General features: G+C 62.3%; 53 protein-coding genes, 3 tRNA genes and 1 riboswitch (1 of these 57 only partly in view). Of the genes, 24 read left to right on the top strand and 32 right to left on the bottom strand.

The annotated features are described in order from the left end of the window. From grdB to ilvD, 4 genes are all read right to left on the bottom strand, one after another. Positions 1-1,015, bottom strand: the 5' portion of a protein-coding gene (grdB, locus tag G7Y51_RS04310; RefSeq protein WP_165175149.1) for a glycine reductase complex selenoprotein B. 296 nt of this gene lie to the left of the window's left edge; only the first 1,015 of its 1,311 coding nucleotides appear in the window; it begins with the start codon at positions 1,013-1,015; its stop codon lies off the left edge, out of view. 79 nt (positions 1,016-1,094) lie between these two features. Further along, positions 1,095-2,381, bottom strand: a complete 1,287-nt coding sequence (locus G7Y51_RS04305; protein WP_165175148.1) for a glycine/sarcosine/betaine reductase component B subunit — start codon at positions 2,379-2,381, stop codon at positions 1,095-1,097. Between the two features lie 189 nt (positions 2,382-2,570). Continuing rightward, entirely contained in the window at positions 2,571-3,131 is a 561-nt protein-coding gene (locus G7Y51_RS04300) for a GrdX family protein (protein ID WP_165175147.1), read from the bottom strand. A 55-nt stretch (positions 3,132-3,186) separates the two neighbouring features. Continuing rightward, positions 3,187-3,305: riboswitch (glycine riboswitch) on the bottom strand. Between the two features lie 157 nt (positions 3,306-3,462). Next, complete coding sequence (gene ilvD / locus G7Y51_RS04295; protein WP_165175146.1) at positions 3,463-5,145, bottom strand: dihydroxy-acid dehydratase; 1,683 nt, start codon at positions 5,143-5,145, stop codon at positions 3,463-3,465. 253 nt (positions 5,146-5,398) lie between these two features. On the opposite strand from ilvD, the gene G7Y51_RS04290 reads away from it, so the two are divergent. The 5 genes from G7Y51_RS04290 (at position 5,399) to thiF (ending at position 10,503) form a co-directional block, all read left to right on the top strand. Beyond that, positions 5,399-6,949 carry a lipopolysaccharide biosynthesis protein gene (locus G7Y51_RS04290; protein WP_165175145.1) on the top strand — a complete coding sequence of 517 codons (1,551 nt, stop codon included), beginning with the start codon at positions 5,399-5,401 and terminating at the stop codon, positions 6,947-6,949. 301 nt (positions 6,950-7,250) lie between these two features. Next, positions 7,251-7,451: a sulfur carrier protein ThiS gene (gene thiS / locus G7Y51_RS04285; protein WP_165175144.1), complete on the top strand. Its 201-nt coding sequence runs from the start codon at positions 7,251-7,253 to the stop codon at positions 7,449-7,451. Between the two features lie 118 nt (positions 7,452-7,569). Then, positions 7,570-8,340 carry a thiazole synthase gene (locus G7Y51_RS04280; protein WP_206214241.1) on the top strand — a complete coding sequence of 257 codons (771 nt, stop codon included), beginning with the start codon at positions 7,570-7,572 and terminating at the stop codon, positions 8,338-8,340. Positions 8,341-8,725: 385 nt separating this feature from the next. Beyond that, the gene (gene thiH / locus G7Y51_RS04275) at positions 8,726-9,841 is read left to right on the top strand and encodes a 2-iminoacetate synthase ThiH (protein WP_165175143.1); all 1,116 of its coding nucleotides are present in this window, start codon (positions 8,726-8,728) and stop codon (positions 9,839-9,841) included. A 53-nt stretch (positions 9,842-9,894) separates the two neighbouring features. Further along, positions 9,895-10,503, top strand: coding sequence for a sulfur carrier protein ThiS adenylyltransferase ThiF (gene thiF, locus G7Y51_RS04270; RefSeq protein ID WP_165175142.1), 609 nt, complete (start codon positions 9,895-9,897; stop codon positions 10,501-10,503). Between the two features lie 29 nt (positions 10,504-10,532). Here the strand turns inward: thiF and G7Y51_RS04265 are convergent, their stop codons facing one another. The 7 genes from G7Y51_RS04265 to G7Y51_RS04235 form a co-directional block, all read right to left on the bottom strand. Continuing rightward, entirely contained in the window at positions 10,533-11,369 is an 837-nt protein-coding gene (locus G7Y51_RS04265; protein ID WP_165175141.1) for a DNA adenine methylase, read from the bottom strand. A gap of 14 nt (positions 11,370-11,383) precedes the next feature. Next, on the bottom strand, positions 11,384-11,794 hold the full coding sequence (locus tag G7Y51_RS04260; protein WP_165175140.1) for a (deoxy)nucleoside triphosphate pyrophosphohydrolase: 411 nt from the start codon (positions 11,792-11,794) through the stop codon (positions 11,384-11,386). Between the two features lie 95 nt (positions 11,795-11,889). Further along, positions 11,890-13,902 carry an ATP-binding cassette domain-containing protein gene (locus tag G7Y51_RS04255; protein ID WP_165175139.1) on the bottom strand — a complete coding sequence of 671 codons (2,013 nt, stop codon included), beginning with the start codon at positions 13,900-13,902 and terminating at the stop codon, positions 11,890-11,892. After that, positions 13,899-14,993 (bottom strand): NAD(P)-dependent oxidoreductase, encoded by a 1,095-nt coding sequence (locus G7Y51_RS04250; RefSeq protein WP_165175138.1) that lies wholly within the window; start codon positions 14,991-14,993, stop codon positions 13,899-13,901. The genes G7Y51_RS04255 and G7Y51_RS04250 overlap by 4 nt, the downstream gene beginning before the upstream one ends. Next, positions 14,990-16,120 (bottom strand): hypothetical protein, encoded by a 1,131-nt coding sequence (locus G7Y51_RS04245; RefSeq protein ID WP_165175137.1) that lies wholly within the window; start codon positions 16,118-16,120, stop codon positions 14,990-14,992. Before G7Y51_RS04245 ends, G7Y51_RS04250 begins: the two co-directional genes overlap by 4 nt. Positions 16,121-16,216: 96 nt before the next feature. Beyond that, on the bottom strand, positions 16,217-17,140 hold the full coding sequence (locus G7Y51_RS04240; protein WP_165175136.1) for a dihydroorotate dehydrogenase: 924 nt from the start codon (positions 17,138-17,140) through the stop codon (positions 16,217-16,219). A gap of 138 nt (positions 17,141-17,278) precedes the next feature. Continuing rightward, a complete protein-coding gene (locus G7Y51_RS04235) occupies positions 17,279-18,088 on the bottom strand; it encodes a dihydroorotate dehydrogenase electron transfer subunit (RefSeq protein ID WP_165175135.1) in 810 nt (269 codons plus the stop codon). A 322-nt stretch (positions 18,089-18,410) separates the two neighbouring features. Here G7Y51_RS04235 and G7Y51_RS04230 point away from each other — a divergent pair, with 322 nt between their 5' ends. The 10 genes from G7Y51_RS04230 (at position 18,411) to G7Y51_RS04185 (ending at position 26,520) form a co-directional block, all read left to right on the top strand. Then, positions 18,411-19,484 (top strand): aminopeptidase P family protein, encoded by a 1,074-nt coding sequence (locus G7Y51_RS04230; protein ID WP_165175134.1) that lies wholly within the window; start codon positions 18,411-18,413, stop codon positions 19,482-19,484. Between the two features lie 17 nt (positions 19,485-19,501). Beyond that, on the top strand, positions 19,502-20,089 hold the full coding sequence (gene aroL / locus G7Y51_RS04225; protein WP_165175133.1) for a shikimate kinase AroL: 588 nt from the start codon (positions 19,502-19,504) through the stop codon (positions 20,087-20,089). Positions 20,090-20,101: 12 nt separating this feature from the next. Continuing rightward, complete coding sequence (locus tag G7Y51_RS13535) at positions 20,102-20,272, top strand: glycosyltransferase (RefSeq protein ID WP_206214240.1); 171 nt, start codon at positions 20,102-20,104, stop codon at positions 20,270-20,272. Positions 20,273-20,447: 175 nt separating this feature from the next. Then, positions 20,448-20,867, top strand: coding sequence for an ATP synthase F0 subunit B (locus G7Y51_RS04215; RefSeq protein ID WP_165175132.1), 420 nt, complete (start codon positions 20,448-20,450; stop codon positions 20,865-20,867). 111 nt (positions 20,868-20,978) lie between these two features. After that, a complete protein-coding gene (locus G7Y51_RS04210; protein ID WP_165175131.1) occupies positions 20,979-21,554 on the top strand; it encodes an ATP synthase F0 subunit B in 576 nt (191 codons plus the stop codon). Further along, entirely contained in the window at positions 21,551-22,102 is a 552-nt protein-coding gene (atpH, locus tag G7Y51_RS04205; RefSeq protein WP_165175130.1) for an ATP synthase F1 subunit delta, read from the top strand. Before G7Y51_RS04210 ends, atpH begins: the two co-directional genes overlap by 4 nt. A 3-nt stretch (positions 22,103-22,105) precedes the next feature. Further along, positions 22,106-23,614: a F0F1 ATP synthase subunit alpha gene (atpA, locus tag G7Y51_RS04200; protein ID WP_165175129.1), complete on the top strand. Its 1,509-nt coding sequence runs from the start codon at positions 22,106-22,108 to the stop codon at positions 23,612-23,614. Between the two features lie 24 nt (positions 23,615-23,638). Beyond that, positions 23,639-24,523 carry a F0F1 ATP synthase subunit gamma gene (locus G7Y51_RS04195; RefSeq protein ID WP_165175128.1) on the top strand — a complete coding sequence of 295 codons (885 nt, stop codon included), beginning with the start codon at positions 23,639-23,641 and terminating at the stop codon, positions 24,521-24,523. 10 nt (positions 24,524-24,533) lie between these two features. After that, entirely contained in the window at positions 24,534-25,955 is a 1,422-nt protein-coding gene (gene atpD, locus G7Y51_RS04190) for a F0F1 ATP synthase subunit beta (protein WP_165175127.1), read from the top strand. Positions 25,956-26,118: 163 nt separating this feature from the next. After that, positions 26,119-26,520 (top strand): F0F1 ATP synthase subunit epsilon, encoded by a 402-nt coding sequence (locus G7Y51_RS04185; protein WP_165175126.1) that lies wholly within the window; start codon positions 26,119-26,121, stop codon positions 26,518-26,520. 383 nt (positions 26,521-26,903) lie between these two features. Here G7Y51_RS04185 and G7Y51_RS04180 read toward each other — a convergent pair whose 3' ends face one another. Further along, on the bottom strand, positions 26,904-27,281 hold the full coding sequence (locus G7Y51_RS04180; protein WP_165175125.1) for a helix-turn-helix domain-containing protein: 378 nt from the start codon (positions 27,279-27,281) through the stop codon (positions 26,904-26,906). Between the two features lie 389 nt (positions 27,282-27,670). On the opposite strand from G7Y51_RS04180, the gene lepA reads away from it, so the two are divergent. Then, positions 27,671-29,476 carry a translation elongation factor 4 gene (gene lepA / locus G7Y51_RS04175; RefSeq protein WP_165175124.1) on the top strand — a complete coding sequence of 602 codons (1,806 nt, stop codon included), beginning with the start codon at positions 27,671-27,673 and terminating at the stop codon, positions 29,474-29,476. An 11-nt stretch (positions 29,477-29,487) separates the two neighbouring features. Here the strand turns inward: lepA and G7Y51_RS04170 are convergent, their stop codons facing one another. The 7 genes from G7Y51_RS04170 to G7Y51_RS04135 all read right to left on the bottom strand — a co-directional run bounded on the left by G7Y51_RS04170 (position 29,488) and on the right by G7Y51_RS04135 (position 37,123). Then, entirely contained in the window at positions 29,488-30,462 is a 975-nt protein-coding gene (locus tag G7Y51_RS04170; protein WP_165175123.1) for a glycosyltransferase, read from the bottom strand. Continuing rightward, the gene (locus tag G7Y51_RS04165; RefSeq protein WP_165175122.1) at positions 30,459-30,992 is read right to left on the bottom strand and encodes a GtrA family protein; all 534 of its coding nucleotides are present in this window, start codon (positions 30,990-30,992) and stop codon (positions 30,459-30,461) included. The genes G7Y51_RS04170 and G7Y51_RS04165 overlap by 4 nt, the downstream gene beginning before the upstream one ends. Continuing rightward, on the bottom strand, positions 30,989-31,945 hold the full coding sequence (locus G7Y51_RS04160; protein ID WP_165175121.1) for a glycosyltransferase family 2 protein: 957 nt from the start codon (positions 31,943-31,945) through the stop codon (positions 30,989-30,991). The genes G7Y51_RS04165 and G7Y51_RS04160 overlap by 4 nt, the downstream gene beginning before the upstream one ends. 242 nt (positions 31,946-32,187) lie before the next feature. Continuing rightward, positions 32,188-33,366: a DegT/DnrJ/EryC1/StrS family aminotransferase gene (locus G7Y51_RS04155; protein ID WP_165175120.1), complete on the bottom strand. Its 1,179-nt coding sequence runs from the start codon at positions 33,364-33,366 to the stop codon at positions 32,188-32,190. A gap of 245 nt (positions 33,367-33,611) precedes the next feature. Next, positions 33,612-34,097 (bottom strand): chemotaxis protein CheW, encoded by a 486-nt coding sequence (locus G7Y51_RS04150; protein WP_241159562.1) that lies wholly within the window; start codon positions 34,095-34,097, stop codon positions 33,612-33,614. A gap of 281 nt (positions 34,098-34,378) precedes the next feature. After that, entirely contained in the window at positions 34,379-35,203 is an 825-nt protein-coding gene (locus G7Y51_RS04140; protein ID WP_165175118.1) for a glycosyltransferase, read from the bottom strand. Positions 35,204-35,521: 318 nt separating this feature from the next. Beyond that, positions 35,522-37,123 (bottom strand): cobyric acid synthase, encoded by a 1,602-nt coding sequence (locus G7Y51_RS04135; RefSeq protein ID WP_241160127.1) that lies wholly within the window; start codon positions 37,121-37,123, stop codon positions 35,522-35,524. Positions 37,124-37,306: 183 nt separating this feature from the next. Between G7Y51_RS04135 and G7Y51_RS04130 the strand changes: the two genes are divergently transcribed. Further along, positions 37,307-39,343: an AsmA family protein gene (locus tag G7Y51_RS04130; RefSeq protein WP_165175117.1), complete on the top strand. Its 2,037-nt coding sequence runs from the start codon at positions 37,307-37,309 to the stop codon at positions 39,341-39,343. Positions 39,344-39,398: 55 nt separating this feature from the next. Here the strand turns inward: G7Y51_RS04130 and G7Y51_RS04125 are convergent, their stop codons facing one another. Continuing rightward, positions 39,399-39,752, bottom strand: coding sequence for a hypothetical protein (locus G7Y51_RS04125; protein ID WP_165175116.1), 354 nt, complete (start codon positions 39,750-39,752; stop codon positions 39,399-39,401). A 389-nt stretch (positions 39,753-40,141) separates the two neighbouring features. Here G7Y51_RS04125 and motA point away from each other — a divergent pair, with 389 nt between their 5' ends. Both motA and G7Y51_RS04115 read left to right on the top strand, forming a co-directional pair. Then, on the top strand, positions 40,142-40,990 hold the full coding sequence (gene motA / locus G7Y51_RS04120; RefSeq protein WP_165175115.1) for a flagellar motor stator protein MotA: 849 nt from the start codon (positions 40,142-40,144) through the stop codon (positions 40,988-40,990). A gap of 307 nt (positions 40,991-41,297) precedes the next feature. Continuing rightward, positions 41,298-42,005 (top strand): flagellar motor protein MotB, encoded by a 708-nt coding sequence (locus G7Y51_RS04115; protein WP_165175114.1) that lies wholly within the window; start codon positions 41,298-41,300, stop codon positions 42,003-42,005. Between the two features lie 174 nt (positions 42,006-42,179). On the opposite strand, the gene G7Y51_RS04110 is transcribed toward G7Y51_RS04115, so the two are convergent. Together G7Y51_RS04110 and G7Y51_RS04105 are read right to left on the bottom strand one after the other, a co-directional pair. After that, complete coding sequence (locus G7Y51_RS04110) at positions 42,180-42,866, bottom strand: metal-dependent hydrolase (RefSeq protein ID WP_165175113.1); 687 nt, start codon at positions 42,864-42,866, stop codon at positions 42,180-42,182. Positions 42,867-42,876: 10 nt separating this feature from the next. Next, positions 42,877-43,455 (bottom strand): UbiX family flavin prenyltransferase, encoded by a 579-nt coding sequence (locus G7Y51_RS04105; protein WP_165175112.1) that lies wholly within the window; start codon positions 43,453-43,455, stop codon positions 42,877-42,879. Positions 43,456-43,683: 228 nt separating this feature from the next. Between G7Y51_RS04105 and G7Y51_RS04100 the strand changes: the two genes are divergently transcribed. Beyond that, positions 43,684-43,760 (top strand) — tRNA-Arg (locus G7Y51_RS04100). Positions 43,761-43,938: 178 nt separating this feature from the next. On the opposite strand, the gene G7Y51_RS04095 is transcribed toward G7Y51_RS04100, so the two are convergent. The 3 genes from G7Y51_RS04095 to G7Y51_RS04085 form a co-directional block, all read right to left on the bottom strand. Continuing rightward, the gene (locus G7Y51_RS04095) at positions 43,939-44,535 is read right to left on the bottom strand and encodes an adenylyl-sulfate kinase (protein ID WP_165175111.1); all 597 of its coding nucleotides are present in this window, start codon (positions 44,533-44,535) and stop codon (positions 43,939-43,941) included. 318 nt (positions 44,536-44,853) lie between these two features. Then, positions 44,854-44,930 (bottom strand) — tRNA-Asp (locus tag G7Y51_RS04090). Between the two features lie 2 nt (positions 44,931-44,932). Next, a tRNA-Val gene (locus G7Y51_RS04085) sits at positions 44,933-45,008 on the bottom strand. A gap of 205 nt (positions 45,009-45,213) precedes the next feature. Here G7Y51_RS04085 and G7Y51_RS04080 point away from each other — a divergent pair. Then, entirely contained in the window at positions 45,214-46,191 is a 978-nt protein-coding gene (locus tag G7Y51_RS04080) for a polysaccharide deacetylase family protein (RefSeq protein WP_165175110.1), read from the top strand. A 206-nt stretch (positions 46,192-46,397) separates the two neighbouring features. Here the strand turns inward: G7Y51_RS04080 and nspC are convergent, their stop codons facing one another. From nspC to G7Y51_RS04050, 6 genes are all read right to left on the bottom strand, one after another. Next, positions 46,398-47,630 (bottom strand): carboxynorspermidine decarboxylase, encoded by a 1,233-nt coding sequence (gene nspC, locus G7Y51_RS04075; protein WP_165175109.1) that lies wholly within the window; start codon positions 47,628-47,630, stop codon positions 46,398-46,400. Between the two features lie 12 nt (positions 47,631-47,642). Continuing rightward, positions 47,643-48,845: a saccharopine dehydrogenase family protein gene (locus tag G7Y51_RS04070; protein ID WP_165175108.1), complete on the bottom strand. Its 1,203-nt coding sequence runs from the start codon at positions 48,843-48,845 to the stop codon at positions 47,643-47,645. Positions 48,846-48,919: 74 nt separating this feature from the next. After that, the gene (locus tag G7Y51_RS04065) at positions 48,920-50,254 is read right to left on the bottom strand and encodes a histone deacetylase (RefSeq protein ID WP_165175107.1); all 1,335 of its coding nucleotides are present in this window, start codon (positions 50,252-50,254) and stop codon (positions 48,920-48,922) included. Next, entirely contained in the window at positions 50,247-50,588 is a 342-nt protein-coding gene (locus G7Y51_RS04060) for a hypothetical protein (protein WP_165175106.1), read from the bottom strand. Before G7Y51_RS04060 ends, G7Y51_RS04065 begins: the two co-directional genes overlap by 8 nt. 20 nt (positions 50,589-50,608) lie before the next feature. Further along, on the bottom strand, positions 50,609-51,262 hold the full coding sequence (gene tmk / locus G7Y51_RS04055; RefSeq protein ID WP_165175105.1) for a dTMP kinase: 654 nt from the start codon (positions 51,260-51,262) through the stop codon (positions 50,609-50,611). Continuing rightward, a complete protein-coding gene (locus G7Y51_RS04050; RefSeq protein WP_165175104.1) occupies positions 51,238-52,269 on the bottom strand; it encodes an HD domain-containing protein in 1,032 nt (343 codons plus the stop codon). Before G7Y51_RS04050 ends, tmk begins: the two co-directional genes overlap by 25 nt. A 139-nt stretch (positions 52,270-52,408) precedes the next feature. Here G7Y51_RS04050 and surE point away from each other — a divergent pair, with 139 nt between their 5' ends. The 3 genes from surE to gap all read left to right on the top strand — a co-directional run bounded on the left by surE (position 52,409) and on the right by gap (position 55,456). After that, positions 52,409-53,167 (top strand): 5'/3'-nucleotidase SurE, encoded by a 759-nt coding sequence (surE, locus tag G7Y51_RS04045; RefSeq protein WP_165175103.1) that lies wholly within the window; start codon positions 52,409-52,411, stop codon positions 53,165-53,167. 168 nt (positions 53,168-53,335) lie between these two features. After that, entirely contained in the window at positions 53,336-54,262 is a 927-nt protein-coding gene (fba, locus tag G7Y51_RS04040; protein ID WP_165175102.1) for a class II fructose-1,6-bisphosphate aldolase, read from the top strand. 192 nt (positions 54,263-54,454) lie between these two features. Continuing rightward, the gene (gene gap, locus G7Y51_RS04035) at positions 54,455-55,456 is read left to right on the top strand and encodes a type I glyceraldehyde-3-phosphate dehydrogenase (RefSeq protein ID WP_165175101.1); all 1,002 of its coding nucleotides are present in this window, start codon (positions 54,455-54,457) and stop codon (positions 55,454-55,456) included. A gap of 303 nt (positions 55,457-55,759) precedes the next feature. Here the strand turns inward: gap and G7Y51_RS04030 are convergent, their stop codons facing one another. Further along, positions 55,760-56,236: a hypothetical protein gene (locus G7Y51_RS04030; protein ID WP_165175100.1), complete on the bottom strand. Its 477-nt coding sequence runs from the start codon at positions 56,234-56,236 to the stop codon at positions 55,760-55,762. Between the last annotated feature and the right edge of the window lie 131 nt (positions 56,237-56,367).

Below are 56,367 nucleotides of genomic sequence, written 5' to 3'. Positions count from 1 at the left end.
GGGCGTCCTTGAGGCGCTTGCCGATCTCGATGCCGAAATCCCTGGCCCTGGCCACGGCCGTGCCGTTGCCCACGGTGCTGTAAAAGAGATGATGCAGGGAGCCGATGCGGCCTTCCTTTTCCAGATCGCGCAGCACGTCCACGGGCAGCACGCGATCCGGGTCCTGGTTGGCATAGGTCTGATCATAGCCGCCGTGCGCGGTCTGGTATTCGCCCTGATGCAGATCCGTCACCGTGCTGATGTCGTATTCGCCGTAGTTCTGGGCGCTGGAAGCCGCAATGTGATCCGGATTGCCGATGGGCACGATGCCCCCGGAAGTGACCACGGCAATTTTGGCGCTACCCATCTCAGCCACGGGCGGGCGCGGGGTCACGCGGTCAAAGACCGGCATCTTGTACTCCGTGACAAAAGGCTCCCCCTTGAGCTTTTTGCTCAGCATGCGCACCGCGCGTTCCGCGCCGGGCTGATCATAAAAGATATTCTGGCGGATGCCTTTTTCAAGCAGGCCTTCCTCGGCCGGGGAGCCCAGTTCCTCGCCTTTGAGCAGCTTGAGCAGCACCCGGACCATGACCGGCACGGCCTTGGCCATGCCGCGCGCGGAGTCCGCGGCCTCCACAATGGGAATCTCCTTGCGGAACAGATCCACGCCCGGATTTTCACGATACAGGGCCGTGACCACCGGGATGCCCAAAGTTTTCCGGACCGTCGCGCAGACCGCCGCGCAGGCCGCGCCGTAGCGCCCGGCATTGAAGGCAGGCCCGGCGATCAGGGCGTCGGCCTTGCAGGCGCGCGCCGCTTCCACCACCTGGGCGGTCACGGCATCCATGTTGTTGGCAAAATAGTTGTCGCCGCAGATGAAGGTGGCCACGATTTCGGCTTCATTGCCCAGCGCGGCCTTGAAGGCCATGCCCGGACCCACGACGCCCTGGCGCGTTTCCGGGGCCGCGTCCGCCTTGTCCTCGCCGCCGATGCCGCCGAAAAACTGATTGATATAGTGAATGACGCGATATGCCATACTCCACTCCTTCCTGTGTCATTTCCGCGCTGTTCCTGAAAAACCTGGAGGGTGCAGCCGGAAGTCAAAAAGGCGCTGTCTACAACGTGCGGCCGCCGATGCGGCTGTATCCCAGCTCGTTGGTGGCCCCCATGATGGCCTGCAACTCCACTTCCATGCTGCCGTCTTCGCGCAGGGCCCCGAAGAAGCCGCCGGCAATGACTTCGGCTGTGGCCGGATCGCCGATGACCCGTTGCATGGGCGGCAGCACAATGAGCGCATTGGCGTTGCCCGCCGTGACGCAGGCGTCGCCTTCGGGGCAGGAATCCGCCAGAGACTGGCTTGAGCCGTCGCGTCCGGCATACTCGTCGGTGATCAGGACGGTCCTGATGCCCGCGCGCTCGGCTTTCCAGCAGTTCATGATCAGGTCCGCGTCCGGGTTGCCGAAGCCTTCCTCGGAAATGACCAGACCGTCCACGCCGAGCATGCGCGCCAGCTTCACCGCATAGGAAGAGCTGCGCTTTTTGTCGGCCAGGGTCACGTTTTCATTGGTGATGATCACGCCCGCAAAATTGATGTCCTTGCCGTGATGGGCATAGAGGCTGGCGATCACCGGGTTGTTCAGATGCATGTAGGTGCTGTTTTTGTCGCAGGCCGAAACGCAGTTGCCGGAAATGATCGCGCCGTCCATGACCTCCGTGGGGCTGATCAGGGTGGGCAGGATTTTTTTTGCGTCCACGCCGTACACCCAGGTGTCGTGCAGCAGTCCCTGGGACTGAAGCATGTAGAGATAGCCCACCCTGGGCAGACCGGGATACGCGCTCATGGCCTCGGCCAGCGGCGGGAACGCGTAGGATTCCACCGTATCGGCCCTGACTTCTTTGCAGCAGGAGGCCAGATAATGCGCGGCCTTGAGCCCGGCCCGGCGGTAGACGGCCTCCAGCGCGTGCAACTCCACGCCCTCAGCGGGCTCAAAGACCAGGACCACGTTGCAGGTTTGGGAAAAGGGCGTGTACGCGGCGCCGGGCCCGCTCATGTCCACAATGCCTTCCTGCGGGGCCACCAGGCGGCCCGTGGTCAGCACGGCCGCGCCCGCGAGAACCAGCGTTTTCCCCTGGCCCACGGTTTCCACGTCTCCGATCCAGCCGGGAAAAACCTCGCCCGGGCCTTCCAGTTTGCAGCGCGGTTCCACGGCGTCCTTGCAGGGCAGGATGCGCGCGCTCTCGCCCGGATGAACCAGCTCCACGCGCACGTTTTTGAGGGCCTGATCCTCCAGCAGCATTTGGACCAGCTCTTCCTTGTTGACGGTCAGCACATGGTCGCGCGCGCCGGTGTGCGAGCCCCATTCCAGTTTGCGGATTTCAATCTTGTGCAGTTCCAGATTCACGACAAACTCCTTGGGTCAGACGGTCGTCAGCCTTGGGCTGATTGAGTTCGCAGAGAGAAAACGGCGGCCCCGCGCTCCGGATTCGCGGGCAACAGGCCCGCGCAGCGCCGCCGCGCGTCGCGAGAAGAGGGGCATGCCGCTCTTTGCCCTTGCGCCTGCCACGGACCGGACCGGCCCGACCGGCGCAGGTCAGAGCAGGCTGTCCAGCGTGGCTTTGAGCAATTCGTAATCCAAAAGCGCGCAGTCGCGGCGCATGATTTCAGGCAGGTCTTCCGGGCGGCTTTGCCGGATGTTTGCAGAGGGGCTCTGGTACAGCAACAGGGCTTGTTCCAGAAAATGCAGGGATTCGGGATCGACGGGAGCAAGACAGCCGGAGGGGCTTTGCCCGGCGCGGGAGGCCGGAGTCGCTTGCGTGGCGGGACCGGGCACAAAAGGCATCTGGCCCTGGGGGGGAGCATGGGCAGCGGGCGCGGCCGCGACTTCGCGCCCTCCGGCCGCCGCCTGCCTCCTGCCCGCGGCGCTCCTGCCTGCCGCGGGCACAAGCAGAACAATGGAGCGATAGGGTTGCTGGTGTGGCCGGAAATTGCCGTACAGCGGATGATTGGCCAGACGCCAGCCCCGATGCACCAGATCGCGCGCGCGGATCAGCACGGCGCGGGCGTCGTCGTCCACAAGGCACACGTCAAGGCCCGCGGGACTGCGGGTGGAAAAAAGCGGATTGTTGGTAATCAGGCTCGCGCGACCGGCCACGGCAAAGCTCCCGCGTTTGCATTGGCTCTGTCGCGCTGGAGGCGGTTCAGAGGTGCGTCCGGCTGCAATCCTGATGCCTGAGAGTTTCAGCCTGGCGGCCTTGCCCCTTCGGCGACCCCGTGGCGGCGCGCTTGTGTTCACGGCGCAGCGCGGGTGCTCTCTTGCAGCTTTCGCTCGCAATTACCAAGTCTCATATTGAGAAAAAAATGTCAAGCGTATGCGCAAGCGGGAGGGATTCACTTTCTACAGGTGAATCCCTCCGCACGCAGGAAAAAAATTGCGAAACCTCTGGCCCATGACGGCAGCCGGAGAGCCGCAGAACCGCAGAACTTTATATTTCTCTGTAGCGCGCGCCCGTGGACGCGGAGCTGACCAGATGGGCATAGCGCCTGAGCACCGGATAGGGGCAATCCTTGCGCGGCGCTTCAAGCTCGCTTTTGCGCCGCTCAAGCTCGGCCTCGTCCACCAGCAGATCCAGCTTGCGGCCCGGTATGTCAATGTGGATCATGTCGCCTTCGCGCACCAGGGCAATGATGCCGCCGTCCGCGGCTTCGGGCGAAATGTGGCCGATGGCCGCGCCATTGGTGCCGCCGGAAAAACGACCGTCCGTGAGCAGGGCCACGTCTTTGCCCAGGCCCATGCCGGTGATGGCCGCGGTGGGCGAGAGCATTTCGCGCATGCCCGGACCGCCGCGCGGGCCCTCGTAGCGGATCACCACGCCGTCGCCGGGCTGGATTTTGCCGTCCAGGATCGCGCGCATGGCGTCTTCCTCGGAGTCAAAAACCCGCGCGCGCACGTCGCGGCGCATCATTTCCGGGGCAACCGCCGATTGCTTGACAACGGCCCCGCCCGGCGCGAGGCTGCCGCGCAGAACGGCAATGCCGCCCTGCTTGGAATAGGCCTGGCCCAGGGGGCGGATCACATCCGGATCCAGGATGCGCGCCTTGCGATCCTTGAGATTGTCGCCCACGGTCCTGCCGGTGACGGTCAGGCAGTCCTTGTGGATCAGGCCGAGCTTGTCCAGCTCGCTCATGACCGCGGGGATGCCCCCGGCATTGTCCAGATCCACCATGAAATGCCTGCCCGCGGGCGAGAGCTTGCAGAGGTTGGGGCTCTTGCGGCTTACCTCGTCAAAGACCTCCAGCCCCATATCCAGGCCCGCCTCGCCGAAGATGGCGGGCAGATGCAGCACCGTGTTGGTGGAGCAGCCCAGGGCCATGTCCACGGCCACGGCATTGGCCACAGCATCGGGCGTGACGATGTCGCGCGGGCGGATCTGGTTTGCGAGCAGATCCATGACCCGCATGCCCGCGGTCTTGGCCAGGCGCACGCGGGCCGCGCTCACCGCCGGGATCGTGCCGTTGCCGGGCAGGGCCACGCCAATGGTTTCCGCCAGGCAATTCATGGAATTGGCCGTGAACATGCCCGCGCAGGCGCCGCAGCCCGGGCAGGCCCGCTCGACCATGGATTCCAGCTCTTCCTCGCTCATGCTCCCGCTGCGCACCCGGCCCACGGCTTCAAAAATCGTGATCAGATCGCCGCGGTCGTGCGGCCCGATGTTGCCGGGCAGCATGGGGCCGCCGGAAACCAGAACGGACGGCAGGTTCAGGCGCAGCATGGCCATGAGCATACCGGGCACGCACTTGTCGCAGTTGGGAATGAAGACCAGGGCGTCAAAGGCATGGCCGCGCGCCATGATCTCAATGGAATCCGCAATAAACTCACGCGAAGGCAGGGAAAAGCGCATACCCTCATGGTTCATGGCCAGGCCGTCGCACACGGCAATGGCCGGGAACTCCAGGGGCGTGCCGCCGGCCATGCGCACCCCGGCCTTGACGGCCGAGGCCAAAGCGTCCAGATGCATATGGCCCGGCACCACCTCGCTGGCGGCGTTGACCACGCCCACCAGAGGGCGTTCCATTTCTTCCCTGGTCAGGCCCAGAGCATAGAGCAGAGAACGGTGCGGGGCTTTTTCCAGCCCACTCTTCATTTTTTTGCTGCGTGCGTCATTCATGGCGGTGATCCTTTGGGGTAAAGAACAACTACGCCCCGGCGCGTTTGCGCGCGCCCGGCAACCGCTTTGTCATACGGCAAAAGTCTGCGTCCGTAAACATGCCACGGGACGGGAAGGATTCGCTTTCAGAGCGAAATTCCTTTTGCAACCATGGAAAAGTACAATGAATTTTTTACGGAAATCATCTCAAAGGCGAATCCCTCCCAAGCGCCGCCTGCTTGAGCGCAAGGCAGAACTACGCTAGGCTGCCCGCATGCAAGGTCCAACTCCCACCCTGGCCCGCCGCTATATGTTCAAGCTGCTGGCCAATATGGCTTCCGTTCCGGTGTATCTGGTCATGGAAGCCATTCTGCCGCGCGCTCTGGGCCCGCGCATGTATGGCAACTACAGCTTTGCCACCAATCTTTTCCAGCAGCTTTCCGGCTTTCTGGACATGGGCACCTCCACCTGCTTTTACAATGCCCTGTCGCGCCGCCAGAACGAAAGCGGGCTGATCGGCTTTTACTTCCGGGTCAGCCTGCTGGTGGCCCTGATCAGCCTGCTGGCCGCCTTGTGTATGCTGATCCCCGCAATGGGCGGCCTGCTCATGCCCGACGTGCCGCTCTGGCTCGCGCCTCTGGCCGCGCTCTGGGCCTTTCTGACCTGGTGGGGGAGGGTGCTGCGCTCCATGAACGACGCCGTGGGAGCCACTGTGCCCTCGGAAATGGCGCGCACCCTGATCTCTCTTTTGGCCGTGGTCCTGCTGGCCGGGCTGTTCTGGTCGGATCAACTGAACATCCACACCCTCTTCGCGCAGCAATATTTCATGCTCGGAGCCACGGCCCTGGGCTACTGGCTGGTCACGCGCCGTCACTGGCGCGAGCGCGACCAGGCGCTGCGCCTGCATGTAAGCGGTACGCAAAGCCGCGCCTATTGCCGGGAGTTTTTCGACTACAGCCACCCGCTCTTTGTGCAGGCCCTGCTCTCCTTTCTTCTGCTCACGGCCGAGCGCTGGCTGCTGCAATGGTTTGACGGCAGCGCGGAACAGGGTTTTTTCGCCCTGTCCCAAAAAGTCAGCATGGCCTGCTTTCTCTTCGTCTCGGCCATGACCCCGCTGATCATGCGTGAGCTTTCCATCGCCTGGGGCCGGAACGACCGTGAGACCATGGCCCGGCTGCTGACCCGCTTCGCGCCCCTGCTCTATGTGGTGGCGGCCTACTTCTCCTGCTTCACTCTGGCCGAAGCCCCGGCATTGGTGAACATCTTCGGCGGCGCACAATTCGCGGCGGCCGTCCTGCCCGTGCAGATCATGGCCCTGTACCCCTTGCATCAGGCCTACGGCCAATTGGCCGGTTCGGTCTTCCACGCCACAAGCCGCACCCGCGTGCTGCGCAACATTGCGGCCCTGGAGTGCGTCTACGGCTTTGCCGCGGCCTGGTTTCTTCTGGCCCCGCGCGAGTTCCTGGGCCTCAATCTGGGCGCCGTGGGCCTGGCCCTGAAAACCGTGGGCGTGCAATGCCTGACCGTCAATCTGTACCTCTGGCTGGCCTCGCGTTTTCTGCCGCTGAGCTTCTGGCGCAACCTCGCCCACCAGATCTGGAGCCTTGCGGCGCTCGCCCTGCTGGCTTTCGCCTGCCGCGATCTGACCATCAGACTGGGCATCGGGGATTTGGATTCGGCAGGGCGCTTTCTTGTTTCCGGCGTCTTGTACAGCCTGCTCTGCCTGAGCCTCTGCCTGGCCGTGCCCCGGATGCTCGGCCTTTCCCGCCGGGAATTGCGCGAAATCTTCATCCGGCTGAAAAAATCCCGGAAGCGCGCAGCCTGAGCCGCCAGGGCTAACGCATCTTCTGCGGCAGCCCTGGCGGCCATGCGACAGCATCGCCCGGAGCCGCAGATGCCGCTTGCATTCTTTGTTCGCCGGGACTATCTTTTTGCATCCGGCTGGGGGAGCCATCATGGCTGAGAAAGGGTGTGAGCGCCCTGACCCCTAGAACCGCGCACGCGCGCGGTTCTGCACCTGACGCAGATAGTGCTGACGAAGGGAAGCTGACCAGCCCGCCCGCGCGGGTCTGTGCTTGCCCGCAGCCGTTCAGGTTCAGCGGGCTTTTTGTTGTCGGAGGTCTGACATGGAGCTGATCGTCAACGGCCAAAGCGAAACCTGCGCCGAAGCCGCCAGTCTGGCGGATCTGCTGCGCGCGCGCGGCCACGACCCCAAGACCGTGGTCGTGGAATGCAACGGGAGGATCATTCCCGCTGACGCCTTTGCCGCCACGCAACTGCACAGCGGCGACGTCATCGAGATAGTGCAGTTCGTGGGCGGCGGCTAGGGCAATTTGTGATTGAACATATTCATTTTCAATCAAAAAATGCCCTAAAAGGCAGAGGTTCCGGCGGCGCGGCGTTTCTTTTCTTTCCCTGTCTCAAAGAATTCTGGCGGAGAGCAGCATGAATGATCCCTTTGTGGTCGGCGGCGTGACCTTTGCAAGCCGTCTGTTCATCGGTACGGGCAAATACAGCGCCGACAGTCTGATCCCGGCGGTGGCCGAGGCCAGCGGCGCGGAAGTCATCACCGTGGCCATGCGCCGGGTGGAAAAAGGCCAGCAGGGCATACTGAGCCATATTCCTCAAACCATGCGCCTGCTGCCCAACACATCGGGCGCGCGCACCGCCGACGAGGCCGTGCGCCTGGCCCGGCTGGCCCGGGCCGCCGGTTGCGGCGACTGGATCAAGATCGAGGTTATTTCCGATACCCGCCATCTGCTGCCCGACGGCTACGAAACCGCCAAAGCCACGGAAATTCTGGCCGGGGAAGGCTTTATCGTGCTGCCCTACATCAATCCGGATCTGTATGTGGCCCGCGCCTGCGCGCAGGCCGGAGCCGCGGCGGTCATGCCCCTTGGCGCGCCCATCGGCACCAACCGGGGCCTGCGCACCAGGGAGATGATCGCCATTCTCATTGAGGAACTGGATCTGCCTGTGGTGGTTGATGCGGGCATCGGCCGCCCCTCGCAGGCCTGTGAAGCCATGGAAATGGGCGCCGCGGCCTGTCTGGTGAATACGGCCATTGCCTCTTCGGAAGACCCTGTGCGCATGGCCAGGGCCTTCAGGCAGGCCGTGGAGGCCGGGCGCAATGCCTGGCTGGCCGGCGCGGGCGCCGTCAAAGCCCGGGGCGCGGGCGCGGAAGCATCCTCGCCGCTCACGGGATTTTTGCGCTAGAGCGTTTTTTGATTGAACATATCCATTTTCAATCAAAGAATACTCTAAGGACAGAAGCTTTCTGTTCCCGGCAGCCTGCGACTTTCGGAAAAGAACAGGCGGAGAGCGCGCGGCGGCAGAGATGGGTTGCGTCGCCTGCTCCGTTTGCATTGGCGTCTTGTCCCTGTGTCGCAGGGCTTGCCCTGCCGGCCGGAAAACACAGAGCCTCATTTGTTGCTTGCGGCCCAACGCTAGAGCATTTTTACTTTGAAAATGCTCTGCTGACGCGAAAGCGGCAGCCGCCGCAACGCGGCGTACATTCAGGCGAAAACCGCGTTTTTCGCCTGAATGCCACCTTTGACTTTCATAAAAAGTCAAAGGTAATCTGCTCTAAAGGATAGCTCAGATGGAAAATTTTCAGCATTTTTTGCAAAACTGGCCCGCTGATCGCCGTTCCCGGGGCACGGCCGCGGCCACCTCGGACAAGGTCTGCGCCGTGCTTGAAAAAGATGTGCTGCAACCTGCCGACTTTCTGACCCTGCTTTCGCCCGCGGCCCAGCCCCATCTGGAAGCCATGGCCCGCAAGGCCCGGGAGCTGACGTTGCGTTATTTCGGGCGGGCCGTGAACATCTTCACCCCGCTGTACATTTCGGACGTCTGCACCAATCAGTGCCGCTACTGCGGCTTCAATGCCAAAAACAAGCAGCCCCGCCGCCATCTCAGCGTGGACGAAGCCTGTGCCGAGGCCAGGGCCATTGCGGACATGGGCTTTCAGCACATCCTGCTGCTCACGGGCGACGCGCCCAAACTCTCCTCGCCCCTGTACATTGCCTCGGTGGTGCGCCGGATCAAGCCCCTGTTCGCCTCCATCGGCATTGAGGTTTATTCTCTGACGCAAGCGGAATATGCCCTGCTGCTGGAAGCGGGCGTGGACAGCATGACCATGTTTCAGGAAACGTACAATCCAGAACTCTACGCTTGGCTGCACCCCGTGGGACCCAAGCACGACTATGCCTTCCGTCTCAATGCCCCGGAACGCGCCGCGGCCGCGGGTATGCGCTCCCTGGGCCTGGGCGCGCTGCTCGGCCTGGAATCCTTCGAGCAGGACGCTTTTGCCACGGGCCTGCACGCCTGGTGGCTGCAACGCAACTTCCCGGGCGTGGACGTGAGTGTGTCCATCCCGCGCATCTGCCCGCACGAGGGCGACTTTGACGTGCAACATGCGGTGGATGATCGGCATCTGGTGCAATACGTCACGGCCATGCGCTGCTTTCTGCCGCGCGCGGGCATCACCTGTTCCAGCCGCGAAAGCGCCTTCATGCGCAATCATCTGGTGCCGATCGGCGTCACGCGGGTTTCCGCGGGGGTCTCCACCGCCGTGGGCGGCAGGGCCACGGAGGACAAACACAACCCCGGCCAGTTTGAAATCTCCGATCGCCGCAGCCTGGCGGAAATGACCGCCGCGCTGGCAGGCATCGGCTATCAGGCTGTGCTCAAGGACTGGGAGGACCCGGCGGCATAAAGCAGCGGCCTAAAACAGCGGGATTCACATGCAAAGGCAGGAGGAAAGCGCGCGTGGGCAACAGTTTGCGCCAGGGTCTGAGGCGCTATTTCAGGCCTGAACAACTGGCCCTGCTGCAAGCCGCGCGCGTGGGCGTGGCCGGAGCGGGCGGTCTGGGCTCCAACGCGGCGCTCATGCTGGCGCGTTGCGGCGTGGAGCATCTGCTGCTGGCGGACGACGACGTGGTGGAGCCCTCCAACCTGAACCGTCAGCACTACTGGCCGCGGCATCTGGGCAGACCCAAGGTCGAAGCCCTGGCCGATCTGCTGCGGGAGCTCAATCCGGACATGCGGCTGGACACGCGCCAACTGCGCCTGACCCCCGACAATCTGCCGGAAATTCTGCCGGCCTGCCCCATCTGGCTGGAGGCCCTGGACGATCCGGAAGCCAAAACCATGCTCGTGGAGCGGGCCCTCCTGAGCGGACGCCGGGTGGCCAGCGCATCGGGTATGGGCGGCTACGGCGGTCCGGCCATGCAAAAACGCCGCCTGGGACCATTGACGCTGGTGGGGGATTTCAGCACGGACGTGCTGACAGCCCCGCCCCTGGCCCCGCGCGTCACCCAGGCCGCGGCCCTGCTGGCCGACGCAGTGCTGGAATTTATCTTGGGCGATCCCCTTTGACGCCGATCAGGCCGCGCGCGATCTGCCACCTAAGCATAATTGCGCACCACCACCTCATCCACCAGGCCACGCCGCGCGGCAACGGAATTCAGGGCGCGTTTCGCGCGGACGATGGTCACGGAATAGTCTTTGTATAAATCCCTGATGAACGCCGTGGCCGAATTGGAAAGCATAAATTTGATGCCGCGCCGGTTCAGCCAATCGCAGCACTCGCGCAGGCGGATCTGCTCTTGCCGGCTGAAGCCGCCCCGCGCGTAGCCCGTAAACCTGGAGGAAGTGGATACGGGATCATAGGGAGGGTCCAGGTAGACGAAACTCCTGTCAGGCAGAACTTCAAGGACGGCCGCATAGTCCAGGGACGAGAAGGAAATTTCCGCTGCCCGGAAATAGGCGCTTACCGCGCGCAACACAGGCGCATTGACAATGGCCGGGTTTTTATAGCGCCCGAAGGGGGTATTGAATTCACCGGCGGTATTGACTCTGAACAGCCCATTATAGCAGGTTTTGTTTAAAAAAAGAAGTCTGGCGGCCTTTTCCACTTTTGATTTTGCGTCGTATGTTTGCGGATCACGATCCCAATGGCGCACCGCATAAAAATACGCTTCTTCATTGGCGTGCCCCTGCAAGGTCAGGATCAGGTCTTCAACGGCATCCCGGATCACTTCATAGACGGCGATCAATTCGCTGTTGACGTCATTGATGATTGCCCGGGACGGTTGCAGCCGGAACAGCAGGGCCCCACCGCCCACAAAGGGCTCGCAATAGCAGGTAATGCGCCGGGGCAGCAAAGGCTGCAAGACGCCCAGCAGTTGCCGTTTTCCACCGGCCCATTTCACGACCGGCGCCACCAGGGCATTTTTTTCCATCCGCCGCGCTCCGGTTATTCCGTCGTGCCCGGCCCCTGGGGCGGCAACTGCGCCAGCACTCCCGCGTCCGCGGGCAAAAAAGGCAGGTGAGCAGCCTCGGCAGGGCTGATCCAGCGCAGGTTCTGGCCCTCCGCGGGGCAGGGCTCCCCCGTAAAGGCCGTGACATGGAAAAAATGCAGGCGCACCCGAAAGCCGCGCTCCGCATAGCTATGGCTCAGGCTTTGCCAGAATGCGGCCTTGCGCACGCCAATGCCCAGCTCTTCGGCCAGTTCACGGGCAAGCGCCTCAGCCGGGCTCTCGCCGCCTTCCAGCTTGCCGCCGGGAAACTCCCAATAGCCTTCCAAAGGTTTGTCCGTGGGACGCTGCGCCGCCAGAAAGCGCCCGTTCCGCCAGATAATCCCGGCCGCCACTTCAATATCCCGCATACTGATCTCCGCCGCCGCAGCGAATCGTTGCCGTTTTCAGCCCGCAGATCCCGCGTGGGGCCAGAGCATTTTGCTCATGAAAGCAGCGCAACGCTCTAAAAGCCGCACTTGTCTTTGATGGCCGCGATCTTTTCTTCCAGCCCGGCCATTTCCTCCAGCAACTCCTCGCCGCGGCGCTTGCATTCCTCAAAACGCTTGAGCAGTTCGCCGGAACGGCTGTGATCCGCATAGACGGCCGGGTCTGCCAGCTGGCCTTCCACGTCCGACTGTTCTTGCAGCACGCGGGCCAGTTCTTCCTCCAGGGCCGCGGACCTGCTTTGCAGGGGCTTGAGCTCCTTGTGCAGGGCATTGCGTTTTTCCGCCTGCTGACGCTTGAGGCGCTTCTGATCCTCGCGGGAAAGCGGCCGGACCGCGGGCGCGGTCGTTTTGGCAGCGCCCGCGCCCCCAGGCTTGCCTTTGTGCGCCTGCGGCGCGGCGGCCATGCCGGGGTGCGCGCCGTCCGCGACCGGCTGCGCCCGGCGCGCCGCATCATAGGCCTTGAAATCCGCATAGGCGGTCAGCCCGGCGCTGTTCAGCTCCCAGGCTTCCGCTCCCACCTGCGAGAGCAGCCAGCGGTCATGCGCCACCATCAGGAGCGTGCCGGTAAATTTTTGCAGGGCCGCCACCAGGGCCTCGCGACTTTCCAAATCCAGATGGTTGGTGGGCTCGTCCAGAAGCAGAAAATTGCAGCGCTTCAAAAACAGGCTGGCCAGCACCAGGCGGCTTTTTTCGCCGCCGGACAGGGCGCTGACCTGGCGGTCGAAATACTCCTGACCCAGCAGAAAGAGCCCGAGCACGCTCATCAGCTCCTCTTCCGTGGTGCGCGGATCGGAAAGGCGGCGGATTTCGCCCAGCACCGTGGTATCCGGGCGCAGGGTTTCCATCTGGTGCTGGGTGTAATAGCCCAGGCGCATCTGGGAAGCCGCGACCAGATTGCCGCCGCAGCGTTCCAGCTGCCCGGCCAGCAGCTTGAGCAGAGTGGACTTGCCGCAGCCGTTATGACCCACCAGGGCCACGCGCTGGCCGCGATACAGCGTGAAGGTCAGGGGCGGCCACATGGTCTTGCCGTCCGGGAAATGAAAGGCAAGATCAGCCACGGCCAGCACGATTTTTTCCGAGTGCGGGGCCTCAGGCCAGGAAAAACTGAGTTCCTTGCGTTTGGGTTCGGGCCGGTAGTCCTCCAGCTCCTTTTCCAGCTTTTTGGCCATCTTCTGCCGCGATCCGGCCTGCCGGGCCTTGGTGGCCTTGGCCCGGAAGCGCTCCACAAAGGCCATTTTGCGGTTCAGCTCGTCCTGCAGGGCGCGGGCCTCGCGCTCGCGCTGGGCATTGTATTCCTCCTGCAAGGTCAGAAACTGCGTGTAGGTCGCCTTGCGGAACACAGGCCGGGACAGGCCCAGATACAGCACATGACTGCCCACAGTATCCATGAACAGGCGGTCATGGGCCACAAAAACCAGCGCGCCCTTGAAATCCAGCAAAAAAGTCTCAAGCCATTCCACGGCTTCCATGTCCAGATGGTTGGTAGGCTCGTCCAGCAAGAGCACATCGGCCCCGGCCGTGAGCACGCGCGCCAGTTTGGCCCGTTCCCGCCAGCCGCCCGAAAGGCTGCGCAGGGGGCGTTCCCACTTGTCCTCGGCAAAGCCCAGGCCCGTCAGCACGGCCTTGGCCCGGTGCTCAGGATTGTAGCCGTACATGGCCTCCAGTTCGGCCTGGCGGTGCATGAGCTGCGTCAGCAGAGCTTCGTCCCTGCGGGCCGCGGCTTGTTCCCACTCGGCCCAGAAGTCATTCCAGTCATGCACCACGTCCAGCACATAGTGCAGCAGCGGCGTGTCCAGAGCTTCTTCGGAAAGTTCCTGCTCCACATAGCCCAGGCGGCAGCCTTTGGGCAGAATCACGCGGCCGCCGTCAGGAGCCTCCACCCCGGCCAGCAGGCGCAGCAGGGTGGATTTGCCCGTGCCGTTGGGCCCGCAGACGCACAAGCGCACGCCGGAATCCACCTCCAGCGAAAAATTGCTGAAAATGTCGCGCCCGCCAAAGGATTTGGACAATCCCTGAATGGTAATCTTCACAGCCAGCCCTCGCGGCGATAGCCCTGCACGGCCTCGGCCATGCCCTGTTCCAGACTCACGGCGGGCGCGTAGCCCAGTTCCCGCCGGATGCGGGAAGCGTCGCACAGCCAGCCCGGCTGGCGGGCCTCACGGTATTTGTCCAGGTTCCAGGCCGGGGCGCGATCCGGCGCTTTCCCCCTGAAGCGGGACAGAAAAACATGGCGGGCAAGCCCCAGGGCCGTGGAGGCGGCCGCGGTCACAGCCATGATCGGCAGGGGCATGCGGATCACGCGCACTCCCCGGCCCTTTCCGGGATCCGCGCCGCGCCCCAGGGCCGCGCCCATGGCCCGGCAAAATTGCTCCATGCTGTATTCGGCCCCGTCGTTCACATAGTAGACGCCGCGCGCCGCATCAGCACAGCAGCGCAGCACGGCCTGGGCCATGTCCCGCGCATGGACCACGGAAACGGGAAATTCGCGAAACGCGCCAGGGCTCACTGCCCAGCCCTTTTGCACGCCCCTGAAAACCGGCAGCAGCCCCTTGTCGCCGGAGCCATAGATGATCGGCGGCCGCACGATCACGAGCCGCTCTCCCACAGCGCGGGCCAGAATCTGCTCGCTCAACAACTTGGACCAGCCGTAGGCTGAAACCGGCGCGGGCGGCATTGCCTCCGTGACGCCCGGCGACATGGCCGAGGGCCCGGCGGCAGCCAGGCTGGAGACCAGCACAAAACGGCCGGGACTGGCCTGGCCCCTGGCCTTCAGGCTGGTCAGAGCCCCGGCCAGGGTGAACGCGGCCAGAGCGTTGGCCCGCAAAAAATCCTGCCAGGAGAGGCCGAAGAGCAAGGCGGCCATGTGGATGACCAGATCCTGCCCGGCCAGAGCCTGCTCAAGCCCCTGGCCGTTGCCCAGATCCCCACGGACAGTTTGCACGCCCGCAGGCAGATGCGCCGCGCGCGAGGAGGCCCGCGTCAGGCAGGTCACCTGCGCGCCCGCATCCACAAGGCGCGGCAGCAGGTGGCGGCCCACAAAACCCGTGCCGCCGGTGACCAGCACTTTTTTGCCGTCAAGCCGCGGCAGCCGCGACAAAAGGGCCGGGCCAACGTCGCTCATGCGCTGATCTCCCTGCGGTATATGCGGTAGCGTTTGGTGATCCGGCCGGAAAAATCCTCGATCAGATCATTGACCGCCACATTGTCCTCCAGCACCCAGGAACCTTCCACCCATTGAAAATCAGGATTTCTGCGCGCCTTTTCAAGCATGAAGTCCAAAAGCAGCAGGGGCAGACCCATGAGCCGGAATTCCTCCTTAATCCCGAAGAGGATGATACGGTAGCCGCCGCGTATCTCGGCGCGGGCCTGCCACCAGTGCCAGAGCGCGCTCAGGCCGAGTTTGCCGTTGAGGCGCTTGAGCAGCGGGTTCATGTCAGGCAGGGCGACCATCCCGGCAGCCGGTTGGCCGTTGTGAAAAAAGAGCACGAAAAATTCCGGATCCAGCACGCCCTTGAGCTCTTTGACATGGTGCTCTGCCTCGGCTTCGGAAAGCGGCGAGAAGCCCCAGTTTTTGGCCCAGGATGAGCGGTAGATGTCGAGCATGATTCGGATATCCTGTGCCAGAGTGGCCTTGCTGGAAGTCCGGCAGGTAAAGCGACCCTGCTCTTTCAGCCGGGCCACTTCGGCACTGAGCCAGTCCGGCAGGCAAAAACGCTCGCGCTCAATGAGATAGGCAAAAAGATCCTGCTCCTTGCGCAGATGCCAGCCTTCCAGCAGTTCCGCGTAATACGGCGGATTCCAGGGCATCATGATCACGGGCGGCAGCTCAAAGCCGTGCACCAGCAGGCCACAAATGTAATTGGCCGAGGGATTCAGCGGCCCGCGCATGAAGGTCATGCCCTCCTGCGCCAGCTTGCGGCGCGCCGCGTCGAGCAGGGCATGGGCCGCTTCCCGGTCGTTCTGGCATTCAAAAAAACCGAATGCCCCGCAGGATTCGCCGGCATAGGCGTTGTATTTCTCGTCCACAATGGCCGCGATACGGCCCACGGGCCTGCCGTCGCGCAGCGCCAGAAAAAGCTCGCGCCGGGCCGTGTCCCAGAAAGGGTGCGCGCCCGGCGTGAGCAATTCGCGCTCCTGGCTCTTGATGGGCGGCACCCAGAGGGGCTCGTCCGCGTGGATCAGCCAGGGCAGATCCACAAAACTGCTCAGCTCCTGCTCGGAGCGCGCCGGAATAATCGTAACGGGCATGTTCTGAAAATGTATTTTTGGGTTGCAGAGCAAGGAAGGCAAGCCGAAAACGCGGGCGGCGCATGGGCTTTTGCCCTGCCGCGCTGCGCAGGAGCGTTACACCGCCAGAGTCCCGCGCAGATCCTCAAGACGTTGGATGCCGAGCCGCTCGCAGGCTGCGGGCAGTTCGGCCGCCAGGGCAAAGGCGCAATCCGGCCGCATGAAATTGCCTGTGCCCACCTGCACGGCGTGCGCGCCCGCCAGAATAAACTCCAGCACGTCTTCCGCGCTGACGATGCCGCCCACGCCCACGACCGGAATCTTGACGGCCCGCGCCACCTGCCAGACGCAGCGCAGGGCCACGGGCTTGATGGCCGGGCCGGAAAGCCCCCCCAGCACATTGGCCAGGGCCGGACGACGGTTTTTCAAATCCACGGCCAGGCCCAAAAGCGTATTGATGCACGAAATGCTGTCCGCGCCCGCATCCTCGACGCTGCGCGCCATGAGCGCGATGTCCGTCACGTTGGGGGAAAGCTTGACCATCACATGGCTGCGCGGCGCGGCCTTGCGCACCGCCGCGGTCACAGCCGCGGCCAGCTTGGGATCCTGACCGAAGAGCACCCCGCCCTGCTTCACATTGGGGCAGGAAACATTGATCTCCAGAGCGGCCACGCCTTCCTCGGCTTCAAGCCGGGCGGCCAGTTCCCCGAATTCCTCCGGGGACGCGGCATAGATATTGGCGATGATCGGCACATCCCGCCAGGGCAGATTGGGCAGCTTTTCCCGGCAGAAGGCCTCTACCCCGTCGTTTTGCAAACCCACGGCATTGAGCATGCCCGCCGTGGTTTCCACAATGCGCGGGCAAGGGTTGCCCTCGCGCGGCTTGAGCGAGAGGCCCTTGACCACAATGCCGCCCAGGCTTGCCAAATCCCCGTAGGATGCGAATTCCAGGCCGTAGCCGAAGGTACCCGATGCTGTGAGCACCGGATTTTTTAACCTGAGATCGCGGGATTGCCCTTTGAGGGTGACGGAAAGATCCATGCTGTCCTGACCATCCGGCTGGTGTAAAAAGATGAATTCTGTTCCCCGGCGAAAAAGAAGCCCCTGCGGGACAGGGCCGGCGCCCGGAGCCCTGAACCGCAAAGGCCTGCGGGCCGTCCGGGCGGCAAAAGACGCTTTTTACAATTCAATATGTTCGGCCCAGAACACAGGCCCCTGATTGCAGGTCTGGACCAGCCCCCCGCGCCTGGAGGGCACGGGCCAGGCCTGCGTTGTTCTGACCACGCAGCCCAGGCAGGCTCCCACGCCGCAGGCCATGCGGTTTTCAAGCGAAAGCTGGGTGCGCACATTCAGTTCCCTGGCGAATTTGTGCACGGTGCGCAGAAAGGGCAGGGGCCCGCAGGCCAGCACCAGACCTTTCTGCTCCGCATATTCGCGCATCCGCTCCTGCAGCGAAAAAATGAAGTTGTCCAGATCGCCGGGCGTATGTTCCCTCAGGCTGTCCAGGGGCACATGCTCGTTGATGCTGTCCACCGGGTAACAACTGATGGGCTCGCGGTGGCCGAAAAGCATGGTCACATTCCAGGGCTTGGGATGCTCGTTGACGTAGCCCACAAAGGGCACAATACCCATTCCCCCCGCCAGCAGCAGGGTGGGCGTGTCCGGCTCCACGGCAAAACCGTTGCCCAGAGGGCCCCAGGCCTGTACCGTGTCGCCTGCCTTGAGCGCGGCCATGCGCCGGGTGCCCTTGCCCTGAACCTGAAAAAAGCAGATCAGGTGCCGGGTGGTCATGTGACAGATGCCCAGAGGCCGGGCCCAGGGAATTTCCAGGCCGAAGGACGTGGGGCGGAGCATGACGAACTGGCCCGGACGCCAGCTCTCCCATTGGGGATGGGTCAGGCGCAGGGCAAAGAAGCGGCTTTCCTGGCCGGTCTGGCCGAAAGGCACCAGATCCAGCACTGTGAGCCGGCAGGAACGTGGCTGAGACATATCCGTATTATAGAGAGAGTTGCCTGGCCGGTCAACCGGGGAAGAGCCGACGCATCTCAGGAGAGCATATTGCTTTTGAAACGCTCGCTCCGGCGCATAACTATGTAAGTAAATTTAGCAGTACTTTCGCTGCAGATATGGATTCTCACTGCAAGATCGTTTAGCTACTTTCATTGGCAAAATACTCTAACCGGGCCTTTTCATGCGGGCCGCAACACTGTAGCATGTGCGCCGCGGCTGAGCGGCGGCCTGCCGACGCGGCCGCGCCGGACGTTGCGCAGAGAACAGGGAAGCGTCGCCATAAGCACGCAGGAGGTCTGCCGTGAAGGAACTTTTCGCCGCGCGGCGTGAAAAATTGCGCCGGGCCATGCGCGCCAGAGGTCTGGATGCCCTCTTGATCAGCCGGGCCGCCAACCGCTTTTATCTTTCGGGCTTTGAACTGCATGATCCGCAATGCAACGAAAGCGCCGGGAGGCTGGTCATCACGGCCGACGGCCGGGACTGGCTGGCCACGGACGCCCGCTACCTGGACGCCGCGGCCCGCCTCTGGGACAAGGAGCGCATTTTCATTTATAACGGCAGCGGCGCCAGGGATCTGCACGGCCTTTTGCGGCGCTGCGGCAGCCGCGTGGGCCTGGAGGCCGACGGCGTCAGCCTTGCCTTTGCCCGCGAACTGGCAGCCGCCGGGCCGGGCCTTTTCTGGGAGGCGGCTGACGGCCTGACCGAAAAGCTGCGCCTGATCAAAGACCCTTTGGAAGTGGCTGCCCTGGAAAAATCCTTCGCGCTCAATCACAAGCTCCTGGAATGGGTGCAGGGCGAACTGACGCCGGGCCGCAGCGAAGCGGAACTGAGTTGGGAGGTGGAACGTTTTTTCCGGGAAAACGGGGCGTCGGAACTGGCTTTTGCCAATATCGTGGCCGTGGGCAAAAACGCGGCCCTGCCCCATGCCGTGCCGGGCCGGGATCGGATTACGGAGAACTGCCCGGTGCTCATTGACGTGGGCTGCCGGGTTGACGACTACTGTTCGGATCAGACCCGCACCTTCTGGGTGGGGGACAGGCCCGCGCCCCACTTCGAGCGCGCGTTCGCCCTGGTACGCGAGGCCCAGGAAGCGGCGCTTGCTGCCATGCGGCCCGGCCTGCCGCTGCGCCAGGCCTATGCCCTGGCCCGCGCGGTCTTTGAACGGGCCGGGGAGGAAAAAGCCTTTACCCACGGGCTTGGCCACGGGGTGGGCCTGGAGACGCACGAAGCCCCCAGCCTTTCCCCGCGCGCCGAAGGCGTGCTTGAGCCGGGCATGACGGTCACGGTGGAGCCCGGTCTCTACTATCCGCAGTGGGGCGGCGTGCGCTGGGAATATACCGTGCTGGTGGAAGAGGACGGCGTAAGGATATTGTGATGCAGGAATCAGGGGCGATGTCAGGGACGATTTTTCTGGTGGGTCCCCGCGCCGCGGGAAAAACCACGGTGGGTCGGGCACTGGCCGCAACGCTCGGCTGTCCTTTCGCGGATACGGATCTGCATCTGCGCGAGAGCCTGGGCCTTTCCGTGGCCGAAGTGGTGGCGGCCGAGGGGTGGAAGGGCTTCCGGGCCCGCGAAAGCGCCGCTCTGCGAGAATTGGCCGCGCGCTATGCAGCCTCGGCCCCGCAAACCTCATCGGCCCCGCGCGGCGCAGTGATCGCCACGGGCGGCGGCATGGTCCTGGCTGCGGAAAACCGGCGTTTCATGCGCGAGCAGGGCACGGTCTTCTATCTGGCGGCTCCGGCCCAGGCCCTGGCCGCGCGCCTGAGCGCAGATCCCCAGGCGGCGCAGCGGCCCTCGCTCACAGGCCTTGCGCCCACCGAGGAGGCGGCGCGGATTCTGGCCGAGCGCCAGCCCCTGTACGAAGACGCGGCCCACTATACCCTTGATGCCACGGCCCGGCCCGAAGAAATCTGCGCCCAGGTCCTGCGCCTGCTGCGCCTTGCGCGCCGCCATTCGCCGGATCAGGGCCACTGGCGTTGACCCGCTGCCGTCATGCCGGATCCGCCCCTGATCTCCGTACTCCTGCCGGTTCGCAATGCCGCGGCAACGCTGGAAGCGGCCCTGCGCAGCCTCTTCGCCCAGCGTTGCGCGGCCGAAGAAGCGGCGCACTGGCTGGCAAAGGCCGGACATCCTCCACTTTTCAAAATTTATATAACCATTTGATTTAATAAAATTTTACAGAATTTTTCCTCTTTTCCGGACATGATTCAGGCAGAAATTTTTGTAAAGTTTGCGAAATTTGTCACCAATACCCTTTGACAGAATCGCGCCTCGGCGCTATGGTGCAAGGGCTTAACGTAGTTACTCCTTCACTCCGCCATTCACGGGAGGATGCGGCATGCTGGATCTCAACATCACCCTGGTCTTTCAGTTGGTGAATTTCTTCATTGCTCTCTTTGTGCTCAACATCCTCCTGATCCGTCCCATCCGCACGATCATCAAAAAACGCAACGGCATCATGGACGACATGGCCGGCGAGGCCGACTCCTTTGAGGCACGGGCCGCCGAGCGTCTTGCCAATTACGAGGCCGCGCTGGCCCGCGCCCGCCAGGACGCCGGGCTGGCCCGCGAAGAAGGCCGCGCGCTCGGCACGGCCGAGCAGCAGAATATCGTGGGCGAGGCGCAGAAAAACGCCCGCGAGATTCTGGCCGAAACACGCGACGCCTTGCATGGTCAGGCCGAAGCCTCGTTACGCGAATTGCGCAACCAGGTGAGCAATTTCTCTGCCCGCCTGGCCGATCGCCTGATCAAAAACTGACCCGTTTTCCCGCGGCGTTGCGCCGCTGCCCCGCGTTGACGGGCATGGGGCTGTTGCGCCGCTGCACGGCACTGTCGCACTTTGGATTCTTTCTCAGAGAGGGGGTGGGCTTTGAGCAGTTGGAAACATTTTGGGCTTATCCTGCCGCTGGCTCTGGTCATTGCCGCCGTTGCCGCGCAGGCCGTTGCCGCGGAAGCGGGGCATGAGGCGCCGCGCTGGGGCGACTTCGGCTGGAGAGTGCTCAACTTCGTGATTTTCGCCGGCATCCTCTGGTATTTCATCGGCGGGCTGGCCAAACGCTTTTTCAAGGGGCGTCGCCAGTTAATCCGGCAGAGCCTGGACGATCTGGAAGAACGCCGCGCCAGGGCCAAAGAGCATCTGGCCGCGGTGGAAGCGCGCATTGCCCGCCTTGATGAGGAGCGCCAGGCCATTCTGGAAGAAAGCCGGACTCAGGCCGAAAATCTCAAACAGGGCATCGTGGCCGAAGCCCGGCGGCAGGCCGAACAGATTGTGGAACAGGCCAGGCTCGCCGCTGAAAACGAAGGCCGCTCCGTGCTGGCCGAAGTGCGCGCCGTCATTGCCGATGAAATCGTGGACGCGGCCGAAAAAGCGCTGCGCGAAAAGCTGAAGCCCGCGGATCACGAAAAACTTATCGCCAACTCCCTCAACAAGGTGGTGCTCCATTGACTGACACTGTGGTTGCACGCAGGTATGCCAACGCCATATTCGCGTTGAGCCGAAAGGACGGGGACGACGCCCTCACCCGGCACGGGGATTGCCTCGCTGCCCTGGGCGGAATGCTTGCCGCCGCGCCTGGGCTGGACATGACCCTGAAAAGCCCGGTGATCAGCGTGGAGGAAAAAAAGGCGGTGCTCGGCAAGCTGCTGGACAAACTGGATGCCGACCGGACAGTGCGCAATTTCTGTTTTTTGCTGGCCGACAAAGAACGGCTGGGCTTTTTGCGCGACATCACCGCCTGGTACGGCAAGCTGCTGGATGAAGCCAGGGGCGTGATCCGCGGGCAGCTGATCACGGCCGTGGAGCTCACCCCCAAAAAACAGGCCGCGCTCAAAGCCGCGCTGGAAGAAAAAAGCGGCGCGGGCATTGAGCTGACCTTTGCGGTGGATGGCTCCATATTGGGGGGAATGGTGCTCAAAATGGGAGATCGGGTGCTGGACGCAAGTCTGCGCGCGCAATTGGGGATTCTTCGGGAGACATTCAAGAGGGGTGTATAGCACATGCAGATTAAAGCCGAAGAGATAAGCAAGATCATTGAGGATCAAATCCAGAATTACGAACAGCGCGTGGAGATGAGCGAAACCGGCACCGTGCTCTATGTCGGCGACGGCATCGCCCGCGTCTACGGCGTGCAGAACTCCATGTCCATGGAATTGCTGGAATTTCCCGGCGGCGTCATGGGCATGGTGCTCAACCTCGAAGAGGACAACGTGGGCGTGGCGCTGCTCGGTTCGGACGTGGGCATCAAGGAGGGCGATCCGGTCAAGCGCACCGGCAAGATCTTCTCCGTGCCCGTGGGCGACAAGGTCATGGGCCGCGTGCTCAACCCTCTGGGCGAGCCCATCGACGGTCTCGGCCCCATTGAATCCACGGAAATGCGCCCCGTGGAAATCAAGGCTCCGGGCATCATCGCGCGCAAGAGCGTGCATGAGCCCATGCCCACGGGCCTGAAGGCCATCGACGCCATGACGCCCATCGGCCGCGGCCAGCGTGAGCTGATCATCGGCGACCGGCAGACCGGCAAAACCGCGGTCTGTCTTGATGCCATTCTCGCTCAGAAAGAGACGGACATCCACTGCTTCTATGTGGCCATCGGCCAGAAAAAAGCCTCTGTGGCCCTGGTGGCCGACGTGCTGCGCAAATACGGAGCCCTGGAATACACCACGATTATTTCGGCCACGGCTTCCGACCCCGCGCCTTTGCAGTACATCGCGGCGTACACCGGTTGCACCATGGCCGAGTACTACCGCAACAGCGGCAAGCACGCCCTGATCATCTACGACGACCTTTCCAAGCAGGCCGTGGCCTACCGCCAGATGTCCCTGCTGCTCCGCCGCCCGCCCGGACGCGAAGCTTTCCCCGGCGACGTCTTTTATCTGCACTCGCGCCTGCTGGAACGCGCGGCCAAAGTCAACGACAGCCTTGGCGCGGGTTCGCTGACGGCTCTGCCGATCATTGAGACGCAGGCCGGCGACGTCTCCGCGTACATCCCCACCAACGTGATTTCGATCACCGACGGTCAGGTCTATCTGGAGCCGAACCTGTTCAATGCGGGCGTGCGCCCGGCCATTAACGTGGGCCTTTCCGTGTCCCGCGTGGGCGGCGCGGCCCAGATCAAGGCCATGAAGCAGGTGGCGGGCACCATGCGTCTGGATCTTGCCCAGTACCGCGAACTGGCGGCTTTCGCCCAGTTCGGCTCGGATCTGGACAAGGCCACCAAGGCCAAGCTGGATCGCGGCGCGCGCCTGGTGGAGCTGCTCAAGCAGCCCCAGTATCAGCCCATGCCCGCCCAGGAGCAGGTGGCTTCCATCTTCGCGGCCACGCGCGGCCATATGGACGACGTGCCCGTGGAGCAGATCCGCCGCTTTGAAAGCGAAATGCTGACCTTTATGCGTGATACCAGAAAGGACGTGCTGGACGCCATCAAAGAAAAGAAAGTCATTGACGAGGCTGTGGAAAGCGCGCTCACCGAAGCCATCGCCGCCTTCAAGCAGGGCTGGCAGGCCTAAGGCCGCAAATTCCGGGAGACAAGCATGCCTTCACTCAAAGACGTAAAAATGAAGATCGTGGGGGTCGGCAAGACCAAGCAGATCACCAAGGCCATGAACATGGTGGCCTCGGCCAAGCTGCGCGGCGCGCAGGCCCGCATAGAGCGCTTCAGACCATACGCGGCCAAATACCGGCAGGTGCTCGCCGAGCTGTCGCGCAAGGTGGAGGGCAACGCCCATCCTCTGCTGGCCGAACATGAGGAAAAGAAAAACTGCGCCATTGTTATGGTCACCTCGGATCGCGGCTTGTGCGGCAGCTTCAACGGCAGCATCATCAGCGCCGCCCTGAAGCTCGCGCAGGAAAAGACACAGGCGGGCATGAAGGTCAGCTTTGCCTGTGTGGGCCGCAAGGGACGTGACGCCGTGAGCAAGAGCGACTATGCAATGCTCACCTCCTATGGCGACCGCATGGGCAGCATTGATTTCGCTCTGGCCAGCTCCGTGGGCCAGGAGGTCATCCACGGCTATGAAAGCCTGGCCTTTGACGAGGTCTGGCTGGTTTACGGCGAATTCGTGTCCATGGGCCAGCAGCCGCCGCGCGCTCTCTGCCTGCTGCCGCTGAAAACGCCCGAGGCCGAAGAGATTGCTGAAGAAGCCGGCGCAGCGCGTTGCGAATATGTCTATGAGCCGCAGGAAGACAGACTTCTGGCCGAGCTCCTGCCCCGCTACGTCAAGGTGCAGGTCTACCGCGGCCTTCTGGACACCTCGGCCAGCGAGCATGCGGCGCGCATGGCCGCCATGGACAACGCCACGCGCAATTGCAACGAGATGATCAGCATGCTGACCCTGCTCTACAACAAGACGCGGCAGGCCTCCATCACCAGCGAACTCATCGACATCGTCGGCGGCGCGGAAGCGCTGAACGGTTAAGGAGCCAAACATGAGCAAAAACATCGGTAAAGTCGTTCAGGTTATCGGCGCCGTGGTGGACGTTGAGTTCAGCGACGGCAACCTGCCGAATATCTTCACCGCCCTGGAGATAAAAAACCCGAACAACAGCGACGCTCCGGATCTGATCTGTGAAGTGGCGCAGCATCTGGGCGACAACGTGGTCCGCACCATTGCCATGGACGCCACCGAAGGCCTGGTGCGCGGCATGGAGGTCGTGGACACGGGCCAGCCCATTATGGTCCCCGTGGGCAAGGCCGCCGTGGGCCGCATCCTGAACGTCATCGGCCGCCCGGTGGATGAATTGGGCCCGATCAATGCCGAAAAATACTATCCCATCCACCGCCCCGCGCCACAGTTCACGGATCAGAACACCAAGGTCGAGCTTCTGGAAACCGGCATCAAGGTGGTGGATCTGCTCGTGCCCTTCCCCAAGGGCGGCAAGATGGGCCTCTTCGGCGGCGCAGGCGTGGGCAAGACCGTCATCCTCATGGAAATGATCAACAATATCGCCAAGCAGCACGGCGGCTCCTCGGTCTTTGCGGGCGTGGGCGAGCGCACTCGCGAAGGCAACGATTTGTACAATGAGCTGAAGGAAGCCGGGGTGCTGGAGCGCGCCACGCTTGTCTACGGCCAGATGAACGAGCCGCCGGGAGCCCGCGCGCGCGTGGCCCTCACCGCCCTGGCCTGCGCCGAGTACTTCCGCGACGAGGAACATCAGGACGTGCTGCTGTTCATCGACAATATCTTCCGCTTCACCCAGGCCGGTTCGGAAGTGTCGGCCCTGCTCGGCCGCATGCCTTCGGCCGTGGGCTATCAGCCCACCCTGGGCACGGACCTCGGCGCGTTGCAAGAGCGCATCACCTCCACCAATGCGGGCTCGATCACCTCGGTGCAGGCGGTGTATGTGCCTGCCGACGACCTGACCGACCCGGCCCCGGCCACGACCTTCTCGCATCTGGACGGCACCCTGGTGCTTTCCCGCCAGATCGCGGAGTTGGGCATCTACCCGGCCGTGGACCCCCTGGACTCCACGTCGCGCATCCTTGACCCCAACGTGGTGGGCGAAGAGCATTACAGCGTGGCGCGGCGGGTGCAGATGGTATTGCAGAAGTACAAAGAATTGCAGGACATCATTGCCATCCTGGGCATGGACGAGCTTTCGGACGAAGACAAGCTCACCGTGGCCCGCGCCCGGCGCATCCAGCGCTTCCTCTCCCAGCCGTTCCATGTGGCCGAAACCTTTACGGGCACGCCCGGCCAGTATGTGAAGCTGGAAGACACCATCAAGGGCTTCAAGGGCATTTTGGATGGCGAATATGATCAACTGGCCGAGAGTGACTTTTACATGCTCGGCAGCATTGAACAGGCTGTGGCCAAGTACGAGCAGCGCAAGCTGCAGGAAGCAAACTGACATTCAATCTTTTTGCCGTCGGCGGCTTCACGCGGCCCGGCCCGGTCATGAGAGGGCCAACTCGCCGGGCCGCGCCGCTTGCCCTGCCGACCACAAAAAATGTTCACTGTGTGAGCCGTACCGGAATCGTAGCTCCGGGACATCAGGAGCGTAAGGAGTTGATATGGGCACGCTGCAACTGGAAGTGGTGACGCCGGACAAAACCGTGGTCAGCGCCGAGGTGGAAATGGTTGTCTGCCCCGGCGTGGAAGGCGAATTCGGCGTGCTGCCGCAGCACGTCTCCATGCTCTCGGCCCTGAAAACCGGCGATCTGCGTTACCGGGCCAACGGCAAGGATGAAAACGTCTTCATTTCCGGCGGCTTTGCCGATGTGAACAACGATGTGCTGACTGTGCTTGCCGAATCCGCGGAACTGGCCAGAGACATTGATGCCGCACGGGCCCAGGCCGCCAGGGAACGGGCCGAGAAACGGCTTGCCGCGCATGACGACAGTATTGATCAGGCACGGGCCGAGGCCGCGCTGCAGAGAGCGATTGTGCGTCTGCAGATTGCCCAGTTAGGCTGACCGCGCCGGAGAACAAACGCACGGAGAGCCGGAAGCCCTGCTTCCGGCTCTTTTTTCGCGCTTTCCTGCCCTGCGTGACGCCGACACCTGCACGGCAGGAGCGCTGTGAAACTCACCAGGCGCCCCATGTCGTCGCAAAGCAATCCGGCACTGTGGCTTTATGCCGCCCCGGCGGGAGCCGGCGCCAATGCGCACGGCAAACATAGACAGTGCCGGATGTGCAAGGCCTTCCGGCTATGGCACGCCCGTGTGTTGCCTCTTTCTGCATTACCCTTGATCGACTCACGCGGAGCTTGGTCATACTGCCTTTATCCGCGCAGCTCCCGGACCCGGTTCCGACGAAAGACGGCATACCCATGGAAAGACAGCCTCTCAGGCCGCTCTCAGCCTACATTTTTCAGAATGCGGCGCGCCAGCTCGGCCAGCAGTTCATCCGTACTGTACGCCCCAACGGGCCGGCTTTCCGTCATCATGAACCCGGCCGGATTGGCCGCGCCTGCCGCGCCCGGCTCCAGCAGCATCCCGCCTTTGCCCAGGCGGATCCAGTCCGGGTTGATTCCTTTCTTGTCAAGCAGGATCAGCAGCCAGTCGGACGGAATCAGTTTGCGGCGTCTGGCATCGGCCACGGCCGAGTGCCTGATCTCAAGAAAATCGGCCAGTTCCATCTGCGTGGCACAACCGGCTGCCGCCAGCAGGCGGCGGTACTGCGCGTCAAAATCCGTTTCCGGCGGGGTGCCGTACGGCAGGGGAATCTCGGTCATTTTGCTCTCCGGCGTTGCTGATGGGCAATCGCGCAACAAGCAATTGCCGGGAGCTAGCAACCGCCCCAGGACGGCAGGTTTATTCCCTCTTGCGAGGTGTTGTATTCACCGCACTCCCGACAGCATACGCAGAGAGGCGGTCGCGCTTGCCAGAGCAAGTACGACCCCGCGCGTGTCGGCGGCGGTTCCGCCCAGGGAAAGGTGTTGCTAGCACCTGAGGGCACTATGCCTGAAGAGAGAGTGAGGATCAAGAACAGACGGCGCATGGTGCAGGGCTGCCGCAGCGTATGCTGCCGCCCCGGCCGGGCAGGGCTCCTGCCGTGGACGTTGGCGCTGTTTTCGCCTACCATGTCTTTTTTTCACACTATGCAGCCTTTTCAGGACAAGCCATGCCCACACAGGATCATATCCGCAACTTTTGCATCATTGCCCATATTGATCACGGCAAGTCAACCCTGGCCGACCGTATTCTGGAACTGACCCGGGTGGTCAGCGCGCGCGAGGCCCGCCAGCAGTATCTGGACAAAATGGATCTGGAGCGGGAACGCGGCATCACCATCAAGGCGCAGACCGTGCGTATTCCGTACACCGCGGCTGACGGCAGAACCTATCAGCTCAACCTGATCGACACGCCCGGCCATGTGGACTTCAACTATGAAGTCTCACGCTCCCTGGCGGCCTGTGAAGGCGCGCTGCTGGTGGTTGACGCAACCCAGGGCGTGGAGGCGCAGACCCTGGCCAACGTCTATCTGGCCCTGGATCACGATCACGAAATCGTGCCGGTGCTGAACAAGATCGATCTGCCCAGCGCGGACGTGGAACGGGTCAAGGCGGAGATTGAGGAAAGCATCGGCCTGGACTGTTCCGAGGCCCTGGCCGTGTCGGCCAAGACCGGCATGGGCGTGGACGCGGTGCTGGAAGCCATTGTGCAGCGGCTGCCCGCGCCCGAAGGCGACCCGGCCGCGCCGCTCAAGGCCCTGATTTTCGACTCCTGGTATGACAGTTATCAGGGCGTGGTCGTGCTTTTCCGGGTCATGGACGGTACGGTGCGCCTCAATGCGCGTATCCGGCTGATGAGCACCGGCAAGGAATATGAAGTGCTGCGCCTGGGCGTGTTTGCGCCCGAGGCCACGGATGTGCGTCAACTCGCCGCCGGTGAAGTGGGCTTCTTGTGCGGCTCCATCAAGGAATTGGGCGACGCGCGCGTGGGCGACACCATCACCCTGGCCGACAAGCCGGCCACGGAAGCGGTTCCCGGTTTCAAGGAAGTGAAGCCCATGGTTTTCTGCGGGCTGTATCCAACCGAGTCTGACGAGTACGAAAATCTCAAGACCGCGCTGGAAAAACTCCAGCTCAATGACGCGGCCTTCAGCTTTGAGCCGGAAACTTCCCAGGCGCTTGGCTTTGGTTTCCGTTGCGGTTTTTTGGGCCTGCTGCACATGGAAATCATCCAGGAGCGCCTGGAACGCGAGTTCGAGGTAGGCCTGATCGCCACAGCGCCCTCGGTGGTCTACAAGGTGGATACCGTGGAAGGCAAAAGCCTTGAAATCGACAATCCCAGTCATCTGCCGGATCCGACCAGGATCCGCGCCCTGTACGAGCCTTATGTCAGCATGGATATCCATGTGCCCAACGAGTATGTCGGCAATGTCATGAAGCTCTGCGAGGAAAAGCGCGGCACGCAGAAAAATCTGCACTATCTGGCCGCCAACCGGGTAGTGGTGACCTATGAAATGCCCTTTGCCGAGATCGTCTACGACTTTTTCGACCGCCTCAAATCCGCCACGCGCGGCTATGCCTCCATGGACTACCAGCCCATTGATTACCGCGCCTCTGATCTCGTGCGCCTGGACATCATGCTCAACGGGGAGCCCGTGGACGCCCTGGCCGTCATCGTGCACCGCGACAAGGCCTATGCCTGCGGCCGCTCCCTGGCCCTCAGACTCAAGCGCACCATTCCCCGCCAACTCTTTCAGGTGGCCATCCAGGCGGCCATCGGCCAGAAAATCATTGCCCGTGAGACAGTTTCCGCCTTTCGCAAGGATGTGACTGCCAAATGTTATGGGGGCGACATTACCCGCAAGCGCAAGCTGCTGGAAAAACAGAAGGAAGGCAAAAAACGCATGAAGCGCATGGGCAATGTGGAATTGCCGCAGGAAGCCTTTCTGGCCGCGCTCAAGGCCGGGGACGAATAGAAGAAATTCCTCTAGCGGCGCAGCCCCGCGGGCAGGGCAAAGTAGACGCGCGCGGCCACGTCAAAAAGGCAGCCCGGCAGAAAGCTGGCCCACCAGAACAGGCGGTACTTGCGCGAGAAATTCCGCCACGGGCCGATGGCTGCGCGGGCTTCCGCATTGCGCCCTTCGCGCCAAAGGGCCACGGCCTTTTGAAAGGCGGCCCGCCGGCTGAGCAGGGCCACAAGATCCGCATGTTCCTGCGCATAGCCGGGGTACAGACGACAATGCTTGTCCAGAATACGCAGGGTTTCGTCCGCGAACCGGCCGAATTTGCGAAATGTGGTATTGGCCCCATGCACGCGCCAGAGCGTGAGCGGCTGATCCACAAAGTCCAGTTCCCAATCATGGGCAATGCGGTAAAAAACGTCGGCCTCTTCGCAGACAGTGAGGCTTTCGTCAAACCAGCCGCCGTTGCGCCCCTCTCCGGGCGGGCAGCCGTCAGAGGCCAGGCCGGCCAGGGCCTCGCGCCGGATCACGGCTGAAGACATGGAAATCCACTGGCGTTCCATAAGCTGGCCGAACACGCTGCCCCGGACCGGAGCGGCTTCCGCGAAAAGGCGCTTGAGCACGCGCCTGCCGTCGAATATTTCCGTGTCCGTGCAGACCAGGCCCACACGGGGATTGGCCTCAAACAAGGCCGTCTGCTTTTCCAGCTTTTGCGGGCGCCAGAGATCGTCACAATCCAGAAAAGCCAGATAGCGGCCCCGCGCCTGGGCCAGGGCCAGATTGCGCGCCGCGCCCAGCGGCACGGTGACCGCGCCCCGGAAATAGCGCAGCCGCGCGCCGTAGCTTTGGGCAATGGCCGCGCTCTGGTCCGTGGAGCCGTTGTCCCAGAAAATGACTTCAAAATCCTCAAGGGTCTGCGCCATGAGGCTGTCCAGAGCCGCGCGCAGATCCCTGGCGCTGTTCAGGCAATTCATAATCACGGATACGGCGGGACGCGTCATGGCCTGGCCCCTTTGTCTTGCGGCGGCGCTCCAGATCCGGCACTGGCCGACGGCCCGCAGGCGCTGCCCGGCCGCGCCTCCTTTGTGCCCGCATCCCGGACCTGACGGAAGACCCAGTACTTGCAGAGCAGATAGACAATCACCGGCACCAGGACCACGGCCACGGGCATGGCCAGCTCATAGGAAAGCCCCAGGCCGGTGAGCAGCCAGATAATCGCGGAATTGAGCCCCAGACCCAGGGCCTGAGTGGCCGCGAAACGCGGCAACATGCTTTTGTGCCCGCTTTTGGCCCGGAAGGTCCAGGCGCTCTGCCCCCAATAGGAGACGAAAAAGCTGATCACATAGGCCAAGGCGTTGCCCGCCAGCACCGGCAGACCCCAGACGTTCACAAACAACAGGCCCAGCAGGGCATAGCTGAGGGTCGCCACTCCGCCCACCAGGCCGAAACGTATCCAGCGGCGGGCCAGCAGGTTTTGCACAAGGGCCAGCAGATCGCCCCAGCCCACAACTCGGAGGCCGTTGCCGCTCATAGGGTCTTTTCCACAATATAGCGCGGCCTGCGGCGCACTTCGGTGAAGATCCTGGCAATGTACTCGCCCATCAGAGCCAGACAGAACAACTGCACCGCGCCCAGCAGCAGAACCACGATGATCAGCGAGGTCCAGCCCGGAATGGTTTCGCCCTGAAGATGCTCGTACAGAGAAACCAGACTGTAAATCAGGGCCGTGATCATGCAGGCCAGGCTCATGAAGCCCGCCAGACGCAGGGGCGCGGCGCTGCAGGAAGTGATGCCCCGCCAGGCGAAGGAAAGCATTTTCAGCAGCGGGTACTTGCTTTCGCCTGCCTGACGCGAGAGCCGCGAATAATAGACTTTTTCGGTTTTGAAGCCCAAGGTGGGAAACAGGCCGCGCAAAAAAAGCGTCTGCTCCTCAAAACCCCGCAAGGCCTCCAGCACAGGCCGGGACGCCAGGCGATAGTCCGCGTGATCCGGAATAAGCCGCACGTTCAGCCAGCCCATGAGGCGGTAAAAAAAATGCGCCGTGCCGCGTTTGAAGGCCGTATCCGTGCTGCGATCCTTGCGCACGCCGTAGACAATGTCCGCGCCTTCCGCGTAGCGCGCCAGCATTTCGGGAATGGCGTTGATGTCGTCCTGCAAATCGGCATCCAGACTGATGATGCAGTCCGCGCCCCACTGGCGGGCCGTGTCCATGCCCGCCCAGACAGCGTTCTGATGCCCGGCGTTGGCCGCAAAGCTGATGCCCCGGCAGTACGGATCGCAGGCATGGCGGGCCGCAAGCAACTGCCAGGTGGCATCGCGGCTGCCGTCGTCCACATACAGGGCGTAACTTTCAGGCCGGATCAGGCCTTCAGCCTTGCAGCGCGACAACAGCCCGGCCAGCGCATCCAGGGTGCGGGGCAGAGTTTCCTCCTCATTGTAGCAGGGGACGACCAGAACCAGCAGAGGGGCGGGGCGGGAAGGCATTTCAGGCTCCTTCATGGCAAAACGGCAGGCGAGGCGCACAGAGCAGGCCAGGTTGTGCCGCATGTTCTGCCCGCGAACGTGGCGCGCGTCGCAACTCTGTTGCCCCGGTGTCGCCGCGGCCACAGAGACGCCCTTGCGGGCCGGCGCGGCTGAAAACATCCAGCCCGGCAGACGCGGCGCGATCCGCAGGGGCGGCAGTCCGGCCGCGCCTCTGGAACAGCGGAGCTTTCAAAAAAACGTGGTCAGCGTGCATTTCCGCCATCCGCGGCCTGCAAGGCCCGCCCGAGCGCGGCGCAGATGTTTTCCACATCCTGCAAACTCAGGCCGGGATGCAGCGGCAGGGTCACCAGCTCCGCGTACAACTGTTCGGCCACGGGCAAACGCAGCGCTCCGGCCCCAAAAAAGCTCAACAAATGATTGGGCTTGTAATGCACGCCCGTGGGGATGCCCTCCCCGGCCAGCGCCGCCTTGACCGCATCCTTGCGGCCGCCCAGGATGCGCACCGGCAGGATGTGGGGCACGATAAAATCATCGGGATCGGTCCGCAGCAGGGCCAGACCGGCCCCCCTGGCCGCAAGCTCGCCCAGGCGCTCGCCGTACAGGGCTGCGAGCCTGCGCCGGGCCGGAATGAACTCGCTTTCCAGACGGGAAAGCTGCACCCTGCCGATGGCGGCCATGATATTGCTCATATGGTAGCGCCAGCCCTGGCGTTTCACATCCGGATCCCAGGAGCGGCTTCCGGCAAAACGTTGCCGCGCGTCATCCGCCACGGAAAGCAGGCGCGCGTCCGAGGCCAGGCGCGCGGCCTCGGCGTCAAAGGCCACCAGGCAGCCGCCTTCGCCAGAGGTGATGTTTTTAATCCCGTCAAAGCTGAAGCAGACCATATCCCCAAAGCTGCCGATCTTGCGGCCGTGATGCCTGCCGCCAAACGCATGCGCGGCGTCTTCCACCACGCGCAGGCCCTTGCGCCGGGCAAAGTCGTGAACCTCGTTCAGATGCCAGGGATTGCCGGCGTAATCCACGGGCATCACGGCAATGGTGCGGGAGGTAAGGCGTTTTTCAGCGTCTTTGAGGTCCAGCGTGCCGGTTTCAGGCAGCACGTCGCAGGCCACAGGCACGCAGCCCGCCGCCGTAACGGCCTGAAAGGAGGCCACAAAGGTCAGGGAGGGCACAAGCACCTCGGCAGCGCCGCCCGTGGCCCGACTTTGGGCCGCCACGGCATCCACGGCAAGATGCAGGGCAGCGGTGCCCGTATTGACGCTGATAATCTGCGCAGGCTCCACGCCGAGATAGGCGGCCAGCTCCTCTTCAAACAGGCGCGTTTCATTGCCCATGCCCAGATATCCGTCTTCCAGGATGACCCGGCTGACGGCTGCGGCCTCGGCTTCTCCGAGTATGGAACGCGAAAGACGTAAGGCCATGATCCCTCCTGCCTGAGCGCGCCCGCCCTGCCCGGCGGCGCAACGGCGCGGATCCCGCCTGCCGCGAAACGGGCCGCGGCAGCGCCGCGAAGGCATACGCGCAATTTCTTTGCGCTGTCGTCTGCAAAACCTTGAGGTTGTCAAATCTCAAGGTTTTGTTCCGCCGAAAAACGCGTCTGGCGTTGCTGCCGGGGCGGCACGCCGCGCCGCATGCGGCCTGAGAGCATTCTCAATGGCAGAATGCTCTACAATGTATCAAGATTCATGTCGCCCAATAAGTTGTTCAGGTCAAGCAGAATGAGCAGTCTGTCGTGCAGCTTGCCAACGCCCTTGATATACTCGGAGCCGATGCCGGCCACCACCGGCGGCGCGTCCTCCACGGTGTTTGCCGGAATGCGCAGCACTTCAGAGACCGCATCCACCAGAAAGCCCACGATTTTCTGCCCGAATTCCATGACCACAATGCGCGTATTGGCGTCGTGCGTCACTGCGGCCATGCTGAAGCGAGTACGCATGTTGATCACCGGAATGACCTTGCCGCGCAGGTTGATCACGCCTTCAATGAAAGCCGGGGCGCGCGGGACCATAGTGATCTGCATCAGGCGGATGATTTCCTGCACGGCCAGGATATCCACGCCGAACTCCTCTTCGCCGATGCGGAAGGTGACCAGTTGGAGCAGATCATCGTCATGCTCATCCTGAACGTGTTTCTGATCCATAGCCTGACTCATGCTACAACCTCCGTGAGATGCGGCTCATAGTGGGGCATGTCTCCTTTACGAGCAGCCTGCCTGACCCGCCTGAACAGTGATGAACCCACCTTTCTGCCCGGCCTGGAGCTGGCCGGGCGCAAGCGCCCTTTTCGCTTTGTTCCCGCTGCCGAAGCGGCACTCCGGGCCACGAGCGCGCCGATGGGCAAGAAAAACATCTCTTCTGGCGGTCTTATCGGCCGTTGGAGCCAGGACTTCAGAGCTCAGGGCCAGGCCGGGCCAGGCCGGGGCGCGGGGGCCTCTCAGCCCCAGCTTTCCACCAGCGCACGCTCTTCGGGCCGAAGATAGCCCAGCCATACGCGCCGCAGGGCCTCAAAATGATTGATGCGCAGCTCCCGGCCCCAGGCGCTGGTCAGATCCCACGGCTTGGGACCGTGAAAATGCACGATATGCGCTGTGTCCAGGGCATCGGCCTGATAGGGGGGGCGGTTCCAGCGATCCTCCAGCCGGGTGATGCGCTTGCCGAAAAAATAATTGAGCAGGGATTGATCGAGATTGCCGATGCAGTGCACATTTTGCACGGAAAAGGCCAGAAAATGCTCTATCAGATCGTGCCTGCGCAAACGTTCCAAGTTAAAGAGAACAACCCCGCTGGAAAATGTCCAGATCGGAAAAGGCAGGGGCACGGTATATGTTTTGCCCCGGAAATCATAGGCCAGCCGCTCGCGATCATGGTAAAAGGGGGCCGTGTACTCGCGCGCCATGCCCATGTATGGCGGGGTCAAATCAGCAAGCGCATCCAGAGCACGGTAAAAGAGCACGTCCGCATCGCAGTACAGCGCTGTGGCATCCCCGGCCAGCTCAGGCACCAGGGCCAGCTCCAGTTTGAGGAAGCAACCGATATTGGCCTGAGCTTGCGGCGGCAAGACCGCAGGGCGCAGACGCGGGCAATAACGCGCCAGGGGGATGTTTTCCTCAGCCAGCGCGGCGAGCACCTCCGGGCTGCTCCCGGCATAGACGCAGAGGCAGGGCGCCGCGGCTCCCTGCACGGCCCGCAACGAGCGCACGGCCACCTTGAGGAGCATCAGGTAGCGCGGGTTGTCGTCTATGCAGAAAACGACCTTCACGCAATTTCTCCGGTCAGATTTTGCCGCGGCGGCGCTCCCCTCCGGGGCAGGCGGCCAAAAGACGCGGCAGGAACAGTTGCACCGGATTGGAAGTTTTGGCAAGAGCGCGGATTGTCATGCGTTTGCCCCCGATTCCGCCCGCTGCCGCGCAGAAGAAACCAGCGCCGCGGCCTTCTTGAACTGCCCGGCACAGGAGCACAGGCTAACGAAAAATGCACATTCCAACAAGCCCCGGAAGCGGCGGATGCTCGGTACACATTCCGGGCCTGCCCGCAGCGGCGCGCAGAACGTGTGCGGCATGGAACGGCCCTGAACTGCCTACAGGCCCAGAAGCGCGAGCACGGCAGGCATGTCCAGGCTGTTTTCCACGACGTCGGCCAGGCGATCCAGCTCCGGCTCCAGGCTGTAGGCGCTTGCGGCGGATTTCGGCGTCAGCCCGAAGTCGCGGCGCAGATTGTTCAAAAAAGCATGGCGAAAATCGTCAGCGTCAAAGACGCCGTGCAGATATGTGCCCCAGATGCGGGCCCGTGCCCGGCCCTGTTGCGGATCCGCCAGCAGGCCCCAGCCCAGCGGCCGCTTCTGCGCATCCTGCATGACCGGCACAAGGGCCCCGCGCAGGGCGTCCGCGGCAACGTCGGGCGCGGGCTGGCTTTGGCCGTGGTGAATTTCATACCCGCTCACAGGCAGGCAGACGCCTGTCAATGCTTCCAGGGCCCGACCACTGACGCGGCGCAACTGCTTTGCCGCGTGCAAGGTTGTACGCAGGGGCAAAAGGCCAAGCCCGGCCTCCTCGCCGCCCTCCTCCAGCCCCAGAGGATCCGCAAGACTTTGCCCCAACATTTGCAGGCCGCCGCAAATGCCCACCAGCGCGCCTCGCCCCGAACTGCGGCACTGTTCTGCAAAGCGGCAAAGAGCCTGGCCCAGGCCGCTCTCATGCAGAAAACGCAAATCCGCAAGGCTGTTCCGGCTGCCGGGCAGAATCGCGGCCTGCGGTTCCCCCCACGCCTCGGCGCTTCGGATGACGCGCACGCGCACGCCGGGTTCGGCGCGCAGGGCGTCCAGATCCGTGGCGTTGCTGATGTGCGGCAGATCCACAACGACAATATCCAGCATTTCCGAAGGGCGCTCGCCCGGCGGCGCTCCGGAATGCAGACCCGGCGTGAGCCCTGACTTGAAGCTGACGGAATCCTCTTCGGGCAGTTGCAGGCCCTCAATCATGGGCACCACGCCGAAAAAGGGCTTGCGCGTGCGGCGGGCGATGGCAATGAGAGCAGGCTCCAGCAAGGAAGGATCGCCGCGGAACTTATTCAGTATATACCCTGCCACACGCGCCCGTTCCGCGCGGCTGAGCAGACTCATGGTGCCTGCCAGCGCCGCGAACGCGCCGCCGCGATCAATATCCGCCACCAGCAGCACCTGGGCCCCTGCATAGCGCGCCATGCGCATATTCACAATGTCGTGCGCCTTGAGATTGATTTCCGCCGGGCTGCCCGCGCCTTCCAGAACCATTACGTCCATTCCCGCGGCCAGACTGCGATAGGCGCGGCGCACCACGTTCCAGGCTTCAGGCTTGTAACGGAGGTACTCCCCCACCCGCATCCGGCCCACGGGTTTACCCAGCACGATGACCTGGGAGCCGGTATCGGAAGTTGGCTTGAGCAGCACCGGGTTCATGCGCGCATCGGCGGGCAGGCCGCAGGCAGCGGCCTGGAGAGCCTGGGCACGGCCCATTTCCCCGCCGTCAGGGGTCACAAAAGAGTTCAGGGCCATATTCTGGGCCTTGAACGGAGCCACCTTGAGACCCCGGCGGGCCAGCAGGCGGCAGAACGCCGCGGCCAGCAGGCTTTTGCCCGCATTGGAACATGTGCCCTGCAACATCAGGGCGGGAGGCAGGACGGTTTTCGCCGGCAGGGCTTGCATGCGCTTTTCCTTACCCGCAAGCAGGCTCCGGCGCAAGCCGCGCTTCTTTTGCGCGCGAGGTCGCGGCGGCGTCCGGCCACAAGGACATCCGCATGAGATGTGGACTCCACTTGCACCCATGCTGCGCATCCCGTATAAAGAAGGAATCCGTTATGCACATATATCGGCCAGCGTGAGGACATCATGAAACGTGTTCTGCTTTGGATTCTGGGCATTGTGGCTGTCCTTGCCGTTGCGGCATTCGTGCTGCTCGGGCGGATCGACACCCAATTCATGGTCAGCCGGATTGCCGAGGCCACAGCCGCAGCCACGGGCAAACCGCTGATCCTCGCCAACTCGCCGCGCCTTTCCCTCCTGCCGCCCGGAGTGACGTTCGGGCAGGCCCGTTGGGGCGAGATTGTCGACGGCCAGGGCATTGCCGTCTCCGTGAAGGGCGGCCTGGCCGAGCTGGAGTTGACCCCGCTTTTTTCCGGCAAGCTGGTCGTGCGCGAAATGCGTCTTGACAATCCCGTGTTTGAAATGCGCGAAAGCGGGGCAGAAAGCGTTGCGCCGAAAAAGGCCGGGCAGGCTCCTGACCGCGCGGCCCCCCAAAAAGACGCGCGCGCCGCCGCGCCTTCCGATGCCCTGCCTGTGGAGCTCGCGCGTCTGGTCTTGCGTCAGGGCCAGGTGATCTATGTTGACGCCCAGGGCACGGCAATACAGGTCAAAGACCTGAACCTCTCCGTAGAAAATTTGCGCCGCCGCGAGGAGGCCGCTGTACAGTGTGATTTTGCCTTTGATCTGGATCCGGGCGCACGACACGGGGCCGCGGACAAACTGGCGGGCACTCTGGCGCTGTCCGCCAAGCTGCGTTATTACGCGCCGGATTTGACCTTCCGGCGTGTTTCCCTGACCTTTACGCCCCTGAGTGGCATGCTGCCCAGGGAGGCAGGCCCCGTTCAACTGGCCTGCGAAGGGGCGTTCAACCTTCAGAATCTGCGCCTGCATCTGGCCAAAGGCCGTTTGAGCCTGCCCCAAGCCTCGTTGAACCTGAGCGGCGACGCGACGCTGGAGCCTCTCGCCTTCAAGGGGCGGGCCGATCTGGAAGGCTCCCCCCGCAAGCTGGCGGCCCTGGCCGGGCTCACGCTCAAGCCTTCGGCCAAAGACGGCCTGAGCCTTGAAAGCGCGCTGGAGTTTGCCGATACGACCCTGCATCTGCGCGACATCGCGGCACAACTGGACGGCATCCCGTTGCGCGGGAATTTCAGTGTAGCCCTGGGCTCGCCCGTGTCCGTCAGCGGCGGCCTGCAAGCGGGCCTGATCAACCTGGATGCCTATCTGCCTTTGCCGGAGAAGCCCAAAACCGCCGCGAGCGCCGCAGAGCGGAAATCCGGCCAGGACGTGAACCGCGGCCCCGCCGCGCAGGCGACCAAAACCGGCCCACCGGCCTGGCCCGCACTGAATCTGCGCGCAGCCCTGGCAGGCGTGCGTCACGGCAAAGTGAGCGTCACGAATCTTTCTTTTATTCTCAAGGGTGCCAACGGCACATACAACGTCAGCACGCTGAGCTGCGCCCTGGGCAGCGGCGGCACGCTCAAGGGCGCCGCGGGCGCGGATTTGCAAAACAAGGCCTGGTCACTGAGCCTCACGGCCGCCGGGGTCAATGTGGGCGCGCTGCTGGAGTCCCTGGGGCAGGGGCGGCCCGTGGACGGAACAGCCGCGCTGAACGCGGATCTGACCACGCGCGGGGAAACGCCCGCGGCAATGCAGGCCGGCCTTAACGGCCGGGGCACGCTGGAGGTGCGTAATCTGAGCCTGGCCGCCATGTCGGCGCTGCCGAAAAACGTGCCCGGCCTCACCGGCAAAGAAGGCCGGGTGCCCAGCCGCTTTGATCTTGTGCGCGTGCCCTTTACGGCCCGAAACGGCGAGATCGCCGCCCAGCCGATCACGGTGAGCGCGACGGGCTTCAACGCCGTGGGGCAGGCCCGGGCCAGTCTGCCCCGGCAATATCTGGACGCTGCGGCGGACATAAAAACCCTGGGCATGACCATCCCGGTGATGGCCAAAGGCCCCTTCAGCGATATCGCCTACGGCGTTGACCCCAAATTTGCTCTGGATCTGGCCAAAAAACTGCCCGGTATTCTGCGGAATACGGGCAAGGAGAGCGGGAACGCGGGCGGCGCCCTGCAAGAAGGCCTGCGCGGCGCGGGCGGCCTGGTGAAAGGACTTTTGGGCAGATAATCCGGACTGAAATTGTGTCGGAGCAGGGGAACCATGAGGCCTGCAAAACTTTCGGCTACCGGTCATGCCGGCTCAGGGGCAGGGCCTTCGCCGCCTTGACGCCTGTCGCGTACAGGCCCTTTCTGTCAGAATCATTCAGAGTACTGTGATCTTTTTTAACGTTGCACGGCTTCGGGAGCGGCGTACAAGTCTTTCCATTCCAGCGTTTGGGGCTAAAGATTTTTTTCCGCCGGGCGATAAGAACGCTGGAAGCTGTCTCTTCATTGAAAAATTTTGCCTTTGCGGCACGAAAAGCAAGCTGGTGCGGAAGGAGTGTATTCTCGTGTCTGATTGCAAAAAATTCATACAGTCTTCTGCGTGAAATTTTTGCAGGATCGTTCGCGAAAAAGTCTGGTTCGCGCTTACGCACGGCGACGCCGCCGCGTCCCCCCTTGGGTCTTGTAGTGTCGCCTTGTCAAGGCTGACACTGGAGCAGAATACCTTTGAGAGTGCACAATCTCAAAGTTTTGCAGACGCTTGGCCAGAGCAATTTCAAAGGGAAAGTGCTCTGTCCTCAGCTTCTGGCGACCCAGCCACTTTACGGCTGAGGACAGCAGCGTTATGATACATTCCTTTCACAGAAAGCGCAGCTTGACGAAGTCGGAAGGCAAATGCCCCGATTGGGCGGCAGGCCCACGGATACTCTTTGAAAAATGACGCATGCCAACGGACGCCCGGCGTTTTACGTCCTTGTCCGTGGCCTCCCTGTGGAGTGAGAGAGGCGAACATTGCATGCAGTGAACGTACAGGCGGCAACGTATGTACTTACTTATCGGTTTAGCCATCGTTGCGGGCTCGGTCTTTACCGGTTATACCCTGTCCCACGGCGAATGGGGCGTGCTTTTCCAGCCTGCGGAATTCATCATCATTCTGGGCTGCGGCCTGGGAGCTTTTTTCGGCTCGCAGACCAAGTACACCTTTGGTCTGATCATGAAGAGCATGAAACATCTCTTCGCAGACCCCGGATCCAGCAAGACCCGCTATCTGGAAACCCTGGCCCTGCTCTACGCGCTTTTTTCCAAAATGCACCGCGAAGGCGTGATCAGCATTGAAAGCGATGTGGAAAAACCAGAATCCAGCCCGATTTTCAGCAAATACCCCGCTGTTTCCAAGGACACCAAAATCGTCAACTTCATCGGCGACACTCTGCGCGTGTACCTGACCACCGGCGATCCGGCGGACATAGACAGTCTCATGGATGTGGATATTGCCACCATGCGCGAGGAAGGCATGCTGCCCGCGCACGCCGTGAGCCACATGGCCGAGTCCATGCCGGGCATGGGCATTGTGGCCTGCGTGCTGGGCGTCGTGCTGGCCATGGGCAAGATCAATGAACCGCCGGAAGTGCTCGGCCACTATATCGGCGCGGCGCTGGTGGGCACGTTTTTCGGTATTCTCTGCTGCTACGGCCTGTTCGGCCCCATGGGCGCCAAGCTTGAAAACTTTGTGTCCGAGGAGCATTTTTATTATCATGCGATCAAGGAAGCAGTGGCCGCCGCCATCCGGGGTTCCACGCCTCTGATCGCCGTGGAATACGGCCGCCGGACCATTCCCTACCCGTTCCGTCCGCATTTTTCGGAAATGGAAGAAAAGCTCAGAAACGGCTAGCCCCTGTGCCAGTATGCTTTACAGGGGTACTGGCCTGAGGGCCGGAAGTCCGGCCCGCGCCAACGGCGGCGTGAGCGAGCCGGAGCGACCGAAGGCGGCCCCAGAGCTGCCCCGTTGGCGACGAAGGAGCCGTACGGGCCCGGCAGCAACGATAATCACGCTTTCGGCCAAAGGATCCTCACACAGCCAACGAAGTTTTCTGTGTGAGGCGATACTGGAAGCCTCTGCTTGACGCAGCCCGCCGCTCTTTTGCGGAAGTATTCGGCCGGGCTTTCCCGGCCTTTGCGTTTCAGCCCGGGAGAACTGTATGGGAAGTGCATGGAAAGTCGCGTATGCCGACTTTGTCACAGCCATGATGGCTTTCTTTCTCCTGCTCTGGGTTCTGAATATGGTGCCCCCGGAAACCAGAGCCGGTCTTGCGGCGTATTTCAGCGGCGAACGTAATTTTGACTCCAGCTCTACCTCGCCGATATCCAATAATCCCTTTATTCAGAACACGGACAAAATCGACACCCGGGATCTCAAAATCAACGAGGTTCAGAAATCCCACTACGCCATTGCCCAGAAGATCAAGCAAATGCTCATGGCTGACGCCGTGCCGCAAAACTCTTCGGGCATCAGCGCCGATGACGTGGGCGTGCAGTTGCGCGTCAACTCCGACGTGATGTTCAAGCCCGGCTCCGTGGAGCTTCTGCCCGAGGGCGAAAAAATGCTGCAAAGCGTGCTGGAGATCATGAAGGATTACAATCTTTATCTGGTGGTGCGCGGCCATGCCGACACCGCCGAGATCAAACAGCCGTATCCGTCAGCCTGGGAGCTCTCCGGCGCGCGTGCCGCTGCGACGCTGCGCTATCTGGCCGAGCACGGCGTCAAACCCACGCGCCTGCGCGGCGTGGCCTACGGCGACGCCCGCCCGCTCAAACCGGGCATTGACGAACAAAGCCGGGCCATGAACAGGCGCGTGGAATTCTTTTTTCACCGTCCTGAGGTCATGTCCTACAACGTGGTGTATTAGAGCGTTTTGCTCATGAAAATCAGCTAAATGCTCTAAAGCTCCCGCGTCGCACCGGCGAAGCCGGATTTTACCTGCTTTCCGGTGGCGTGCCGGAGGAGCGCCCGCTTCCATTGGAATCTGAAAACGCTCGGGCCGGGAAGGCTCTCGCTCCCCCCGGCAGACGGTCTTGCCCGCTCAGACGAAGGACAAGGTCTGACCCGGGCGCATGGTCACGCAATCGCAGCCGGGGCAGACTTTTGCCAGTTGCGTCTGAAAATCCGCAGTGCTCTGGGCCAGAACCGGGAAGGTGCCCCAATGCATGGGGATCACGGACTTGCAGCCCAGCAGTTTGCAAGCCAGGGCCGCCTGCCGCGCATCCATGGTGAACACCCCGCCGATGGGCAGCAGAGCCACGTCAATGGCGTACAGCTGCCCCCAGAGTTCCATGGAGCTGAAAATGCAGGTATCGCCTGCATGGTAGACCGTCAGCCCGTCAGGCATCTCAATGATATAGCCGGCCGGCGCGCCCGATTCGCTGGAATGGAAAGCCTGGGTCATGGTTGCCCTGATGCCCTTGCATTCCTGAGTGCCGCCCATATTGAAACCGATGCCGTTGAGAATCTGGGCCTCGGGCACGCCCGCTTCCATCAATTTCGCGGCCGTGCCCACAATGGCGCCCAGCATGGCCCCGCTCTTGCGGCAGACAGCCACAGCCTGGCCCACATGATCCCCGTGATCATGCGTCACCAGCAGCATATCCACCGGGCCTGCGTTGTCCGCGTTCACGCCGGAGGCGGGAGTAAAAAAGGGATCAATCAGCACATGCGCCTGCGGCGCGCTGATTTTAAAGGCTGAATGTCCGTACCAGGTTATTTCGCTCATTGCTTTGTCCTCATTTATTGTTTTCAGCCCAGCGTTTTTGATTGTGCTCCAGGCCCAGTTGATCGAAAATTCGCCCGCTGGTCTGGAGCAAGATATCCTCAAGACTCTGAGGGCGCAGATAAAAGCCCGGTGAAAAAGGCATAATTACGGCTCCGGCTTCGCGCAGCGCGAGCATGTTGCGCAAATGCACGGCGGAGAGCGGGCTCTCGCGGGTGACCAGCACCAGGCGCAAACCCTCTTTGAGGACCACGTCGCCCGCGCGCTGGACAAGATTGCGCGTGGCCCCGGAGGCCAGAGCGCCCAGGGTGCCCATGGAACATGGCAGAATCAGCATGGCGGCAGGCCGCTTGCCATGCCACCAGGAGCCGCTGGCCGGACCGGCCGCGAGATCGTCGGGCTCATAAAGATGATCGGCATACGCGGCGAGCAATTCCGGGCCCGCGCCGCATTCGGCCTGCAAGACAGCCCGCGCTCCCTGGGAAATGATGCAGTGAACCCGCACATCGGGCATGGCCGCCAGTTCCCGCAGGACGCACAAGGCAAGGGGCATGCCGCTGGCCCCGCTAACGCCCACCAGAATTTCCGGCATACTTTTTCCTTTTCCGATTCAAGCGTTTCAGCCTGTTTTATCCCACAAAAACAATCGGGCTGCAATCCAGGGCGCGCTTCGAGACATTCATGCCTTCAATGAAAATAGTATTGCAACCATCTGAAATTCAAAATGAATTTTTCAAAAAATCATCAAAAAGGTGAATGCCTCTCTGAATATCCTGACTTGACGCGGTTCCGCACAGAAGCTATGTAAACATTTCCCCATGCGCCCGTAGCTCAGCTGGATAGAGCGTTGGCCTCCGGAGCCAAAGGTCTGGCGTTCGAATCGCCACGGGCGCGCCAGAATGCAAGCGACGGCCGGATTGATCGATCCGGCCGTCGTATTGTTTCCGCTCTCCGGCGGCTCATGACTGGCACAGCGAGGGCTCACGCGCGTGCGCGCCGCGTCCGCCTCCGGACTGCCCTGCCGCCCAGCGTGCGCCGCGCGGCAAGGGCCAGCATCCTGATGCGGCAATAAATACTACATGAACACTTCCGCGTGCCGCAGACTGCCCTGCACGACTTCGGGCGACAATTCCGGTTGCATGCGCCGCCAGTTCCGACCCTCGGCCAGGGCGCTCAACGCAAGATCGCGCAGCGCAAGGTAGCTTTCAGCCAGCGAGAGCTGATCCGTATCAATGATGCAATCTGTGCCGAGCGGCTCGTCGAAGGCATCAGAGACGCCGGTCAGCAGATCCACTTCCCCGCGCGCGGCCCTGGCGTAAAGCCCCTTGGTGTCACGTTGCACAAGCGTGCTCAGGGAGCAACGCACCCAGACCTCGCGATACAGGGGAATCTGCTCGCGGTTTTTCTGGCGCATGCTCGCATAGGGCGTGATGGCAGCCACAACGCAAATTTTGTCCTGCGCGTGCAGTTGCAGCACATGCTCACGCATGGCCTCAATATTGCGCAGACGATCTTCAGGCCGAAAACCGCTGAAGCCGAACTGGCGGCGAAAGCGATCCCCATCAATAAATTCCGTTTCATGGCCCTGCGCTTCCAGGTACAGACGCAGCAAAGAACCCAGGGTGGTTTTTCCGCTCCCGGAAAGACCCAGCAACCAGATGACAGGCTTCATGCAAACCTCGCTTTGGCATGGCGGCCCGATGTGCGGCCGTATGCCGTCACAATCGGAATACAAACATGCCTGCATATATGCAAAAAGTCGGCCAACGCTGGATCTTCGCGGTACACGGCTTGCCTGAACAGTTCGCGCCATGCGGCTGCGGCATTTTTGACAGCCATGCGCCTTTCGGCGCGACAGGCCTGCGCCCCCCCCTTGCGGGCGGCCTGGAGCGTTTTGCCCCCGCAGCGCGGGGGGGATCCATGCAAAAAAGCCGGGAACCTTACCGACTGTAAGATTCCCGGCTTTCCAGGGCAGGCCCTGGCGCAAATTTGGCGGAGCGGAAGGGACTCGAACCCTCGGCCTCCGGCGTGACAGGCCGGCGTTATAACCGTCTTAACTACCGCTCCGTTGGTGGGCAGTACAGGACTTGAACCTGTGGCCCCCGCCGTGTGAAGGCGGTGCTCTACCAGCTGAGCTAACTGCCCTCGGAAGCAACCTTTTATGTAAAACCGCCGCCGGAGTCAAGCGGAATCAGCCCGGTAAAAAAATTTTTACAAATATTATTTTTTAACTTAGTAATTTTATTAACTAATTTTTTACGTTACGGCATGACCTGCGCGCGCCGCCTTGCGAGCCGTCATGGGGAGTGTTACCTGTTTTACAGAACTTCAGTGAGTGGCGGATTGCATAATGAAATTTTCCCTGAAAACGCTCAACATCGCCGCGCTTTGCGCTTTGCTGATCCTGATGGCCGAGAGCTTGCCGGCCCGCGTGCTGGACGGCGGCAGCATCATGGATCAGCGCATGAATGAAAATCTCTGCGCCATCACCTTTGACGACGGGCCTTCGCGCAATACGCCGCAACTGTTGGATCTGCTCAACCAGTACGGCATCCCGGCCACCTTCTTTGTGCTGGGCCAGCAGGCCGAACTGTACCCGGATCTTGTGCGGCGGATTGTGGCCGAAGGGCATGAGGTGGGCAATCATTCCTTTTCGCACCCCAACCTTCGCCTGCTCGCGCCGGAGCGCAAAATCGACGAAATCCGCCGCACTGACGCTGTTCTGCGCTCCCTTGGGGCCGCGCCGCTCTTTTTGCGGCCGCCGTATGGCGCATTTGATACCCATACGGTTGAGGCCGCCGAGGCCCTGGGTCTTTCGGTGGTGCTGTGGTCCGTGGACAGCCGCGACTGGCAGCACTTGCCCGCGGATTACGCCAAGTTACACAACACCCGCGGCTATGCCTACCCCCCCGGCATGTTGCGCGGCGTCTTTCTGTTTCACGACACGCACAAGAGCACGGTGGAGGATCTGCCCCGGATCATCAGAGAGCTGCGTACAGGCGGCTGCCAGCGTTTTGTGACAGTGAGCGAATATCTTGAAGGCGTGCTGGACCCTGAACCCGGACTGCTCATGACGCGCCGTTCGCTGCGCGAGACGCCGGGCCAGATGCCCCTTGCTGCCCGGCATGAAATGGAGGCCGTGAAGCAAAGCGCGGAGATGCCCCCGCCCCGCAGTTGGCCCGCGGGCTCCGGCCCTGTGCCCCTGGCCAGGAGCAGCAAGCCCTGGCAGCCGGAAAGCCCTGCCCCGCCTCTGCCCGGCCAGGCTCTTGAACAGCACAACACGCTTCTGCCCCCGGCAGGCCATGCCGCGGGCGCGCCGGTTTCCTAGAGCAATTTCTCTTTGAAAATGCTCTGCTGACGCGAAAGCGGCAGCCGCCGCAATGCGGCGTACATTCAGGCGAAAACCGCGTTTTTCGCCTGAATGCCACTTTGACTTTCATAAAAAGTCAAAGGTAATCTGCTCTAAAAGAAGAGAAGCGCGCCGCTTCTGCCGCACATCGTATCCGGATGGGTTGCGGCTTTTGGGCCTGCGGATCAGGACAACCTGTTCTTGAAATCCGCATAGGTGAAAGAACGCAGCAGAGAAAAACGTTTTTTCCCGTCCGGGCCAGATCCGTCCGGCTCGCAAATGCCGATGGACGGCAGGCGCAGGCCGTTGAAGGTCGTGGTCTTGACCATGCTGTAAATGGCCATGTCCCCGAAAACCAGTCTCTGGCCCACCCGCAGGGGCCCCGCGAAACTGTATTCCCCGATCACGTCCCCGGCCAGACAGGACTTGCCCGCCAGGCGGCAGGTCCAGGCCTGCTCCCCGGCCGCTCCGGCGCGAGCGGCCCTGCCGTGCAGGGCATAATAAACATCGGGCCGGTAGGGCATTTCAAGCACATCCGGCATGTGGCAGGCCGCCGAGGCATCCAGAATCGCCACGGGCATATCCGCGCGGATCACGTCCAGCACCGTGGCCGTCAGCCATCCGGCATTGAGGGCCACTGCCTCGCCGGGTTCCAGATAAATTTGCGCCTGATACCGCTCATGCCAGTCCGTCAGGCAACGGCAGAGCAGATCCAGATCATAGCCCGGCCTGGTGATATGGTGGCCGCCGCCGAAATTGATCCAGCGGCACGCGGGCAGCCAGGCTCCGAATTTTTCTTCCACGGCGGCGAGCGTGCGGGCCAGGGCGTCCGCGCCCTGCTCGCACAGCGTATGAAAATGCAGGCCCGAAATGCCTTCCAGCGCCGCGGGCTCAAAGTCCCGTTGCCGGATGCCCAGGCGCGAGCCCGGCGAGCAGGGATCATAGATGGGCGTTGCGCCCTCGGAATGCTCGGGATTGATCCGCAGCCCGCATTCAATGGCCTGGCCCGCGCGGCACGCGCGGTTGCGGGCTTCGATGACGGGCCGGAATTGCCGCCACTGGGCCGTGGAATTGAAGACGATGTGATCCGCCAGATCGAGCAGCTCGGCCACTTCCTCCGCGCTCCAGGCCGCGGCAAAGGCATGCACCTGACCGCCGAATTGCTCCCGCCCCAGGCGCGCCTCGTCCACGGAACTGGCGCATGTGCCCCAGAGCGGCCCGTGCCCCGTGAAGCGCGACAACAGCGGAAAGGTGGCCCAGGCCGCGTAGCCCTTGAGGGCCAGCAGAATCTTCGCGCCCGTGCGGCGCTGCACCTTGTCAAGAATGGCGGCATTGGCCGCAAGCCGCGCCGCGTCCAGCACAAAGCAGGGCGAAGGCACGTTGTTTTGCTCTGAGAAAAGGAAGTCCAGGCAGTCCATTAGCAAAACGCTCTACTTCACTTCCACGCACTGCCAGGGCAGACCGTACACATTCAGATCCGCCATAAAGGGATCCGGATCAAATTGCTCCATGTTCCACACGCCGGGCCTGCGCCACAGGCCCTGGGCAATGAGCTTGGAGCCGATCATGGCGGGCACGCCCGTCGTGTAGGAAATGGCCTGGGAGCCCACTTCGGCATAGGCGGCCTGATGATCGCAGACATTGTAGATATAGACGTTTTTTTCCCTGCCGTCCTTCAGCCCGCGCAAAAGATCGCCGATGCAGGTCTTGCCCCTGGTCAGCGGCCCGAGGGAGGCCGGATCAGGCAACAGGGCCGACAAGAACTGAATGGGCACAATATCCCGGCCCTGGAAGCGCACGGGATCGATGCGGGTCATGCCCACATTGCCCAGCACCTTGAGATGATTCAGATAAGTATCGGAAAATGTCATCCAGAAACGCGCCCGGCGCAGGCCCTTGAGATTGTTGACCAGGGATTCCAGCTCCTCATGATACATGAGGTAGCACTTCCTGGGGCCGATGCCGTCCGGGAAGGCATAGGTCATGGACCAGGACAGGGGATCGGTTTCCACCCATTCGCCGTGTTCCCAGTAGCGCCCCGGAGCCGTGACCTCGCGGATGTTGATTTCCGGATTGAAATTGGTGGCAAAAGGCTTGCCGTGATCTCCGGCATTGCAGTCGATGATGTCCAGCACATGCACTTCGTCCAGCTCATGCTTCAGGGCCCAGGCCGCGAAAACATTGGTCACCCCGGGATCAAAGCCCGAACCGAGCAGCGCCGTGAGCCCGGCCTCGCGAAAGCGGTCGGCATAGGCCCACTGCCATTTATACTCGAACCTGGCTGTGTCCAGAGGCTCATAATTGGCCGTATCCACATAGTGCACCCGGCATTCCAGGCAGGCGTCCATAATATGCAGATCCTGGTAGGGCAAGGCCACATTGCAGACCAGATCCGGCTGGACCGCGCGGATCAGCGTGCAGAGATCGGGCACGTTGTCCGCATCCACCTGGGCCGTGGCAATATCCACGCCCATGCGGGCCTTGACGCTGCGGGCGATATCCGTGCAGCGGGCCAGCGTGCGGCTGGCAAGGGTAATGTGCTCGAAAACGCCGGTCTCTCTGGCGGCCTGAGCGCATTTGTGCGCCACCACGCTGCCCACGCCGCCCGCGCCGATGATCAGGATTCTGGCCATATATGCTCCTTCTTTCTCCGATGATATGGGCAGCAAAGCCCAAAATACGTTTCTTTGGCCCGGAGCGGGCCTTGTCACGACGCGGCGTCGGCCTTGTCGCCGTCCAGCGTCAGCACATGCGCGTAACGACCGCTTTTGCGGGCCTGTTCAGCCAGGGCCGCGCCCTCGGCCCGGCAGCGCGGGCAGGCATGGCGGGGGATCAGCACGCAGAGGGAGCGCGCCACGCGCTCGGAGCTGGTCTCGATGCGGCCCAGGCCGGAACAATCCGCGCAGAGCCGCCAGGCCTCGTTCTGACTTTCGCGCAGCATGTCCGTATCGTAAAAAATATGTTTGCGCCGCACCCACCAGCCGTCTTCCTCCCGGCCTTCCGCGGGTTGGCGCGGAGGATGCCGGTAGAGCTCCACGGCCTGATCGCAGAGCTCGGCTATGTACCGGCCCACTTCAGGCCGCTGCCGCGTGGAGGCCGGGGTCCAGCCCGGCTCGCGGATGTCTTCGGCGCTCAGCCCGGCCAGGGCCAGACAGATCCCCAGGTTGACGTAGGGCAGGGCTCCGCGGATGGCGTAGCCGCCTTCCAGCACGGCGATGTCCGGATTCAGCGCCCGGTTCAGCGCCGCGTAGCCCTGGGCGGAAAGGCGCATATTGGCCAGAGGATCCGTAAAATGATTGTCCTGCCCGGCTGAGTTGACGATCAGATCCGGCTTGAACTCCGCCAGAATGGGCAGCACGGCGTGCTCCACGGCGTACAGATAGCCCTGGTCGGAAGTTTCCGGCGGCAGGGGCAGGTTGATGGTCCTGCCCAGAGCCGCCGGGCCGCCGCATTCGTGCAGAAAGCCCGTGCCGGGGTAGAGCGTGCGGCCGTCCTGGTGCAGAGAGATGAACAGGGTATGCGGATCGTTCCAGAACACATCCTGGCTGCCGTCGCCGTGGTGCACGTCCGTATCCACCACGGCAATGCGCAGGGGCCGCCCATCGGGATGCGGATAGTGATCGCGGATGTACTCCAGCATCACGGCCTCATTATTGATATTGCAGAAGCCGCGGTTGCCGTGGACCACGCGCATGGCATGATGACCGGGCGGCCGCACCAGGGCAAAGGCCTTGTCTTCCCGCTTTTCCAGCACCAGCCGCGCGGCTTTGATCGCCCCGCCGGCCGAGGCCAGATGCGAATCCGTGCTCACCGCGCCCACTGAGGGCAGGCAGAAATGCGCGCGCGCCAGTTGGGCGTGCGTGGCAAAGGCCGGGCGATACTCGGTGATGCCGGGAATATCAAACAGCCCTTCTTCCTGCAACTGATCGCGGGTGTAGAGCAGGCGCTCCTCGCGTTCCGGGTGCGTGGCGGAAATGGCCCAGTCAAAGGCCGGGAAAAAGACCACCCCCAGCCGATTGGCGGCACGCAGTGGCTCAGGCATCGCAAGTATCCGTATTTTCAAAAACATCAGCCCCATAGCGGGCATAAGAAACCAGGCGGCCGAAATACCCCAGGCCCAGGCCGAAAGCGAGGTTGGTTTCCGCCACAGCCACAAAGAGCACGGTCGTTTTGTCATATACCGTGAAAAAGCCGCCGGCTCTGCCGCTTTTGCGGAAAACCGCGCAGTGCATGAGATCGGGATCCCCCAGACGGCTGAAAAACTCATAGCCTTCCAGATCTTCCCCGCGCGTCAGGAGGTTCTCCAGCTTTTGATCCTCGCGCGGCACAAAATGCAGATCCGCGCCTTCCGCAACAATTGTATAGAACTCGTTCATGTTGTGCTCCCGCCGATCATTCAGTCCAGTCCCCTGCCCCGCTGCCGCAACGCGGCTTCCACTGCCGAAAGGCATTGCAGCATCACGTCTTCCGGCGGCTGGGCCGCGTCAATGATGACGAAACGATCCGGCTCCTCCAGGGCCAGAGTGCGGTATCCCCGGCGCACGCGCTCGTGGAATTCCAGGCTTTCGGCGTCAAAGCGACCCTCCGAAAGCACGGTGCCTTCCTCGCGGTTGCGCAGACCCGCCCGCTCCAGGCCGCAGTGCACGGGCAGATCCAGCAGGAAGGTCACATCCGGGAGCAGGCCGCCGGTGGCCATGTCATTGATGCGGCGCAGATGTTCCGGGTCCAGGCCCCGGCCATAGCCCTGGTAGGCCAGTGTGGAATCCGTATAGCGATCGCAGAGCACGATGTGCCCGGCCTCCAGGGCCGGGCGGATGACCTCAGCCACATGCTGCGCCCGGTCGGCCAGAAAAAGATACAGCTCGGCGCGGCTGGAAAGGCCGCGCGTGCGGGCGTCCAGCAGAATGGGGCGCAGGCTGCGGCCCAGGGCGCAGCCGCCGGGTTCGCGGGTGAGCAGAGGATCATGCCCCCGTCCTTGCAAATGCTCGCCCAGGAGGCGCTGGGCCGTGGACTTGCCGGAGCCTTCTATACCTTCAAAAGAGATAAACATTCTTCCCTCACCGCTTTTTTTCGGCTTGCGGGGGCGGCCGTTTCCGGCGTGCGCGCGGCCCGGTGCAGGGGCCTGCCCAGCGTCGCCTGCCAGGGCGTCCAGCCCTGGCCCGCATCGCCCAATTGCTCGAACAGGCTCCGGCACTGGGCCATTTTGGCGTCCAGATTGTCGGCATAGTGCAGGGCCAGAGCCTCGGGCGTGTGCGGAACCCGCACCGCGCCGAACTGCAATTCGCCGTGATGGCTGAGAATAAGATGCTTCAAATGCCGTTGCAAAGGTTCTTCCAGGCCGGATTTGGCCAGATGCGGGGCGAGCATCTCAATGGCCAGCTCCAGATGCCCCAGCAGACGGCCCTCATCCGTGTAGTCATTGGCAATGCCCCCTGAAAACTCGCGGATTTTGCCGAAATCGTGAAAGAGCGCCCCTGCCAGCAGGGTCTGGCGATCCAGCTCGGGATAGTGATCCGCGATGCGGCGGCAGAGCTTGAACACGCTCAGGGTATGTTCCAGCAGGCCGCCCACATAGGCATGATGCACGCCTTTGGCCGCAGGGCAGACCCGGAAGGCCGCGCGCAGATCCTGAGTGTTGAAAACCGAAAGCGCCAGCTTGCGCCAGGGCGCATAGCGGAACTCCTCCTTGATCAGCGCAAGCAGTTCCTCCAGCATTGCATCAAGGGGGTAGGGGCTGGAGGGCATCAGCTCGGCCTGATCCGCGGCCGCGCTTTCCTCGGGCGTCAGCAGGCGCAGTTGTTCCAGAGTGAGCTGGATCTGATCCCGGTACAAAGCGGCGCGCCCCTCGGCCCAGACCAGAGAGCCCGCGGGAATTTCGCTGAATTCGGCGCTGAGCGGGTGCCAGATCTTGGCCTCCAGGCTGCCGCTGGCGTCGGCCAGGGTCAGCCGCCAGTAAGGGCCGTTGCGCGACTGGCCCTGGCTCGCCTGGCTGACCACAAACAGGCCCCGCACTTCGGTGGCCGGACTGATATCTTTGACGTAGCAGCCTTTTTCCATATAGTGTATCCGCTTCACGGCCAAGGCACGGGCAAAGCCCGCGGACGCCGGATAGAAATGTAGTCGGTGCGCCGCGCGGCTGATGCGCGGCGCGGGCCTCACGTCATTACAGATTCCCTTCTTTCCGAGGTATTGTCAAATGGACGTCCTTCTGACCAATGACGACGGCATCCGGGCCCTGGGCCTGCGGGCCTTGTACGCGGCCCTGCTGGAAGCCGGGCACACGGTGCATGTGGTGGCCCCCATGCGCCAGCAATCCGGCGTGGGGCATTCGCTCACAGTCTTTGAGCCGGTTCGGGGCACGGAAATCGTGGAGCCGGGCTTCAAAGGCCTGGGCATTTACGGCACGCCCACGGACTGCGTCAAGCTGGCCCTGGCCTGTCTGCTTCCCCAACGGCCGGACATGGTCATTTCCGGGATCAATGCCGGGCCCAACGTGGGGCCGGACATTCTTTATTCCGGCACCGTCGGCGCGGCTACCGAGGCTGCGCACGAGGATCTGCCGAGCCTTGCGGTTTCCCATGACGATCACAAGGGCACAACGGATCTGCTCCCCCAGGCCCGGCATGCCGTGGCTCTGGCCGAGCGCATCGACTGGAGCAGGCTGGCGCGGCGCAGGGTGCTTAATCTCAACTACCCGGCGGGCCCGCTGGAACAGGCCAGGGGCCTCAGATTCTGCCCGCAGACCAGCGCAGTCTGGAAAAATGTCTATTGTGAGCGCCATGACCCGCGCGGCGCCGCCTACTGGTGGCTGGAAGGCGAAATACCGGCCCACACCATCGATCCCGGATCGGATAAGGACCTGCTCAACCGGGGCTATATCACGCTGACGCCGCTCTGCTTTGAGTTTACCGACCACAACGGCCTCGCCGCGCTGGAGGGCATGGGGCTGGAATGAGGGCCGCCTTTCCCGCAGCTCCGCGCCGCGCGCGCATGCTGATGCCGCCCGCCGGAAAGCATTTCCCTTCGCGTTTTTTTTCGGTATGGTGAGCCAGAGACTTTTAGAGACTGTTACGGGCCGCAGGCGTTGCAAAGCCCGGCTCTCACCAATACGCAGGAGGAAGTCATGCCTCTCATTGGTCCCAAAGAAATGTTCGCCGCCGCGTATGCCGGGCGTTACGCCGTGGGCGCGTTCAACGTCAACAATATGGAAATCGTCCAGGGCATCATGCGCGCCGCCTCGGAGGAGAAATCGCCGGTCATTCTTCAGGTTTCGGCCGGAGCGCGCAAATATGCCGGTCAGACCTACATCATGAAGCTGGTGGAAGCCGCGCTGATCGAGGATCCGTCCGTGCCCGTGGTGGTGCATCTGGATCACGGGCCGAGCTTTGAGATGTGCCGCGACTGCATAGACGGCGGCTTCACCTCGGTGATGATCGACGGCTCCCACCTGCCCTATGAGGAAAACATTGCGCTGACCAGGCAGGTTGTGGACTACGCCCATCCCAGAAATGTCTGGGTGGAGGCCGAGCTGGGCAAGCTGGCCGGCGTGGAGGAGCACGTCAGCTCCGCGGAGCATGTCTATACCGATCCGGATCAGGCCGTGGATTTTGTGCGCCGCACGCAGTGCGACTCCCTGGCCGTGGCCATCGGCACCAGCCACGGAGCCTATAAATTCAAGGGAGAGGCCAGACTCGACTTTGCCCGGCTGGAGGAGATCAGCGCCAGGCTGCCCGGTTACCCCCTGGTGCTGCACGGCGCTTCCAGCGTGCCGCAGGAATTCGTGGAGCTCTGCAACAACTACGGCGGCCAGGTGGGCGGCGCCAGAGGCGTGCCCGAGGACATGCTGCGCAAAGCCGCGGGCATGGGGGTCTGCAAAATCAATGTGGACACGGACATCCGGCTGGCCCTCACAGCCTCCATCCGCCAGTACTTTGCCGAGCACCCGGAGCAGTTCGATCCCAGATCCTATCTGGCTCCGGCCCGTGAAGCGGTCAGGAACATGGTGGCGCATAAAATCCGCAACGTGATGGGCTCATCCGGCAAAGCCTGAGTGGAATCGTCCATGGAAACTGCCGCGAGCATTCCGACATGCGCGCAACAGGCCGGGATCCTTGCGGCTTCGTGATCGCTGCTTCCTGCAGGCCGGATCGGAAACACGGATCGGGGATTTCTGCCGGATCCGAATATCCGCCGATGCCTTTCCTCTCCGGACTGCTCATCCCCTTTACCAAGGAGCGCAAACATGCCCGTGCAACTGGGAATGAACGGCTTCGGCCGCATCGGCCGCTACCTGCTGCGCCTGCTGGCCGACGATCAGGATCTTCGGGTCGCGGCCATCAACGCCCGCGCGGATAACGCGGCCCTGGCCTATCTTTTCAAATACGATTCGACATACGGCATATTTCCCGGCGAGGTAAGCCATGACGCGGACGGCATCATCGTCAACGGCCGCCACATTGCGGTTACCCGCCACAAGGCCGGGGAATGGGAATGGCAACGCCTCGGCGTGAGCCTGGCCGTGGAAACCACAGGGACCATCAAGGACCGGGCCGGGCTTGCCCAACATCTGGCCTGCGGGGCTGAAAAAGTGGTGATTTCCGCTCCGGCCAAGGACGCGGACGCCATGATCGTCATGGGCGTGAACCAGGATGCCTATGATCCGGCAAAAGACGCGGTTATTTCCGCGGCCTCCTGCACCACCAACTGCCTGGCGCCCGCGGTCAAGGTGCTGCACGAAAACTTCCGCATCCGTCACGGCCTGATGACCACCATCCATTCCTATACCATGAGCCAGCGCATTCTGGACGGTTCGCACAAGGACTGGCGGCGCGGCCGGGCCGCCGCGGTTTCCATGGTTCCCTCCAGCACTGGCGCGGCCAAGGCCGTGGGCGTGGTCATACCCGAACTTGCGGGCAAAATGAACGGCATGTCCGTGCGCGTGCCGACCTTTGACTGCTCTCTCGTGGATCTGACCTGCGAGGTGGAACAACCCTGTGACGCGGCCGCGGTCAACGCGGCCCTTCAGGCGGCAAGCCAGGGCCCCCTGAAGGAGAATATGGGCTTTTCCGAAGAGCCGCTGGTTTCCATCGACTACAGGGGCAGTACCTGCGGCGGGGTCGTGGATGCCCTGTCCACGCAGGTGATGGATAAAACCATGGTTAAACTGCTGCTCTGGTATGACAATGAAGCGGGCTTCACCAACCAGCTCCTGCGGCTGTTGCGCATGGTGGGCAGGGACTGCTAAATCCCCTTCCGCCGCAGCAGGGCAAGGCGCCCGCTTTCTGACCTTTGCCGCCTGACGATCCCAACGCTTTCGAGCCCGCGTGCCATGACGCGGGCTCGTTTGTTTCCCCCTCCGGCGAATCTCTTCCTCCCGCTCTCGTGCTGCCTTCACTGCTTTTTAGAGCGGTTTGCTGTTGAAAACAGCAACCGCTCTGGCGGCCGCGGGAGCGGACGCCCGCGCCGGCGGTAGCCGTTAGAGCATTTTGCTTTTGAAATTGGATAATTTCAAAAGCAAAATGCTCTAGACAAAATCCAACGAGCAATTTTATAAAAAAGATGTGCAACTATGGATTCTTTCATTTGGAATACCAAAACGATAGTGCAATTTTATCCGGGGGAAGGGTGAACTTTTGATAAATGTGAGAAAAAACACATCAGCATTCTTATTTTGTTGTAAAAAATCCTCAGTTTCATAGGCAGGAGCTCCATCAATGGAAACGGGGGTAGCGTAACGCCTATCAATCAAAAAAGCTTCAGGCTTGAGATCCTGAAAAAATTCCCTATTATTTCTATAAAGCTCGCCAGCGCCATAAAAAACAACTCTTTTCCCATGCAATTTATCGATTACATTACGAAAATGTTGACGTTGCCTCTCCAGGAGAGCTTGCTTAAAATACTGATTAAGCTTGACCGGATCATTTTTCCAGCGCTGATCATTATGTATACTTTCAAATTCATCCTGATCAAGAATACGGGCACATTCCCACAAAACTCCTCTATAAAACCATTCTTTTGCGCTCATTGGGCTAGAGCATTTTGCTTTTAACTTTTTACATATCCACAGGATTTAAACCATCCTTCAGCGTCTTTTTGTGTGATACAACTTAATGCTTTTCCAATGGATTTATACAGTTCATCACATGTTTTTGCTTT

It is taken from the genome of Desulfovibrio sp. ZJ369 (assembly GCF_011039085.1).
Taxonomy (GTDB): Bacteria; Desulfobacterota; Desulfovibrionia; order Desulfovibrionales; family Desulfovibrionaceae; genus Desulfovibrio.
The sequence above is the reverse complement of the archived record's forward strand: the minus strand, read 5'-3'. Positions and strand labels throughout refer to the sequence as shown.

Coding starts and splice junctions, on each gene's coding strand:
- ilvD (WP_165175146.1), bottom strand. CDS start 5,145: ATGAATGACGCACGCAGCAAAAAAATGAAGAGTGGGCTGGAAAAAGCC.
- G7Y51_RS04290 (WP_165175145.1), top strand. CDS start 5,399: ATGCAAGGTCCAACTCCCACCCTGGCCCGCCGCTATATGTTCAAGCTG.
- thiS (WP_165175144.1), top strand. CDS start 7,251: ATGGAGCTGATCGTCAACGGCCAAAGCGAAACCTGCGCCGAAGCCGCC.
- G7Y51_RS04280 (WP_206214241.1), top strand. CDS start 7,570: ATGAATGATCCCTTTGTGGTCGGCGGCGTGACCTTTGCAAGCCGTCTG.
- thiH (WP_165175143.1), top strand. CDS start 8,726: ATGGAAAATTTTCAGCATTTTTTGCAAAACTGGCCCGCTGATCGCCGT.
- G7Y51_RS04265 (WP_165175141.1), bottom strand. CDS start 11,369: ATGGAAAAAAATGCCCTGGTGGCGCCGGTCGTGAAATGGGCCGGTGGA.
- G7Y51_RS04260 (WP_165175140.1), bottom strand. CDS start 11,794: ATGCGGGATATTGAAGTGGCGGCCGGGATTATCTGGCGGAACGGGCGC.
- G7Y51_RS04250 (WP_165175138.1), bottom strand. CDS start 14,993: ATGAGCGACGTTGGCCCGGCCCTTTTGTCGCGGCTGCCGCGGCTTGAC.
- G7Y51_RS04245 (WP_165175137.1), bottom strand. CDS start 16,120: ATGCCCGTTACGATTATTCCGGCGCGCTCCGAGCAGGAGCTGAGCAGT.
- G7Y51_RS04240 (WP_165175136.1), bottom strand. CDS start 17,140: ATGGATCTTTCCGTCACCCTCAAAGGGCAATCCCGCGATCTCAGGTTA.
- G7Y51_RS04235 (WP_165175135.1), bottom strand. CDS start 18,088: ATGTCTCAGCCACGTTCCTGCCGGCTCACAGTGCTGGATCTGGTGCCT.
- aroL (WP_165175133.1), top strand. CDS start 19,502: ATGTCAGGGACGATTTTTCTGGTGGGTCCCCGCGCCGCGGGAAAAACC.
- G7Y51_RS13535 (WP_206214240.1), top strand. CDS start 20,102: ATGCCGGATCCGCCCCTGATCTCCGTACTCCTGCCGGTTCGCAATGCC.
- G7Y51_RS04215 (WP_165175132.1), top strand. CDS start 20,448: ATGCTGGATCTCAACATCACCCTGGTCTTTCAGTTGGTGAATTTCTTC.
- atpA (WP_165175129.1), top strand. CDS start 22,106: ATGCAGATTAAAGCCGAAGAGATAAGCAAGATCATTGAGGATCAAATC.
- G7Y51_RS04195 (WP_165175128.1), top strand. CDS start 23,639: ATGCCTTCACTCAAAGACGTAAAAATGAAGATCGTGGGGGTCGGCAAG.
- atpD (WP_165175127.1), top strand. CDS start 24,534: ATGAGCAAAAACATCGGTAAAGTCGTTCAGGTTATCGGCGCCGTGGTG.
- G7Y51_RS04185 (WP_165175126.1), top strand. CDS start 26,119: ATGGGCACGCTGCAACTGGAAGTGGTGACGCCGGACAAAACCGTGGTC.
- G7Y51_RS04180 (WP_165175125.1), bottom strand. CDS start 27,281: ATGACCGAGATTCCCCTGCCGTACGGCACCCCGCCGGAAACGGATTTT.
- lepA (WP_165175124.1), top strand. CDS start 27,671: ATGCCCACACAGGATCATATCCGCAACTTTTGCATCATTGCCCATATT.
- G7Y51_RS04170 (WP_165175123.1), bottom strand. CDS start 30,462: ATGACGCGTCCCGCCGTATCCGTGATTATGAATTGCCTGAACAGCGCC.
- G7Y51_RS04165 (WP_165175122.1), bottom strand. CDS start 30,992: ATGAGCGGCAACGGCCTCCGAGTTGTGGGCTGGGGCGATCTGCTGGCC.
- G7Y51_RS04160 (WP_165175121.1), bottom strand. CDS start 31,945: ATGCCTTCCCGCCCCGCCCCTCTGCTGGTTCTGGTCGTCCCCTGCTAC.
- G7Y51_RS04155 (WP_165175120.1), bottom strand. CDS start 33,366: ATGGCCTTACGTCTTTCGCGTTCCATACTCGGAGAAGCCGAGGCCGCA.
- G7Y51_RS04150 (WP_241159562.1), bottom strand. CDS start 34,097: ATGAGTCAGGCTATGGATCAGAAACACGTTCAGGATGAGCATGACGAT.
- G7Y51_RS04135 (WP_241160127.1), bottom strand. CDS start 37,123: ATGCAAGCCCTGCCGGCGAAAACCGTCCTGCCTCCCGCCCTGATGTTG.
- G7Y51_RS04130 (WP_165175117.1), top strand. CDS start 37,307: ATGAAACGTGTTCTGCTTTGGATTCTGGGCATTGTGGCTGTCCTTGCC.
- motA (WP_165175115.1), top strand. CDS start 40,142: ATGTACTTACTTATCGGTTTAGCCATCGTTGCGGGCTCGGTCTTTACC.
- G7Y51_RS04115 (WP_165175114.1), top strand. CDS start 41,298: ATGGGAAGTGCATGGAAAGTCGCGTATGCCGACTTTGTCACAGCCATG.
- G7Y51_RS04110 (WP_165175113.1), bottom strand. CDS start 42,866: ATGAGCGAAATAACCTGGTACGGACATTCAGCCTTTAAAATCAGCGCG.
- G7Y51_RS04105 (WP_165175112.1), bottom strand. CDS start 43,455: ATGCCGGAAATTCTGGTGGGCGTTAGCGGGGCCAGCGGCATGCCCCTT.
- G7Y51_RS04095 (WP_165175111.1), bottom strand. CDS start 44,535: ATGAAGCCTGTCATCTGGTTGCTGGGTCTTTCCGGGAGCGGAAAAACC.
- G7Y51_RS04080 (WP_165175110.1), top strand. CDS start 45,214: ATGAAATTTTCCCTGAAAACGCTCAACATCGCCGCGCTTTGCGCTTTG.
- nspC (WP_165175109.1), bottom strand. CDS start 47,630: ATGGACTGCCTGGACTTCCTTTTCTCAGAGCAAAACAACGTGCCTTCG.
- G7Y51_RS04070 (WP_165175108.1), bottom strand. CDS start 48,845: ATGGCCAGAATCCTGATCATCGGCGCGGGCGGCGTGGGCAGCGTGGTG.
- G7Y51_RS04065 (WP_165175107.1), bottom strand. CDS start 50,254: ATGCCTGAGCCACTGCGTGCCGCCAATCGGCTGGGGGTGGTCTTTTTC.
- G7Y51_RS04060 (WP_165175106.1), bottom strand. CDS start 50,588: ATGAACGAGTTCTATACAATTGTTGCGGAAGGCGCGGATCTGCATTTT.
- tmk (WP_165175105.1), bottom strand. CDS start 51,262: ATGTTTATCTCTTTTGAAGGTATAGAAGGCTCCGGCAAGTCCACGGCC.
- G7Y51_RS04050 (WP_165175104.1), bottom strand. CDS start 52,269: ATGGAAAAAGGCTGCTACGTCAAAGATATCAGTCCGGCCACCGAAGTG.
- surE (WP_165175103.1), top strand. CDS start 52,409: ATGGACGTCCTTCTGACCAATGACGACGGCATCCGGGCCCTGGGCCTG.
- fba (WP_165175102.1), top strand. CDS start 53,336: ATGCCTCTCATTGGTCCCAAAGAAATGTTCGCCGCCGCGTATGCCGGG.
- gap (WP_165175101.1), top strand. CDS start 54,455: ATGCCCGTGCAACTGGGAATGAACGGCTTCGGCCGCATCGGCCGCTAC.
- G7Y51_RS04030 (WP_165175100.1), bottom strand. CDS start 56,236: ATGAGCGCAAAAGAATGGTTTTATAGAGGAGTTTTGTGGGAATGTGCC.